The organism is Arthrobacter sp. zg.Y820 (assembly GCF_030125555.1).
Taxonomy (GTDB): domain Bacteria; phylum Actinomycetota; class Actinomycetes; order Actinomycetales; family Micrococcaceae; genus Arthrobacter_B.
Window position 1 is genome coordinate 1 of sequence record NZ_JASKLX010000016.1, and the last position, 57,671, is coordinate 57,671.

The following is a 57,671-nucleotide window of genomic DNA, read 5'->3' on the forward strand; positions in this document are numbered from 1 at the left end:
CGCCTCTTGCGTTCCGTGTGCTGCCGGCTGCCTGCTATCTTCTGCCTGCGGCGTCCAGTTCGTGTTCTGCCCGCGCGCCTTGGCCGCGGTTCAGTGGCGGAACAATGCGACGTTGGCGGCCTCAGTTTCGGCGTACTGCACCGAGGCATAGCCCAGTGCTTGATTGATGTTAGTCAGGGATTCCTCCACCTTGGCCTGCGTGCTGCGCCATTCCGCGACCAGCGACTGGAAGTTCGCCGAGGCCTGCCCCTGCCATGACTCGCTGAGTGACTGCAGCCCGGACTGCATCCGGTTGATATCCGACTGCAACCGATCGATCGTGCCTCGGACCTCGGCGCTTTTTGCATCCAGGGCCTCGCTGTCCACTGAGACTATTGCCATTGTTCTAGCTCCCTTCGAAAGGTCATTGAGCCTTCGACGCTAGGCCAGGGGGCGGCACTTTCGGCCTCGGAGCCGCAGGCCGTGGACAACGTCGGCGAAAACGGCTCCTGAGCAGCCCTGTGGAGGACGAAAGCTGTGGAGGACAGGAGCTGTGGAGGAGCACATGAGAGAGATGGAGGAGCACCGCAGAGCTGTGGAGGAGGACGGGACCGTGCGGCAAGACCGCCGGGAAGACTTCCCCGGCTAGGTGCTCCGGTCGGCGTCGAAATCTTCCGGGGCCCGGTAGGGCAGCCGGATGGACATCGTGGCGCCGCCGCCTTCGGTGTCCGAGAGGCGGACAGTGCCGTCGTGCTGAGCCACCAGCGCCGCGACGATGGCGAGGCCAAGGCCGGTGCCCCCGGTTTCTCGGTAGCGGGAGGAGTCAGCGCGGTAGAAGCGTTCAAAGACGCGCGCGGCGTCTTCCTCCGAGATGCCGGGGCCATGGTCCCGCACCTCCAGAACCGCGTCTGAGCGGTTGTGGATGACGGGGGCCACTCCCACGGCAATCTCGATGGGGGACCCGTCGGGCGTGTAGCGCAGGGCATTGGTGATCAGGTTCGCCACGACCTGCCGCAGCCGGGCCTCATCACCGACGGTGGGTGCCGGCCGGGGCTGCTGGCCGTCCAGCCCGACGACCCGGATCTCCCGTCCGGGAGAGCTGGCGCGGGCGTCCATTGCGGCATCATTGCCCAGCAGCATCAGGTCAACCGGCTCGTATTCCAGCGGCCGCTGTTCATCCACCCGCGCCAGGGTGAGCAGGTCTTCGACGAGCTGGCCCATCCGTTTGGCTTCGCTCTCGATGCGGCCCATGGCGGCGGAAATCTCTTCGGGTTTTTGCAGTGCTCCGTGGCGGTACAGCTCCGAGAATCCGCGGATGGTCACCAGCGGTGTGCGCAGCTCGTGGGAGGCGTCCTGAACGAAGCGGCGCATTTTCTGCTCCGATTTGGTCCGGGCGGCAAAAGCGGTTTCGATGTGGGCCAGCATGGCATTCAGCGACCGGGACAGCCGGCCGATTTCAGTAGCGGGATTGCCAAGGTCGACGCGCCGGGAGAGGTCACCGGCGGCAATGGCTGCCGCGGTTTTCTCCACCTGGCTCAGCGGCCGGAACTGGCGTGTGACGGCCCAATAGGCAATGCCCGTGGCGCCCAGGGTACCGAGCAGCCCCACTGAGAAGACCAGTGAGGCGGCCTCGTCCACTGTCGCAGCAACGGAGTCCAGCGGCAGGGCCACTGCCACCGCGCCTGAATTTTCCAGGGCGAACACCTTTACCCGCCAGCCCTTGCTGCCCGGCATTGTGCCGGCGACGGTTTTGCCCTGCTGGTCCAGTTTCCGCACCTCTTCTGCGGTGTAGTGCGGGACTACCGGGGTGTCCACGCCGGGATCGGAATGCGTTTCCGGCCCGTAGCTGCCGTCATCGGCCAGGTACAGGCCGTAGAACTGGAACAGCGAGGTATCGGTCGGCGGTCCGTTCGACACGAGGTAGCGCGAGACGGCCGGCGCATTTTCGGCAATCTCGACGTCCAGACGGGTCACCAGGATCTGCCGCAGCACGTAAATCGTGGCCAGCCCGGTAATGGTTACGGTGACAACCATGAGGACGGCCATGATGGCCACGAGCTGGGATCGCAGCGAGGCCGATTTCCAGCGGCGGAGCAAGGCTTAGCGCTTCTCCGACGTGCGCAGCAGGTAGCCAACGCCGCGCTTGGTCTGAATCAAAGCCGGAGCATCCGGACTGCGGTCGATCTTGCGGCGCAGGTACGAAATGTAGGACTCCACGATGGAGGCATCGCCGTTGAAGTCGTATTCCCAGACGTGGTCCAGGATCTGGGCCTTGGACAGCACCCGGTTGGGATTGAGCATCAGATAGCGCAGCAGCTTGAACTCGGTGGGGGAGAGGTCAACGGTGACGCCGCCGCGGCGCACCTCGTGGGCGTCGTCGTCGAGCTCGAGGTCATCCACGCGGAGGACGGCGTCGTCGTCGTCCATCGGCTGGGTGCGCCGCAGCACGGCGCGGATTCGGGCCACCACTTCGTCGAGGCTGAACGGCTTGGTGACGTAGTCGTCGCCGCCCACGGTCAGGCCGGTGACCTTGTCCTCTGTGTCGTCGCGCGCGGTCAGGAAGACCACCGGGAAGTGCTGGCCGGCCGCGCGCAGCCGCCGGGTCAGGGTGAATCCGTCCATGTCCGGCAGCATCACGTCCAGGACAGCGAGGTCCGGGGTGTGGGCGTCGACGGCGGCCAGGGCCTCGCGGCCGTTGGCTGCGGCGACGACGTCGAAGCCGGCGAAGCGTAGCGAGGTGGACAGCAGTTCGCGAATATTGGGCTCATCATCCACTACGAGGAGACGAGCTTCAGGTCCGGATGATTTATTCACTTCCCCAGTTTCTTACATTTAGCTGTGCGTTGTCTGTAGGGACGCACGATGGATACTGAAAGTGTCCAGTGAACCGGTCCGGTTTGCCGGTTTGCGGAACCGTCGGGCGCAGGAGCGGCGCGTTTCGTGTCCTGCCTTCCGGCACGACTGCGAAACACCCAGGTATAGGGATTGCTGCCGGCGAGCAGCACATCGTCCTCGCGGGCCCCGGCGTCCACCCACTGGCAGTACCAGGACGGCAAGAGAACCCGCGGCAGATGGATCACCGAGGCTACAACCAGCATCAGCACCAGCGCTCCCGCCAGGAGGAGGGTGTCGCTGACGAATTGAGGTGCCCCCAGCACGGTGAATATGGTTCCCGTCATGCCGATCGCAATCAGCAGCCCGCCATAAAACATGGTGAAGCCGAAGTAGGAGTGGTTACCCAGTTCGTAGGGCTGCTGCTGCGGGGCCCACCGGCGCCAGATGCCCCGGTAGGCAGCGATACCAGGGACCAGCATGGCTGCCGCCAACGCATAAATTCCCAGCCAGACCAAAATCTCACTTGCCATTGAGAATCTCAGAACTCCTTTACAGCGTCGCTGGGCATCCTGCGCTGCGGATCTCCGCGCAGGAGCCCCACGATACTGCCGACTCCAGTGCCGGGATGGTGCCGCGCCGGAGGAATTGAAGCTGCGTCCGGAGCGCTAGACGGGCTTTTCGATATCCGAGGCGTCCAGGATGGAATAGGCGTAGCCCTGTTCCGCGAGGAACCGCTGGCGCTTCGCCGCGAAGTCCTGGTCCAGGGTGTCCCGGGCCACGACGGTGTAGAAGTGGGCTGACTTGCCGTCGGCCTTGGGCCGCAGCAGCCGCCCGAGCCGCTGGGCCTCTTCCTGCCGGGAGCCGAAGGAGCCGGAGACCTGCACCGCCACCGAGGCCTCGGGCAGGTCGATGGAGAAGTTCGCGACCTTGGACACCACCAGCGTGTTCAGGCGCCCCTCACGGAATTCGTTGAACAGCCGCTGGCGTTCCTTGACCGGGGTGTCGCCCTTGATCACCGGGGCGTCCAGCCGTTCGGCCAGCTCGTCCAGCTGGTCCAGGTACTGGCCGATCACCAGCGTCTGCTCCCCGGCGTGCCGGCGCACCAACTGTTCGACGACGGCGGACTTGGTCTCGGAGGTGGAGCACAGCCGGTACTTGTCGCCGTCCTCGGCCATGGCGTAGGCCACCCGCTCGTCCCGGGGCAGGTCCACCCGGACCTCGACGCACTCGGCCGGCGCGATGTAACCCTGTGCCTCGATGTCCTTCCACGGTGCGTCGTAGCGCTTGGGACCGATCAGCGAAAAGACCTCGCCCTCGCGGCCGTCCTCCCGCACCAGGGTGGCGGTCAGGCCGAGCCGGCGGCGCGCCTGCAGATCTGCGGTCATCCGGAAGATCGGCGCGGGCAGCAGGTGCACCTCGTCGTAGATGATCAGGCCCCAGTCGTTCGCATCCAGCAGTTCCATGTGCGGATACAGCCCGCCGCGCTTGAGCGTCAGCACCTGGTAGGTGGCGATGGTGACCGGACGGACTTCCTTGACCGCGCCGGAGTACTCGCCGATTTCGTCCTCGGTCAGGGAGGTGCGCTTGAGCAGCTCATCCTTCCACTGCCGGGCGGAAACGGTGTTGGTGACCAGGATCAGGGTGGTCGTGCAGCTGGTGGCCATGGCGGCGGCACCGACCAGGGTCTTGCCCGCACCGCAGGGCAGGACGACGACGCCGGAACCGCCGGCCCAGAAGTTCTCAGTGGCCAGCTTCTGATAAGGGCGCAGCGCCCACCCGTCCTCGTTAAGCAGGATGGGATGCGGAGCGCCGTCCACGTAGCCCGCCAGATCCTCAGCCGGCCAGCCCAGCTTGAGCAGCAGCTGCTTGAGCTGGCCCCGCATCGAGGACTGCACCACCACGGTTTCGCCGTCGATCCGCGGGCCCAGCAGCGGCTGGATCTTCTTGGCGTGCAGGACTTCCTCCAGCACCGGATAGTCGGTGGTGCGCAGCACCAGGCCGTGCAGCGGATCCTTTTCCAGGCGCAGCCGCCCGTACCGGGACATCGTTTCCTCGATGTCCACCAGCAGCGAGTGCGGCACCGGGAAACGGGAGTAGCTCAGCAGCGTGTTCAGAACCTGCTCGGCGTCGAGCCCTGCGGCCCGGGCGTTCCACAATCCCAGCGGGGTCAGCCGGTAGCTGTGGATATGTTCCGGGGCGCGCTCCAGCTCGGCAAAGGCCGCGATGGCATGCCGGGCCTCGGTCGCCTGGGGATGGTCCACTTCCAGCAGAATGGTTTTGTCACTCTGGACAATCAACGGTCCGTCAGCCATGCGCCGGGGTATCCTCCACTATTTCCACATCCATGATTCGGTGCACCGACACCACTCTCTCTACGTCCCGGCGGGGGTCAAAGACCCGCACCCGGCCGTCGGTGACTGATAAAGGAACAAAGATTTCCTGCCGCTGATTCCCCTGGCCGTCCACCACGCCCATCCGGACCGAGCTTCGGGTCCGGATGGCCTCGCGCAGGATCTCCAGGCCGACGAGCGGCTCGCTTTCACTGCGGCCGGCCACCGGCGGCCCCTCGCCGCGGAGGGCTGCCAGCTGGTTCGCGACGTCGTCGTCGGTCAGTTCCCAGGGGTTGAGCCGGGTTTTCGACGTCGGTGCCACAGTCACCGGGGGATGCGCGTGGGACCCGGCCACCGGCCGGGCACGCCCCTCCAGCGCCGGTGCATAGCCGAGCTCGCGCAGGGTGTAGGAGAGTTCCTGGGCGCTGGCGACCGACCCGACGACGGTGGCCGACAGCCGCACCAGGCCCAGGGAAGCAGTGCGCGGGTCTGCAAGCAGCCCGGTGAGGCCGTCTTCATCGTCGCTGCGCAGGTAGGACGCCGCGGCGCCCACCCGCAGGCGTCCGTAGCGGGAAGCAGTGTCCTCCACCAGATACTTCAGCGGCTGGGGAACCTCCGTGGCGGAATGCCGGCGCAGGAAATCCAAGATTCCGGCGGCGTCCTGCCCGGCGTCCAGAGCCCTGCGGATGGAATCAGCTGAGAACCGGTAGATCGCGGCCGGCCCCTGGCCCTCGGCGTCGGAGATGGACGCCAACCGGCGCGCGACGCCGGGTTCCAGATAGCCGGGGGCCACCGCAGTCAGGTCCGCCTGCAGCAGGAACGCGTTCAGCGGTTCCGGAAGAGCATCGCGCAGACGCTCCAGCGCGCCGTCCCAGTCACTGCGGGCCACCGCGGCCCCCAGATCGGTCAGGGCCCCGGAACCCAGCAGACCCAGCTGGGCTGCTTCCTTTAGGATTCCCGGCACCAAACGCGCGAACCGCCGCTGAAGCCGCGGCTGGTGCCAGGTCAGGGCGCTGACCAGTGCCTCGGCGTCGAGGGCACCGGTAGTGCCTTCCTCACGGACGTCGTCGTCGGCCAGCTGGGCGAGCATTTCCAGGGCCCGCTGCCGCACCAGGGGAGCGTCCGGCCGGGACGCCTCAGCGGCCAGGGCATTGATCGCTCCGCCGCCGGGGAGCGGGCTGCCGACCAGCGAGGGGGCACGATCTGCATCCAGCCAGGCTGAGACCAGTTGCTTCCACTGGTCCTGCCGGTCCGAGGTCAGCCAGCTGCCTTCCGTGGCGCACCACCGCGACGTCGTGACATCCAGGGACAGCAGCCCGGCCAGGGCGGCAAGTTCGAGCAGCCATGCGGTGGCGGGGGCGTCGATGCGAAGGGCCTCCGAAACGCGGCGCACTTCCCGCACCCCGACGCCGCCTGAACGGAGGGTGCCGACGGGGGTGGACTTCGCGACCGCCACGAGCTCAGTGACCAGGCGGAGGGTTTCCGCCACTGCGCCGAAGGCGGCGTTGTCACGGACGTTGTCCGCGACCCGGCGGGTCACCGGAGCCGGTGGTTGGAGCTTGAAATCGGAGACGATGACATGGCCGCGGGACGCCTGCCCCACCGGACGGGGAAGTTCGACGTGCAGTGCATCCAAGGGAACCAGCAGGCCGCGGGCCATTAGCCACTCCACCGGGGTGGGAGAGGGGTTGTCCAGCACGGCACGGCCCATGGCGGCCTTTTTCGGGATGGCGCCGACGGGGGAGTACTTGAAGCGCCGCAGCAGGTCCAGGGTCTGAGCCGGGGCGTCGGCCATCAGCGTTGCCCAGCCGGCCGGGTCCGACACCAGATGGTGCAGGGAGTGTGCAGCGGTGATGGGGGTGTCGGCCCGCTCCATCGCGATGCCGCTCCGGCGCAGTCCCTCCACGATTCCGACCAGACGCTGGCCGAATTCCGGATGCTGCACTGCCAGGGTGGAATACGGGCGGCCCAGGCCCGCCGGATACGCGCCCAGCGCTTCGCCGAGGACCGCGACGGGCAGATAGAACCGGCGGCCGGCGTCGGCCTTGGGTGCGCCGGGATGGGGTGTGGCACGGCGCAGCAGTGCCAGGGCATGCAGGTGATTCAGGATGGAATCCAGCGACTTGATGGTCGAACCGGCGATGGCGCTTTTCAGCCATGAAGCGGTGGTGCTGAGGTGGGAGTCCTCGTTGGTGGTCAGGTCGACGGCCTCGAGAACCTGCAGCTCCGGAGACGTCAGTTTTTCCAGCGCCCGCTGGACACTGATCCGGGTGGAGGCACGGGCGGCGAGGGCCTGAAAATCGGGAACCGGGGGCAGGATCAGATCCGGTCTGGCCGCAAGCAATTCACGCAGCTGGTCATCGCTGCGTGCAGCTAGATCTTCGGCTAAAGCTCGGATCGCGGACATCGTCTCCACGTTACCCGACGCGGCAGCAAAATGGACGGATCAGCCGCGTCGCCTGCGGCGGATTCCATCAATTACCAGGCCTGCCATTAGGAGGAATGCGACGGGGAGGCCGTAAAAGGCGCCAGCGGCGAAGCCCGGCCAGACGCTCTCTCCGCGCAGTCCCGAGAGCAGGACGGCACAGAGGCAGAGCAATCCCGCCACCGCGATCAGGGCCGCCGCTCCGGTCAGGATCCGGCGCCACCGCGGCCCTTCCGGTGCAGTTCGGTGCGGTGCCCGTCCGGGGGAAGGTGTGCTGGTGTCCATGGCGCTTAACGCTAACAGCGGAAATGAGCCGGTCCAAAGGCCCGGCACCGGGAACGAATACCCGGGCGGGATATTCTAAAGGAAACAGACTTCCCCGTAGTATCTCTCCCGTAGTATCTGGAAGAACAGCATCTGGACGAACCCAGTACCTCTGGGAGTACCGGGCCGTGGACTCCGGCACACGGCTGGCACTGCGGGTTGCGGAACACTGCGGCAGTTTCTGCTGCCGCACTCATTAGCTAAGAACGAGGTAACCGAAGTGCCCATCGGCAAGGTCAAGTGGTTCGACACTGGTAAAGGTTTTGGGTTCCTGGCCACGGACGAGGGACAGGAAGTTTTCCTTCATGCCTCGGCCCTTCCGCCCGGTGTGACCGAGGTGAAGCCGGGTACCCGAATGGAGTTCGGCGTAGCCGACGGCCGCCGGGGACCGCAGGCGCTTTCGGCCCGCATCCTGGAGGCCCCGCCGTCGGTGGCTCGGGCCACGCGCAAGAGCGCCGACGACATGGCTGTTATTACTGAAGACCTTATTAAACTGTTGGATGCAGTCTCGAACGGCCTGCGCAAGGGCCGTTACCCCGACAAGAAGCATGCCACCAAGGTTGCGGCCGTTCTGCGCGCCGTTGCCGATGATCTGGACGTATAAGGCGGAGCCGCTGCATGACCATGAGCGCAACATCATCCTCTGAAGCTGTTACTGAGCAAACCTCCCGGAATGAACCAGCCTCCTCGGCTGAGCAGGCTGAATCAGCTCCGGCGAAGGCACCCAGGCGCGCTGTGCGCCGTCCGTCCAAACCTGATGCCCTGCTGGCCGCTGCAGTCGAGACGGCCCGGGCCGGGCTCCTGGAAGTGGTTCCGGCTGAGCAGATCGGCACCTACGCGGGGGCCTTCCCCGACGCCGAACGCCTGGTCACGCACCGTTTCGAGGCGCTGCGTCCGGGGTACAACGGCTGGCAGTGGTACGCCACGGTAGCGCGCGTGCCGCGCGGCAAGGTGGCCACGGTCTGCGAAGTCGGGCTGTTGCCGTCGGAAAACGCGGTCCTGGCCCCGGAATGGGTGCCGTGGTCGGACCGGCTGCGCCCGGAAGACGTCGCGGCGGAGGAAGCTGCCCAGGCGCAGGAGCGCGCCGCTGCGCTCGCTGAAGCCGGGGACAATCATTCCGGGAACGACGGCGCACCGGACAATCATTCCGGGAATGACGACACGAATGACGACGGCGGTGCGGAACCCCCTGCCGGCCGCGACAAGGCAGGAACCCGGGAGGACTACTAGTCCAGTGGGTCCGGGGGCAGGCGTCATCCACAATTCCTTAGGCCGGTGGTGAACGGTGTTCCGTTCGCTTCGGCTCTTTAACTACCGCATCTGGTTTCTGGGCGCCTTGGTGTCGAACATCGGCACCTGGATGCAGCGGACCGCCCAGGACTGGCTGGTTTACGACATCCTCACGGAGCAGGATGCGGCCGCCATGGGCATCGTCATGGCGCTGCAGCTCGGCCCGCAGCTGTTGCTGGCACCGTGGGCCGGGCTGATCGCCGACACCTACAACCGGCGAAAGGTACTGCTCTTCACCCAGGTGGCCATGGCCGCACTGGGCCTGGGGCTGGGGGTGCTGGTGCTCTCCGGGGCCGCCCAGCTGTGGCATGTCTACGCCTTTGCCCTGGCACTGGGCGTGGTCTCGGCAGTGGATGCACCGGCACGGCAGAGTTTCGTCTCGGAAGTCGTCGAAGAAACTGACCTGCCCAACGCCGTCGCACTGAACAGCGCCTCCTTTAACGGTGCACGCATGGTTGGTCCGGCTGTGGCCGGCCTGCTCACGGTCGCCGTGGGGCCGGGCTGGGTCTTCCTCATCAATACCCTGACCTTTGCGGCGATGGTCCTGGCGCTGCTCAAGATGCGCAGCAGCGAACTGCGGGTCCTGCCCAAGTCGCCTCCGGGGAAGGGCCGCATCAGGGCTGGGCTGCGGTATGTCCGCTACCGCCCCGACCTGATGATGGTGCTGCTGGCCATTTTCATTGTCGGCACCTTCGGACTGAACTTCGCGGTCTACATCGCGGCCATGGCCCGCACCGAGTTTGGGCAGGACGCCGGAGTCTTCGGGCTGCTGAACTCAGTGATGGCCATCGGATCCGTGTCCGGGGCGCTGCTCTCGGCACGGAGGGACAAACCCCGGCTGCGGTTTATCTTCGGAGCGGCCGGAGCGTTCGGGCTGGCCTGCCTGCTTGCCGCCGCAGCTCCCACGCTGCTGTGGTTTGCGCTCTCCCTGATTCCGGTGGGTCTTTTTGCCCTGACGCTGATGACCAGTGCCAACGCCTATGTCCAGACAACCACCGAACCGGTGATGCGCGGACGAGTCATGGCGCTGTACTTCGCCATCTTCATGGGCGGCACGCCCCTCGGTGCCCCGCTGGTGGGCTGGGTGTCCAACAGCTTTGGCCCGCGCTGGAGCTTGGGGGTCGCTGCGGCTTCGGGCCTGATCGCGGCGCTGCTGGGCTTTATTTGGGCCTGGCGGTCACATCACTTGCGCATTTCCTATGACCGCACGCGGCCCCGCCGGCTGCATCTGACCACTCGTGAAACGGATCCTGACCCGGACACGGTGTAGTTGACACGGTGCAGTGTCCTGCCCTGCTGAACCGCGGTGCCGGTTCGGGCAAGCAAAAGGCCGGCCGCGGAAGCGGCCGGCCTTTCATCTGGGCCGGAAGTTCTTGGGCCTGGAGTTCTTAGGCCGGGATGTCTTTGAGCTACGAATTCTCGATCACGAAGTCAATGCACTTCAGCAGTGCGCTGACGTCATCCGGTTCGATGGCCACGAAGGTGGCGATGCGCAGCTGATTGCGGCCGAGCTTGCGGTACGGTTCCACGTCCACGATGCCGTTGGCGCGCAGCGTCTTGGCGATGGCTGCGGCATCTATGCTGTCGTCAAAATCGATGGTGGCGATGACGTTCGACCGGTCCTCGGGGCGGGCCACGAACGGTGTGGCCACAGGTGAGGCCTGCGCCCAGGAGTAGATCCTGCCCGCCGAATCGGCGGTGCGGTCGGTGGCGAACTTCAGGCCGCCGTTCGCGTTCAGCCATTCAATCTGTGCGTTGAGGGTCACCAGCGTGGACAACGACGGCGTGTTGTACGTCTGGTTCAGCCGTGAGTTGTCGATGGCTGTCTGCAGGTTCAGGAAGTCCGGGATCCAGCGGTCCGTGGAATTGATCCGTGCGGCCCGTTCCAGCGCCGCGGGGGAGAACATGCCCAGCCACAGACCGCCGTCGGAGGCAAAGTTCTTTTGCGGCGCAAAGTAGTAGACGTCGGATTCGGCCAGGTCCACGTGCAGGCCGCCCGCGGCAGAGGTGGCATCGATCAGGACCAGGGAGCCGTCGTCGGCCCCCTGCACGCGATGCACCGGGGCGGCGACACCGGTGGAGGTCTCGTTCTGGGGCCAGGCGTACACATCCACGCCCGCTTCGGCCACCGGCTCGGGCCGCGTACCGGGCTCTGCCTTAATGATGGAGGAGCCGGCCAGGAAGGGCGCCTTGTTGGTGGCGGCTGCGAATTTGGACCCGAACTCGCCAAAGGACAGGTGCTGGGCCTTGTTTTCCACCAGGCCGAAGGATGCAACGTCCCAGAATGCCGTGGACCCGCCGACACCGAGAACTACTTCATACCCGTTCGGGGCGCCAAACAGGCCGGAGAGTCCTTCACGGATGCTGCTGACGAGGTTCCGCACGGGAGCCTGCCGGTGCGAGGTGCCCAGCAGGTTGGCACCGGCGCGGGACAGGGCCTCAATTTGCTCCGGACGCACCTTCGAGGGGCCGGCACCGAACCGCCCGTCCAGGGGAAGGAGTTCAGCGGGAATCTTGAGTGCGGCGGTTTCGCCCATGGGTATCGCTCCAAGCGGTAGGCAGGGTGCTCTGATGTGCTTTTCCATTCTGCCCCACCGCCCCGGCTCCCAGCCATTCGTTACCGCCGGCAGCGGGAGTGCGGCGACTCGCGGAATTATCTGCACTCTGTACAAATAAGCTAACGTAAGGGGCAATAATGACCACGGGCGGGGGCGTCCGCCGTTGTTCTCCTGAACCTTTCGCACGAGTAATCTTCCGCACGAGTAATAGGAGCGGCCTGCCATGACGGACCTCATCGACACTACCGAGATGTATCTGCGCACCATCCTGGAGCTCGAGGAAGAGAACATTGTCGCTCTCCGGGCGCGGATCGCCGAACGGCTGCGGCATTCCGGCCCGACGGTGTCCCAGACCATCGGCCGCATGGAACGGGACGGGCTCGTGGTGGTCTCGGGAAACCGGCACCTGGAGCTCACCGAGCTGGGCCGCCGGCGTGCCACCGAGGTGATGCGCAAGCACCGGCTGGCCGAACGGCTGCTGTCGGACGTGATTGGCCTGGACTGGGCCTACGTCCATGACGAAGCCTGCCGCTGGGAGCATGTCATGAGCGAGCGGGTTGAGCGCCGCCTCTATGAGCTCCTGGGCCGCCCCAGCGAGTCGCCGTACGGCAACCCGATTCCCGGGCTCGAACAGATCGGCGGCGTGCCTGCTGAACTCTTTCACCACGGAGTCACCAACCTCGTGGCGGCCGTGGCTGCCGCCGATCCCGGAACCAAGCTGAAGCTGGTCCGCTTGGCGGAGCCGGTGCAGGTGGAGCCGGAACTGCTGACCCAGCTGGACGAGGCCGGATTGCGCCCCGGCGCCGAGCTGACGGCGGAGGTCGTGGCGGGTTACATCTCCGTGCGCGTTCCCGGCATCGAAGGTGCCCTGGAACTGCCTCCAGAGGTGGCCGCGCACGTCTTTGTGTCCACAGCAGGATAACGGAATGGTCTCTTTTGTCGGGCTTCCCCTATAGTGACTAACTGACGTTGAAATAACACCGTTATCCGGGCCTTACGCCGAACCCTGCCACTGGCCCGGAATTGCATACCGTTCAGGCAGGGGCGGAGGACCCATCAACTGGCAGCCACAGCTGCCTTGGGGTGAAGCCTCCAGCATCAGCACACCGCCGCGTACGCCGCGGCCTGTGGTGAGTGGGGGCCGAGTATTCTCTACTCGAATCCGACAGCTAACTTCGCAGGCATATGAGAGAGGTATACCTTGTCGAAGCATGCTGCCCCGGGCAGGCGCCGCGCGTCCGCTCCGGTTACGGCCCCGCGCCCACGGAACGGCCAACCATCGGGCCGCCGCCGGGCCGAAACAAAACCCAGCTCCTTCGGTGGTGCAGCCCAGAAAGTTGCCATCACCGCCGCGACGTCGGGCCTGATCCTTACCGTCGCCCTCCCCACTACCGCAGCGGTCCCTGAGCCGGTCGAAGAGATGCAGACCGCAGCCGTTGAGGAAGCAGTGGTGGTTTCCGCTGACCCCAATGCAACAGTTGAGTTCGAACGCGCCGCGCTGACCAGCAAGTCCGATCCGGATGCGAAGCTGCGCCAGGTCGTCGTGGCTGCGGGCAGTGAAGTTGCCGCGGGCGCCGCCAAGGGGACCCTGGCCACACCGCTGGCCTCGGATCTGGTTCAGACCTCAGGGTTCGGCTACCGGGTCAGCCCCATCACCGGCAGCGCCGGCGAACTGCACCGCGGCCAGGACTTCGCCGCGGCCTGCGGCACCGATGTTACGGCCGCTGCCTCCGGAACGGTGACCTTTGCCGGCTGGCACGGCGGCGGCGGCGGAAACCGCGTCGTCGTGGACCACGGCAACGGCGTGGAGACCACCTACAACCACATGTCCAACCTTGCGGTTGGCGTTGGCGCCACGGTGGAGCGCGGAGACCTGGTGGGTGCCAGCGGCACCACGGGCGCGTCCACCGGCTGCCACCTGCACTTTGAGGTCATGGTTAACGGCGACGTAGTGGACCCGTTGGGCTGGCTGTAACCGCAGGTAAACCATTCCGTGACCGGAACGTGACATTGGTCAAATGTTGTTGTACGCTCTTCCTCGTGCCCGATCGGCCAAAGATCGGGCACTCTCGAACAGATCGCCGAGCTCTGCCACTGTTTGAGATCCGTTCGCAACATCGCATGGCAGAGGCGGGGGAACCACATTCGGGTTTCGCAAGAAACCCTAGGGGTTAAGTTGCACGGGCCTGGCGGTCCAGCAACCGGGTGACTCCCATCCGAATCCGACAGCTCACCTCGTAGGCATTGGGAGAGGCAAACTTGTGTCATCAGTAGCTCATGGCCGTCGTCGCGCGGCCACCACCCAGACGAGCCCAATTTCAGCACTATCCCGGGCCGTTACCTCCAACGCTGGAACCATTGGCCGCCAGGCCGCAGTCGTCGTCGCCGCTTCCGGCCTCGTACTGGCCGCGGGCCTTCCCGCCCAGGCAGCCGCCAACACCGATCGCCAGGCACTGGAAGCCACGCCGCTGAGCGTCGTGACCTCCACCGGAGCCGTTTCGGTTTCCGCGCAGGCGCCGTTTGAACTGGCAACGCTGGAATCCGTTTCCTCGGTTTCCGGAGCCGACTACCGCGCGCAGGTTGCAGCAGACGAAGCCGCCGCCGCCGCCGCAGTTGTTGCACAGGAGCAGGCAGCAGCGCAGGCAAAGCAGGCTGCCGCCCTTCAGGCCCAGCAGGCCGCCGTGAGCACCAAGGCCTACGCAGCCCCGGCAGTCGCAGCCTCTGCAGCCGCAGCCCCGGCAGCCGCAGCCCCCGCTGCGGCACCTTCCGCCGGCCCGGCCGCCCCCGCAGCAGCGACGCCGGCTCCGGCCCCCGTCGCCTCCAGCGGAGCAGGCGCGGCCCTCGTGGCCTCCGCCTACAGCCAGATCGGCGTTGCGCAGGACTGCACCGCCATGGTTGAGAAGGCGCTTCGTTCCATCGGTAAGTCCGTGGGAGACCTTGCACCGGCACAGTTCTACGCCTACGGCTCGGTTGTCGGCTCTCCCCAGCCCGGTGACCTCGTCATCACTTCCGGCCACGTAGCGATCTACGTCGGCAACGGCCAGGTCATCAGCGGCGGCTTCGACGGCATGAACACCGTGCTGCACCCGCTGTCCTACCTCGGCGGCGCAAGCTTCGTCCGCGTCAGCTAAGCCCAGTTGTCACCTAACGGAGATCGCAGCCGCATGACATCGACAACTGAGCGCGCCCGCCACCGGGCGCCGGTGGCACGTACCGCACCGCTGACCGCACTGGCCCAGGCAATGACCGCCAACGCGGGAACTGTCGGACGCCAGGCAGCTGTCGTCGTCGCCGCCTCGGGACTTGTCCTGAGCACCGGCGTCGCCGCCAACGCTTCCGGATCAGACCTGGTCCGCAACGTCCAGACCAGCACCCTGGACCTGTCCTCGGCTGCTCCGCTGACAGTTCCGGAAACCGCAACGGTGAACTTTGACCGACCGGCAGTGGCCGGCGTCATCGTGGCCCCCGAGCCTGCGCCGCAGGCCCAGGTTGCCGTTCAGGCCCGGCCGGCGGCAACGCTGGACGCAGCCGCGCCAGGTGAAGCACTCGCAGCCCAGCCGGGTGAAGCACTCGCAGCCCAGCCGGGTGAAGCACTCGCAGCCGTGCCGGCCGCGGGTGCGGCTGCTCCGGCTGTGGCTGCTCCCGCCCGGCAGGAAGCCCCTGCTGCGTCGTCGGGCACCGCAGCGATTATCGCAGCGGCCGCCTACGCACAGCTGGGCGTCTCGCAGGACTGCACCATGCTGGTAACCAATTCGCTGGCTGCAGCAGGCATCAGCTTCCACGACTGGCCCGCCGGCTACCTGTCACTGGGCAGCACCGTCAGCGCTTCGCAGGCCGTTGCCGGCGACCTGATCTACTACGCCGACGGCGGCATGGGCATGGCTCACATTGCTGTCTACATTGGCAACGGCCAGGCCATCCACGGCGGATACAACGGTGGTTCCACCGTTGTTGCGCCGGCCGAGCTGGGCTCCGGCGGAGTTTACATCCGGGTCGGCTAGGACCGCACCACTGCATTTCCGCCGGTTCTGACCGGTGATCAAGGGCTCTTCCCGCGGGAAGGGCCCTTGACTCTTTTAACCGAGTGCCTTTATTAACTGAGTGCCTTTAACTGAGTGCCGCCGCTTTGACTCCTCGCCGCCGCAGAAAAATGGCCAAGATCCGGATCGGGGCATACTCTTTTCCATAGATCATCCGAAGTACCGTCCTCCGCCGACGGGCTGGCACCGCCGACGGGCATGCGAAGAGGAATGTGCATGCGCACTCTCGTCCTGAATGCCGGCTACGAGCCGCTGGCCGTGGTGACCTTCCGCCGGGCACTGGTACTGGTGCTGTCCGGGAAGGCCAGTGTTGTCGCGGAAAGCGGCGATCCCGTGGTGGGCCCCACCGAGATCCTTCCCCGCCCGTCGGTCATCCTGCTGCATCGATACGTGAAGATTCCGTATCGGGAAGGCACGTCAGCCACCCGGCGGGGCGTACTGCGCCGCGACGGACATCAGTGCGCCTACTGCGGCAAGGCCGCTTCGACAGTCGATCACGTCCTGCCCAAGTCCCGCGGAGGGGGCGACAGCTGGGAGAACATGGTCGCGTGCTGCCTGCGCTGCAACAACGCCAAGGGGGACCGGACCCTGAACCAGCTGGGCTGGCAGCTGCGCTTCCTTCCCCAGCCGCCGCGCGGAGCGCGCTGGCAAATCCGTGAACTCGAACGCCCGGCACCGCAGTGGGACGAGTTCCTTGACGCCGGCACCGCCGCGTGATGCCCCTGCCGCGCGGCGGCTCTTCCCGCTGCAACAATTCTCCCCGCTCGAAAGAGCTTTCCAGCTCGGAGGACCTTTCCCGCACCGGTGACCGTCCGCGCTTCAACGCCGTTATCTTGGCCGGCGGGCGGTCCTCGCGGCTGGACGGAACACCAAAGGCACTGCTGCAGGCCTCCGGCCGGACGCTGCTGGCGGCCGCACTGGACGCTGCGGCGGGGGCGTGCGCCTGCGCCGTTGCCGGTCCGCCGTCCTTGTCCGCAGTCGTGGAGGAGTCCGGACATGGTGCCGCGCTGCTGGTCCGGGAAGATCCGCCGTTCTCCGGGCCGGCGGCAGCCCTGGCGGCTGCCTGGACAGCGCTGGCGGAACGGGACAGTCACGCAGGGCACCTGCAACCGGGCTGGACGCTGGTCCTGGCCTGCGACATGCCGTTCATCTCCCGGGCCGTCGCGGCGCTCCTGGCCGCCGCCCGGAGCACCGAAGCGGAGGTTGCGCCGGGACGCGTGGACCGGTATGAATCGCTGCTGGCGCTTGATGAAACCGGCAGGGCGCAGCCGCTGGCGGCCCTGTACCGGACCGCTCACCTGGGAGCTGCGGTGCACCAGCCCGACAGGCCTGGCGGCTTGGAAAACCTCTCGATGAGGAGGCTCCTTGCTAAGGTGCAATGGAGGGGCGTTGCGGTGCCCGCCCACAGCACGGCGGATATTGATACGTGGGAGGATGCCCGGCGCTGGTCGGTGGGAACCGGGCGCGCCGGTAACGTGGAAGCGTCCGCAGCGTCCGAGCGAACGCCAGCAGAGGAGCAGTAAATGGCAAGCCAGGAAGAACAACTCGAAGCGTGGTGCGGCAGGCTGCTGACCGCCTTGGAGCTGGAGGGAACCGCCGTGGATATCGGCGCAGTGTTGCAGCTGGCCTCAGACGCGGCTCACTCGGTGGTCCGGCCCGCCGCACCCCTGACCACGTTTGTGGCCGGATTTGCTGCAGGGCTGGCGGCAGGCAGCGGACAGGCGGACGACGACGTCGCCATGGGCGCAGCGATGCGCGCGGCTGCCCGTGAATGCAAAAACTACGGTGAAACCGGAGACTCCAATGACAACTGACAATTCCACCCCCGTAATACTCCCGCTTCAGCCCAACGCGCCCTGGGAGCAGGCGCGCAGCTTGGCATTCTCAGCGGGCCGCCCGCTGCCCTATGAAACTGTGCCCCTGGCCGAGGCCCTGGGCCAGGTCCTCGCCGAGGACGTAACCGCCTTGCAGCCCATTCCGCATTATGCGTCGTCGGCGATGGACGGCTGGGCCGTCTCCGGTCCGCCGCCGTGGCAGCTGGTGTCGCATCAGGAGCCGAAAACGGAGCGGTGGCAGATCCACAAGGAGTCCGGACGCCGCCCGCTGCAGCCGGGCCAGGCCGTTGCCATCCTGACGGGCGGCATGATCCCGCTGGGCGCCCACAGCGTGCTGCGCTCCGAAAGCGGCGTGCTCACCGGCGGCGTCAACCCGGTGCTCGCCCTCAGCGACGATGCCCGCGGGGAAGAACCCCGGTCCGGCGAACACATCCGGCCCGCGGGAGAGGAAGCAGCCGCAGGCGAAGTCACGATCCGGCGCGGCACCCGGCTGAACCCGGCACACATCGCGCTTGCCGCAGTGTGCGGGCACGATACCCTGCCGGTGCTCCGCGCACCCCGGGTGTCGCTTCTGCTGACCGGCGACGAAGTCATCGAATACGGGCTGCCGGAGTCCGGCCAGGTGCGGGACACCTTCGGCCCGCAGCTTCCGCAGCTGGTGACCATGCTCGGCGGCCGCATGGACGTGGTCCGCCGCCTGTCCGACCGCTATGAGGACGTGGTGGCGGCCCTGAGCACTGATGCTTCCGACGAGACCTCCATCGCCATGTCCTCGGGGGATGTCCTCATCACCACCGGCGGCACCGGCCGCTCCGAGGCCGACCACCTGCGCCAGGCGCTGGAGGACATGGACGCGGAAATGCTGATCAACGGCGTCGCGATGCGTCCCGGGCACCCAACCATGCTGGCCCGTCTTCCCGACGGCCGGCTACTTGTGGCTCTGCCCGGCAATCCGCTGGCGGCCATGATGGCTGTCTTCACCGTCCTCTCACCGCTTTTGGACGGGCTCCGGGGAGCGCCGCTGTCGCCGGAGCGCCACGTCCTGGTGGGCGTGGATATTGAACCGCTGCCCGGACGCACCCGTCTGGTGCCCTGCCGGATCGAGAACGGGCGGGCGCTGCCCTCGCAGTATTTCCGGTCGGGAATGCTGCGCGGAATTGCCGACGCCGATGCCATCATGGTCATCCCGGAATCCGGATGCACCAAGGATGAAGCGATTACCGCACTGCCGCTGCCCTGGACGGTGCACGAGCCCCCGGCTCACTGAGTGCCCGTCCGGGCCGGTGTCGGCTAGGCTCGGATGAGGCGCTGCTCCAGCCCAGCCGCACTGGGTGAAGGGGCACCGTGTCTCACGGAGACGGAGTTTTTAAGGAGACGGAATGGGACGGGTTACCCGGCGCGGATCGATCACGAAATTCCGGACGGACGGAACAGTTACCAAGCGCGAAGACATACTGGCCGGCGAGGAGCCGCTGGAGATCCGGGTCGAGGGTCGTTCCTTTACCGTCACGATGAGGACGCCCGGCGATGACTTTGACCTTGTCGCCGGGTTCCTGGTCTCGGAAGGCATCATCTGGGAGCCCGGACAGCTGATCAGCCTGCGCTACTGTGCCGGCGTCGACGAGTCCGGACAGCAGACCTTCAACGTGGTGGATGTGCAGCTGCGACCGGGCACCGCACTCCCGGACACGGCTATGGAGCGCCATGTCTACACGTCCAGTTCCTGCGGCATCTGCGGGACGGCGTCCATCGATGCGGTGCGCAAGTCCTCCCACTTCTCGCTGGGCGACGACGACGTGCGGGTTCCGCTCCCGGTACTGGCGGCACTGCCGGACCAGCTGCGGCAGCAGCAGAAGGTCTTCGACCGCACCGGCGGGGTTCATGCCGCCGGGCTGTTCAGCGCCGAGGGCGAGTTGCTGTGCCTGCGCGAAGACGTGGGACGCCACAATGCGGTGGACAAAGTGGTGGGCTGGGCCCTGCGCGCGGGCAGGCTGCCGCTGCGGGGAACCGTCCTCCAGGTCTCCGGCCGGGCGTCCTTTGAATTGGTGCAGAAGGCCCAGCTTGCCGGCATCCCGATGCTGGCGGCCGTCAGCGCGCCGTCGTCGTTGTCGGTGGAGCTGGCACAGGATGCCGGGATGACGCTGGTGGGCTTCAGCCGCGGGACGTCGCTGAACTGCTACGCGTTCCCGGAGCGGATTTCGGTCTGACCGCAGCTGGGGCAGCGAAACGATCAGCGCCGCGCCGGAACCTGCACGGTGACCGTGGTGCCCCGGCCCACCGCCGAATCGATGGCCAGCTCCCCGCCGTGCTGGTGGACGATGTCCTGCACAATGGCCAGGCCGAGACCGGTGCCGGGAATTGCGGCAGCCGTGGCATTGGAAGCACGGAAGAACCGCCGGAACAGCTTGGGAATGTCGCCCTCGGGGATTCCGATGCCGCTGTCCACCACCTTGACCCGGATCTGGGGGCCGGAATCCGTGCTGATGACATCGCTCAGGACATCCACCGTTCCGCCCGGGCGCGTGAACTTCACGGCGTTGGAGAGCAGGTTCGTGAAGACCTGTTCCAGCTGCGCCTCTTCTCCGTCGACCAGGAGCGGTGCCGCCACCGGCCCCAGCTGCAGGGTAATGTCATTCGCTGCGGCAGCCGGTGCCAGCGCCGCCGCCACCGATTCCAGGAGACCGGCCAGATCGATTTCCTCCACTGCAAGACTGGCATGGGCATCGCTGCGGGAAATGGTGAGCAGGTCGGAAATGAGCTGGTTCAGGCGCGCGGCGTTGCGCCCCACAATTTCCAGCATCTGCACCATGTGCGGAGGAACCTCCCCGGCGGAACCGTCCAAGATCAGCTCAAGATAGCCGGTGATCGAGGTCAGCGGGGTCCGCAGCTCATGGTTCACGGTGGCCACAAAATCGGTCTTGGCCTGGTCCAGTTCCCGCAACCGGGACAGCACCTCGCGCTGGGCGGTGATGAGATGCCCCTGCACCAGGCCGTGGGCAAGGTTTCCGCAGACGTGCTGAATGAGTGACAGCTCTGTCCGGCTCCAGTGCCGCGGGGCGGTACCGGCGATCCAGATATAGCCCAGCACCTTGTCGCCGTGGGCCAGCGGGGCCAAAACCGACGTCCGCAGCTCTGCCGGGATGGTTGCCGAGAGAACCTTGCCGTCAGGTTCATTGAGGATGAGGTGGTCTTCAACCCGAAGCACCGTCTCTTGGTCCCAAAGAGAGGCACAAAGATCCGCCGCCTCCGGCATTGGAATCCGGGGAAGGCCCTTCCCCGAGGGCTTCCGGCTCCAGGACGCCGACAGCTCAGGGACGCGCTCATCGGGAAACGTGTCCATTCGGACCTGGCAGGCAGCAAAGGTCTCCCCGAGCCCCCGCACCACCAGCGCGGCCATCTGTTCCGGATCATTGGTGCTGCGCAAAGCCGCCGAGATTGCCCGGGTATCGTCCCGCAGCCGCGCAGCAGCGATTTTGCGGCGGCGGGTGGCCTGGCTCCCGGCGAGGACCAGGGCCACCCGGGCGGCCAAATCGGTTTCCTGCACCCGGCCCACCACAAATTCCGTGATGCCGAGTTGCACCATGCCTTCGATATCCAGGTTGCCGTCACCGGACAACAGAATGACCGGCAGTTCGGCCACGGCCGGTTCCTGCCGGAGCCGGCGGAGCTGGTCGGGCCGGGCAGCGGCGAGCATCACCGAGTCGACGACGGCCAGCATGACGTCTTGCTCTGAGATCGCCTGAACGGCGTCCGACTCGTTATTGACATGCAGCGGCGTCAGGCCTGCCGCGCGCAGGACGGAGTCAGTGGAGGCCCGGCAATCGTGGACCCGGACGGCTACTACGGCAAACTGCTCGCCGGGGTCACCGGACGGCGCTTGCACCGGTTGTAGCGCCGTGGGCATGGAGGCCTTTCGTCAACTGCTGAATCCGGGGAGGGTGCAGCGAATGGAAGTGTACCAGCGCGCTCAGCTTTGGAAGTGTCCGGGAACACATCGCTGCGCGATTCCTTAACCTGCGGCCAGAACATGCGGCCAGCCGGTGCTGCCGGCCATCTCCCTCGGCCGCGGTGCAGGTGCGGAGCCGAGGCGGAATGCTGCCGGACCGGAGTGTCAGTGCCGAGGCATAAACTGGAGAGTGCAAACAACGGAGGCGGCAAAATGAGCATGGAAGGCGCGGCGTGGAGCTCTCTTCATAAGATCTCCACCGCCAGGGGCAGCGACAATAAGATTTCCAAGGAGACGCTTCGGCGGATTATTGCTTTCGCCTCTCCCTACAAAAAGCAGCTGATCGGCTTCGTCCTGCTGTCCACGCTCGGAGCTTTTCTGGCGGTGGCCACTCCGGTCCTGGCCGGTGAGGTGGTCAATTCCATCGTCGCGGGTTCGGCAGCGGGCCGGGTGATCCAGCTGGCACTGCTGATCGCCGGGGTTGCGGTGGCGGATGCCGGGGTGTCAATGGCCACCCGGTGGTTCTCTTCCCGGATTGGTGAGCAAGTCATCCTGGACCTGCGGACAGCGGTTTTTGACCATGTCCAAAAAATGCCCATCGCCTTCTTTACGCGCACGCGCACAGGCGCCCTGGTCAGCCGGCTCAACAATGACGTCATTGGTGCGCAGCAGGCCTTCAGCGGCACCCTCTCCGGCGTGGTGAGCAACCTCGTCGCCCTGATCCTGACGCTGATCGTCATGCTCAACACCTCCTGGCAGGTGACCGTCCTGGCCATGCTGCTGCTGCCGGTGTTCCTTATTCCGGCCCGCCGCATGGGCGGCAAGCTGGCTTCGCTTCGGCGTGAAGCAGCGAATCACAATGCCTCCATGGGAACGCAGATGACCGAACGGTTCTCGGCGCCCGGAGCCACCCTGGTCAAGCTGTTCGGCCGGCCCGAGCAGGAGTCCGGCGAGTTTGCCGTCCGCGCCGCCCGAGTCCGCGACATCGGGGTGAAGATGGCCATGATGCAGGCGGTGTTCGTCACCGCACTGACCCTGGTTTCGGCCCTCGCACTGGCCCTGGTCTACGGCCTGGGCGGTTATCTGGCCCTGTCCGGGAGCCTGAACACCGGCGACGTCGTCACCCTTGCCCTGCTCCTCACCCGGCTTTATGCGCCGCTGACTTCGCTTGCCAACGCCCGGGTGGAGATCATGAGCGCCGTCGTGAGCTTTGAGCGGGTCTTCGAAATCCTGGATCTGAAACCGCTGATCCGCGAGAAGGACCAGCCCCTCCCGGTCCCCGACGGCCCGCTGGGCGTGGAGTTCGACGACGTCCGGTTCGCCTATCCGACGGCGGACAAGGTCTCGCTGGCATCGCTGGAGGACGTGGCGGTGCTTGATTCCCGCGGCGGCGAGGAGGTGCTGCATGGGATTTCGTTCCGGGTGGAACCCGGCCAGACCGTCGCTCTGGTCGGCACCTCCGGCGCCGGCAAATCCACCATTGCCCAGCTGCTGGCGCGCTTGTACGACGTCGACTCCGGAGCGGTGCGCTTCTCCGGCACCGATGTGCGGGACGTCAGTTTCGCCGGGATGCGCCAGGCGCTGGGCATGGTGACCCAGGACGGGCACCTGTTCCACGAGAGCATCCGCTCCAACCTGTTGCTGGCCAACCCCGAAGCCTCCGAAGATCAGGTTTGGGACGCGTTGCGCCGCGCCCGGCTGGAGAACCTGGTCCGTTCGCTGCCGGACGGGCTGGACACCATGGTGGGGGAGCGCGGCTACCGTCTGTCGGGAGGCGAACGCCAGCGGATGACGATTGCCCGGCTGCTGCTTGCCCAGCCGCGGATCGTGATCCTGGATGAGGCCACTGCTGCCTTGGACTCCACCTCTGAAGCTGCCGTTCAGGCGGCATTGGGCGAGGCGCTGGAGGGCCGCACCGCCGTCGTCATCGCCCACCGGCTCTCGACGATTCGCAATGCCGACAAAATCCTGGTGATTGAGGGCGGACGCATCGCTGAGCAGGGAACCCACGCCGACCTCATCGCCATGGGCGGCCGATATGCCGAACTGCACGATACCCAGTTTGCCGTGGGGAAAACCGCGGAGCCTGCCCCGCTGACGGAGAGTGCGGCAGAGGCAGAGGCAGGGGCAGGCGCCGGGCATCGGGCGCCGCTGCGCTAGGCCGCTGCTTTGCAAAGTTGGTGCCCCCGGCCGGAATCGAACCGACGACCTGCCCTTTAGGAGAGGGCCGCTCTATCCTACTGAGCTACGAGGGCGTGCCGCCGGTCTGGCCGGCAGGCGGTTATCAGCTTACCTGTTTCTGCGCTTGGCGGGCTGACGCGTTACCGCGCGTGTTGCCTGCCGGCGCCGCCGCAGCCGCTGAGGACGCATCAGAGGCTGCCGGCTCCGTGGTCTGCAGCGCCAGCTGATGTGCTGCGTAGGCCCCCCGCATGTCTTCCATGAACCGGTGGACGGTTCGAAGCTCTTCGGCGGAGTAGCCGCTCATGACGTCGTCGGTGAGCTTGCCGAGAGGGCCGAAGTAGGCCCCGGCCAGCTGCATTGCCAGCGGCTCGAAATGCAGGGTCACCTTGCGCCGGTCTGCATGGTCCCGGTTGCGGTGGATGTGTCCGATCCGCTCGAGCCGGTCGATCACCGCCGTCGTCGCACCGGTGGAGGTGCCGAGCAGGGTGCTGAGCCGGCCGGCCGTGAGGGCCTCGTGCCGGGTTTCGGCTTCCATGATCAGGGTGAGCGCGCGCATGTCAGTGGCGTTGAGCCCGTGACGGTGCGCAAAAGTATCCGCCACCCGCTGTCCGTCCACGGCCATGCCGCGGATCGCGTTGACGATATCCCGCTTGAGATTCTTCTCCACGGTCCTATAGTAGCTCGATATTGAAATGTCTCTAAAAGTGAGATACTTTACTTCGGAGATACTTTAGTGCACCAGGAGCGAGCATGTACGCAGGGATAGTGAAATCCGCCAAAGCGGCCTGGATTACGCTGCTGCTGAGCCTTGCGGTCATCATTGGCCTCTTTGCTTTGCCGGCGCAGGAAAACGAGGCGTCCACTGTCGGCGGCCTCAGCGACAAGTACCAAACCACGCAGGTCAACGAACTCCTGGAAGAATTTCCGGATGCCCAGGAATCCACGGCGCTGATCGTCGTCTCGCGGGCCGACGGCGCGGCAATGACCGACGCCGACCAGGCCGCGATCGCCGGCATCAACGCGGCTGCCACTGAGCTCGGCGCTGTGGGTCCGCCGCCCCAGGTGCCGCCGATCGTTTCCGAAAACAAGCTGGTGGCCCTCGTTCCGGTGACCCTCCAGGCTGCCGCCGACGACGGTGACGCCGTGTCGGCTGAAGTGGAGAGCCTGCGCCAGGGCATTTCCGATGCCGCTCCGGAGGGTCTCACCGCCGAGCTGACCGGCGGGGCCGCCTTCACGGCGGATCTGGCCGGCGTGTTCTCCGGCGCCAACTTCATCCTGCTGACCGTCACGGCCGGCGTGGTGGCCCTGCTGCTGCTCATTACCTACCGTTCGCCGTGGCTCTGGCTGGTGCCGCTGGCGGTAGTGGGGACCATTGAGCAGGCAGCCCTGAAGGTGGTTGACCTGCTGGCACCGGTGGTTGGCATCGATGTGGACCCCTCGGCGGTGGGCATCACCAGCGTGCTGGTGTTTGGTGCCGCCACCAACTATGCGCTCCTGCTGATCGCGCGCTACCGCGAAGAGCTGCGCATCCATGAATCCAAGTATTCGGCCATGGGTCGGGCGCTCTCCCGGACCCGGGAAGCCATCATCGCCTCGGGCGGCACCGTGATCCTCGCCCTGCTCGTGCTGCTCTTTACTGACACCATGAGCTACCGCGGCCTGGGCTTTTCGGCCGCGACCGGCATTGTCCTGGCCATCCTCAGCGCCCTCTTCATCCTGCCCGCCGCGCTGGTCCTGCTCGGCCGGAAACTGTTCTGGCCGTTCGTGCCCAAGGTCGGCGACGCCGCCCGTGAAGGCAAGTTCTGGGGCAAGCTTGGCGAGGCCACGGCACGTGCACCCAAGCGCATTGCCGGCGCGGCCGTCGTCGTCCTGCTGGCCGCAGGCGGATTGTTGCTCAACGTCCAGATCGGCCTGAGCGAAAACGAACAGTTCACGGAGAAGCCGCAGGCTGTCACCGCTGCTGAAACACTCGCCGAAGGCTTCCCAGCCGGGTCCTCCTCGCCGGTGATCGTGCTGGTCAACTCGGACAGCGCCGATGCCGCAGTGGCCGAACTCGCGGAGCTGGAGAGCGTGTCCGGAGCGGACGTAGCGTCCGAGCACAACGGGATGACCCGCATCGACGTCATCGACAGCTACGAACCCGGCACCGCCGAGGCGAATGCCTTCATCGAGGACCTGCGCGCGGATCTGGCCGCCAATCCGGACTACGGAGCACTGGTCGGCGGTGAAGCCGCCGAGCGCGTGGACCAGGTTGCAGCGAACACCCACGACTTCACCCTGGTGGTCACCTCGGTGATCATCCTGGTCTTCCTGGTCCTGCTGGTGCTGTTGCGCAGCCTCGTGGCGCCGGTGCTGCTGGTCGCCTCCGTGCTGCTGACCTTCGTCGCAAGCACCGGCATCAGCTGGTTCCTGTTCGTGAACGTGCTTGGCTTCCCGGCCCTGGATACGCTCACGCTGCTGTACAGCTTCATCTTCCTGGTGGCCCTGGGTGTGGACTACAACATCTTCCTGACCACGCGGGCCCGGGAGAACGCCATGACCATGGGCACCAAGCAGGGCATGCTCAGCGCCCTGCGCTCCACCGGCGGGGTCATCACCAGTGCCGGCATCCTGCTGGCCGCGGTGTTCGCCGTCCTCGGCGTGCTGCCGCTGGTTACCCTGACCCAGGTCGGCATTACCGTGGCGATCGGTGTCCTGCTGGACACCCTGGTGGTGCGGACGGTCATCGTTCCGGCGCTGGCCTTCATCCTGGGCGAGAAGTTCTGGTGGCCGTCCAAGCCTGCCGCGCCTGGCGGCACCGGCGGCCGGCACGAGGCCCGGACCTCGGGCGACGGTTCGGGTCCGGTGCTGGACGCGGCACCCGCCGGCGCGCACCGGGCGCCCACGCGCTAAGACGCCCGGATCCTCAGCAGTGAGGGCCCGATCCCGGCTTTACGCCGGGCTCGGGCCCTCACTGGGTCTGGCTGCATCGGGGGAGGAACCCTACGGCGTATCTTTCGGGGTGCTCTGGCTGGGCCCGGTGCGTTTGCTGAACACGGCAACCACGGCCGCCAGCAGGCTCAGGCCGAAAAGCACCCAGCGGGCTATGGTCAGGGCGCTGGCCAGGGCCGCGTCTCCGTTCGAGAGGGTTTCCGAGCCCAGAGCGGCATCAATGGCGACGTTCTCCCACAGGTCCACGATGACAAAGAGGATGGGCGCGGCCCACAACACCCAGCGCTTGACCCGGCCGCGGGCGTTCAGCCCGATGATCAGCAGCCAGGTGAACCCGAACATCAGCGGGAAGATGGTGCCGGCGGTCTTGTGCACGTAGCTGAGCTGGCCGAGGGCATCGGCGTCCATCACCGAGCGCAGGTCCGCCAGATACTCCGAGCTGTAGCCGCCCACCAGCGAATCTGGCATGGCCATGCCGTTGCTCAGCTGGGTCATCTGGTCCAGCACCATGATGTGCAGGTAGAAGAACATGAAGAGCGTGGTCGCCACCGCCGCCACCAGGAGCAGGTTGGCGTTGCTCTTGGCCTGCTGCGGAGCGCGGGCAGTGGTCAGTTTCGCTAGGTGCGGGGGCTGGACGGCTTTCTCGCCGTGTTTCGCTGCCCGCTGTGCCGGAGTTTTTCCCATGCTTAACAGTATGGCCGCTGCATGGTTTAAGGCCGCGATGCAGTATCGCCGCTGCATGGTTCAGGGCCGCGATCCGGCGGTCTCCGGGGCTCGCCGCCGCTGCGCTTGCCGGGAGGCCGCTGACGCCCGCTAGGGTGGCTGCATGAGTGTTCACGCCGCAAAAGACGACTTTTCCCTGGCCGCGAACCTGGTGCGCGACGCCGGTGCGCTGGCCCTGCGCATGCGCTCGCAGGGCCTGACGGCCACTGCCAAGACCACTGTGTCCGATGTCGTGACGGCCGCCGACCACGCCGCGGAAAAGCTGGTGGTGGACAGGCTTCGCCAGCTGCGTCCGAACGACGGGATCGTGGGGGAGGAAGGCGCCAGCGTCACGGGCACGTCCGGCCGGTCCTGGGTGATTGATCCGGTGGACGGCACTTACAACTTTTTTGCCGGCTCCACGTACTGGTGCTCCGCTCTTGCCCTGAAAGCAGACGATCCGGAAGCTGTGGACGGAGATCCTGAGGTGCTGCTGGGCGCCATTTACCAACCGCAGGAAGACCGGCTGTGGCTGGGCGGTGAAGGCCATCCGGCAACCCTCAACGGGGCGCTGCTTCCCCGGCTCGAGGATGCGCCGCTGGATCGCCTCAGCGCCGGGACCTACCTGCATCCGACCTGGTTGATGCGTCCGGAGGTGGCCGGTCCGTGGACTGCTGCCGCGTCCCGGACCGCGACCATTCGCATGCTGGGGTCGGGTTCCTGTGACCTTGGCGGTGTCGCCTCCGGGCGGCTCGGGGCCTGGTTCCAGCACAGCTGCCCGGAATGGGACTGGCTGCCGGGCAAGGCAATCGTGCGGGCCGCCGGCGGCAGCACCGCCGTCGCGGTCATCAACGGCTTCCGCTGGCATATCGCGGGAACCGCCTCGGCAGTGCGCGAGATCGGCGGCGCGCTGGCTTCGGTTTAGCCGGCGGTGTGGATCCGCCGGAATGGTCAGCGGCAGCACCTAGACTTAAGAACACCATGGACTATCTTTTTGATCCGTACTTTTCAGCCGCCAAAACGGGCACTGCCAAAACGGGCACTGCCAAAACGGGCACTGCCCAAACGGACACCGCCCAAGCCGAACCCGGCCAGACGGAGTCCGCCACGACTGGCTCTGCCCGGACCGGTTCCTCGGCCGACCCCGCCCGCGACGGGGCGGAGCACCCGAGGGCTTCCCGCGTCAATGAACACCGGGCAGCGGAACTGCTGGAGGGCCTGAACCCGCAGCAGGAGGAAGCGGTCAAACACGGCGGTTCACCGCTGCTGATCGTTGCCGGGGCCGGGTCCGGCAAGACCCGCGTCCTCAGCCACCGGATCGCCTATCTGATGGCTACCGGACGCTCCAACCCCGGCCAGATCCTGGCCATCACGTTCACCAACAAGGCCGCCGCGGAAATGCGTGAGCGGATTGAGGCGCTGGTGGGCGGGGTCGCGAAGACCATGTGGATCTCCACCTTCCACTCCTCCTGCGTGCGCATCCTGCGCCGCGAGGCCAAATCGGTGGGGATGAATTCCAACTTCTCCATTTACGACTCCGCGGACTCGCTGCGCCTGATCACCCTGGTGGCCAAGGGCCTGGACCTGGATCCCAAGCGGTTCACGCCCAAAATGATCATGCACAAGATTTCGGCGCTGAAGAACGAGCTGATCGACGACGAGACCTACGCTGCCACCGCCAACCTGGCCGATCCGTTCGAGCAGGCCGTCGCTGACGTGTACAGGGGCTACACCGAGCGCATGCGTTCGGCCAACGCCATGGACTTTGACGACCTGATCGCGCAGACCGTGTACATGTTCCGCGCCTTCCCGGGAGTGGCCGAGTACTACCGCCGCCGGTTCCGCCACATCCTGGTGGACGAGTACCAGGACACCAACCACGCCCAGTACGCCCTGGTCCGCGAGCTGGTGGGGGTGCCGGGGGAAAGCAGCACGCTCGACATCCCTCCGGCCGAACTCACGGTGGTCGGTGACTCGGACCAGTCCATCTACGCCTTCCGCGGCGCCGACGTGCGCAACATCGTGGACTTCGAGAAGGACTATCCGTCGGCCCGGACCATCCTGCTGGAGCAGAACTACCGCTCCACGCAGAACATCCTGAACGCGGCCAACGCGGTGATCTCCCGCAACCCCAACCGGCCCGAGAAGCGGCTGTGGACGGCGGAGGGCAGCGGCGAGAAGATCATCGGCTACGTCGGTGAAAACGAGCACGAGGAAGCCCGGTTCATCGCCGAGGAAATCGACCGGCTGCAGGACGAGGAAAACCTGCGTCCCGGCGATGTGGCGGTGTTCTACCGCACCAACGCCCAGTCCCGTTCCCTCGAAGACGTCCTGGTCCGGGTGGGGCTTCCCTACAAGGTGGTGGGCGGCACCCGGTTCTACGAGCGCAAGGAAATCAAGGACGCGCTGGCGTACCTGCGGGTGCTGGTGAACTCCGACGACGTCGTGAACCTGCGCCGGATCCTGAACGAACCCAAGCGCGGGATCGGCGACCGGGCGGAATACTCGGTCGCTGCCCTGGCCGAACGGGAGCGCATCTCGTTCATGGCTGCCCTGCGCAGGGCGGCCGAGGCCCCCGGGCTGGCCACCCGCTCGCTGAATGCCGTCAACGGGTTCGTCAAGCTCATTGACGATCTCGCCGAAGTCGCCAACGGTTCCGGTGCGGCCGCCGCACTGGAAGCGGTGCTCGAACAGACCGGGTACCTGGCCCAGCTGCGCTCCTCGGCGGACCCGCAGGACGAATCCCGGGTGGAGAACCTCGCAGAACTTGTGGCGGTGGTCCGCGAATACGAAAAGGACAATCCGGAGGGGTCCCTGGGGGAGTTCCTCGAACAGGTCTCCCTCGTGGCCGACGCCGACTCCATACCGGACGCCCCGGAGGGCTCGGCCGAGGAAGTTGCCGCCGCCGTCGAGGAATCCCGCCGCCAGGGCGTGGTCACCCTGATGACCCTGCACACCGCCAAGGGCCTGGAATTCCCCGTGGTCTTCCTGACCGGCATGGAACAGGGGCTGTTCCCGCACCAGCGATCCGCCACCGATCCGGCGGAACTGGCCGAGGAGCGCCGGCTCGCCTACGTGGGGCTCACCCGGGCGCGCAAGCGCCTGTACATCACGCGCTCGGAAGTGCGCAGCATGTGGGGGCAGAGCCAGTACAACCCGGCCAGCCAGTTTGTCGGGGAGATCCCGGGGGACCTGATTGAGTGGAAGCGCGAGGGCATGGACCGGCCCACGTGGGGCGGTAACACCGGCTCCACGTCCAGCCGCTACGACGGCTCCTCCTGGGGCGCGGGGTCGTCGTCGGGCAACGGCACCGGAGGCAGCATCGCCGCCGCCCCCGTGTCCAAGGCCATTGGCCGGGTGCAGCCGCAGAAGGAGGTCATCTCCGTGGGAGTGGGCGACAAGGTCAACCACACGACCTTCGGCTCCGGGACGGTGCTCGCGGTGGAGGGCAGCGGCGACAAGACCGTCGCCAAGGTGAAGTTCGACGTCGGTGAGAAGCGCCTGCTGCTGCGTTACGCGCCCCTGACCAAGGAGTCCTGACCCCCGAACCGGCTGCCGTCCGCAATAACCCACCCGCCTCGATTTCTACAAACCATAGAACTGTGCGCTTAATCACTAAAGAGGTAGTCTGGGGACGGCGTTCGATGCCGAGCGACTAAAGTTCCAGTGGGGCAGACCGGCATGACGCATCTGCTTCGGCGATCATCTGATCGAACGTAAACCTACTTCGACGTAGAAGGACACTAGCCCGTGGACCTGTTTGAATATCAGGCGCGCGATATGTTTGAGGCGCACGGTGTACCCGTGCTTGCCGGAATCGTGGCGCACACTCCCGAAGAAGCAAAAGCTGCAGCCGAGAAGATTGGCGGCGTAGTCGTCGTCAAAGCACAGGTCAAGGTCGGTGGCCGAGGCAAGGCCGGCGGCGTCAAGGTTGCGAAGACCCCTGACGAGGCGTTCTCGTACGCCTCCGACATCCTCGGCATGGACATCAAGGGCCATACCGTTCACACCGTGATGATTGCCCAGGGCGCAGACATCGCCGAGGAGTTCTACTTCTCGGTCCTTCTGGACCGTGCCAACCGCAACTACCTGGCCATGTGCTCGGTGGAAGGCGGCATGGAGATCGAGGTCCTCGCCGTTGAGCGCCCCGATGCCCTGGCCCGCGTTGCCGTTGATCCCGCCGTCGGCATCGATTCCGCCAAGGCCGAAGAGATTGTTGACGCCGCAGGCTTCGCCCCTGAACTGCGTGAAGGCGTCGTCAACGCGATCCTCAAGCTCTGGGACGTCTTCGTCAAGGAAGACGCCACCCTGGTGGAGGTCAACCCGCTGGTTCGGACCGGCGCCGGCGACATCGTCGCCCTCGACGGCAAGGTTTCCCTGGACGAAAACGCAGACTTCCGCCAGCCCGGCCACGCCGAGCTGGAAGACAAGGACGCTGCTGACCCGCTGGAGGCCAAGGCCAAGGCCAACGACCTCAACTACGTCAAGCTTGATGGCCAGGTAGGCATCATCGGCAACGGAGCCGGCCTGGTCATGTCCACGCTCGACGTCGTCGCCTACGCCGGCGAGAAGCACGGCAACGTGAAGCCGGCCAACTTCCTGGACATCGGCGGCGGAGCTTCGGCATCCGTCATGGCCGCCGGCCTGGACGTCATCCTCAACGATGAGCAGGTCAAGTCGGTGTTCGTGAACGTCTTCGGCGGCATCACCGCGTGTGACGCCGTCGCGAACGGCATCGTCAAGGCCCTGGAAATCCTCGGCGACGAAGCCAACAAGCCGCTGGTCGTCCGCCTGGACGGCAACAACGTCGAAGAAGGCCGCCGCATCCTTGCCGAGGCCAACCATCCGCTGGTCACGCTGGCCACCACCATGGACGAAGGCGCCGACAAGGCTGCCGAGCTCGCTTACGCCGCTCGCTGACCCCAGCCTGTCGAACCTTTTAGAAAGAGAATCCCCTTATGTCTATCTTTTTGAACAAGGACTCCAAGGTCATCGTTCAGGGCATCACCGGCGGCGAAGGAACCAAGCACACCGCCCTGATGCTCAAGGCCGGAACCCAGGTTGTCGGCGGCGTTAATGCCCGCAAGGCCGGAACCACGGTCGTGCACGGCGACGTCGAACTGCCCGTCTTCGGCACCGTCACCGAGGCCATGGACAAGACGAACGCCGATGTCTCCATCGTCTTCGTGCCGCCGGCCTTCACCAAGGACGCCGTCATGGAAGCGATCGACGCCGGCATCGGCCTCGTCGTCGTCATCACCGAGGGCGTTCCCGTGCAGGATTCCGCCGAGTTCTGGGCCCACGCCCAGTCCAAGGTGGACGAGAACGGCAACCAGGTCACCCGCATCATCGGCCCGAACTGCCCCGGCATCATCACCCCGGGCGAAGCCCTCGTCGGCATCACCCCGAACAACATCACTTCCAAGGGCCCGATCGGCTTGGTCTCCAAGTCCGGCACCCTGACCTACCAGATGATGTACGAACTGCGGGATCTGGGCTTCTCCACCGCAATCGGCATCGGCGGGGACCCTGTCATCGGCACCACGCACATCGACGCCCTGGCTGCGTTCGAAGCTGATCCCGAGACCAAGGCCATCGTCATGATCGGCGAAATCGGCGGCGACGCCGAAGAGCGTGCGGCCGAGTTCATCAAGGCCAACGTCACCAAGCCCGTTGTGGGCTACGTGGCCGGCTTCACCGCTCCCGAAGGCAAGACCATGGGCCACGCCGGCGCCATCGTCTCCGGTTCCGCAGGAACCGCGCAGGCCAAGAAGGAAGCCCTTGAAGCTGCGGGCGTCAAGGTCGGCAAGACGCCGTCCGAGACCGCCACCCTGCTGCGCGAAGTCTACGCAGCCCTCTAGTACACGCACGCAACGCCCCCGTCGGCCGGAATTCCTCCGGACGACGGGGGTTTTTGTGCGCTTGGATATAAGCAGAAAGAAACTGATGTCTCCAACTCTTTCCCCCGGGACGGTCGCGAAACCGGTCGGGAACCGCCACCGCGGCGCGCTGGGCCGCGCCTCCTGGATTGCCACGCTGGGCGGGTTCCTGTTCGGCTATGACACCGGGGTCATCAACGGGGCGCTGCCCTTCATGCAGGCGGACCTCGGGCTGACACCGTTCACCGAAGGCCTGATCACCTCCAGCCTGCTCTTCGGGGCGGCCTTCGGCGCGCTGGTTGCCGGCCACCTCGCCGACCGCTTCGGCCGCCGCCGGCTGCTGATGGCGCTGGCCGTGGTTTTCCTGGCCGGAGCCCTCGGGACCGCCGTTGCTCCCTCCATCGGGCTGATGGTCGTCGCTCGCGTGGTGCTGGGCCTGGCCGTGGGCGGCGCGTCCGCCGTCGTGCCCATGTTCCTGTCCGAAATTGCGCCCGCCGCCCGGCGCGGACAAATGGTGACCCGGGACCAGCTGATGATCGTCACCGGCCAGCTGGCGGCCTTCACCACCAATGCCGTGATCGGCAATGTGTGGGGCGACGAGAACCATATCTGGCGCTGGATGCTGGCGGTCGCCACGCTCCCGGCCATCGCGCTGTGGATCGGCATGAAGTTTGTGCCGGAGAGCCCGCGCTGGCTCGCCGCGCAGGGCAGGTACCCGCAGATGATGGCGGTGCTGCAGAAAATCCGCAGCTCGGAGGACGCGCAAACGGAGTACGACGACGTCCGTGCCCTGGCCAGCCATGAAACCACCCGCCACGGGTCGCTGAAGGACTTCGCCGAACCATGGCTGTTCCGGGTGCTGCTGATCGGCATGGGCATGTCGGTGGTTCAGCAAATCACCGGCGTCAACGCGATCGTGTACTACGGCACGCAGATCCTGGCCGACGCCGGTTTCGGCACCGAGGCCGCGCTGACCGCGAACATCGCCAACGGCGTGGTGTCGGTAGCCGCGGCGATCCTGGGGATTTGGCTGCTGGGCAAGGTGGGCCGCCGGCCCATGCTCATCACCGGACTGATCGGTACGTCAACGACGCTGCTGCTGATCGGCGTCGCCTCCCTGACCATGGCCGAAGGCACAGCCAGAGGGTTTGTGGTGCTGTCCTTGACCGTCCTGTTCCTGGCCTTCCAACAGGGCTCCATCTCCCCGGTCACCTGGCTGATGATCGCCGAGGTCTTCCCGCTGCGGGTCCGCGGGCTCGGCATGGGGCTCTCGGTCTTCGTGCAGTGGATGGCCAACTTCGCCGTCGGCTTCTCATTCCCGATGCTGATGGCCGGGCTGGGAATTTCCAGCACGTTCTTCATTTTCGTGGCGCTGGGGATTTGCGCCATTCTCTTCGTGAAGCGGTTCATGCCGGAGACACAGGGCAAGAGCCTGGAGCAGGTGGAAGCGGAGCTGAAGGCCGCCGGAACCAAGTAGGCACTATCCGGATAGGCGCCCCAATTGAAAGGGAACCTGCCCGCCGCGGTCAACGGCGTTGCAGGTTCCCTTTCGTCGTTTCTGCCAGTAGGTTCTTAGCCCGTTGTCTGGCCGGTGCCTAGGGAACAGCCGGGTATGCCGCCACGGTCGGCAGGCTGACCGCAGCGGTGAAGCTGGTCAGCGCCGTCGCCTTGGGCGGGGCGTACACGGATGACGCCGGCGTTACCTGCAGCACCAGCCTGCTGGCGGCGGTCACGGTGTAGGAGACCTCTTCCAGCGGGATGGTCAGCGTGTGCTCTTTGCCATCCAGTACCAGCGGCACCGGCGTAACCTGATTGCCCAGCACCAGTGAGGCCCGGGCCCTGTCGATGATCTGCGCATAGACGTGGGTGCTGCCTTGCCGGGCGTATCCCCGGTAGGTCAGCGTCAGCTGCGGGGCACCGAAGACCGAGGTGGATACCGCAGGCGCGGTGATCGGCACGTTGAGTGCCGCCGGCGCTACGGCTGCTGCCACGACGGCGCCGCTGACGGCAACGGGGGAGAGCAGCAGGGAACCCTTGCCGGTGCCGGCCAGGGCGCCGGTGGCTTCGGGGTAACCCGGAGCGCCGCGCGTCACGCCCGCCTGGTCAATGAACTCGAACGCTGGGCCGGTGCTCACCGGCTGATCCTTCAGGTATTTGGCGAACCAGTTCAGCACGGCCGGGGTGATCCGGTCCGGGCCTGCCGTCGAGTTGCACAGACCGTGCCCGCCGCAGAACTGGAGCATCTTCGCGGGGGTGCCGGTGCCGCTGATCAGGGCATAGTTGCGCGTGGCCTCATTCAGGGTGAACAGGGTGTCCGCCGTCCCCTGAATGATCAGGGTGGGGGCGGTGATGGAGGTGAACATCTCCTCCGACGTCAGCGAGCTGAAGTACGCCACCGATTCAGCGCTGAGCCGGTTCGGATAGGTCAGGCCCTCCGTGCAGGCCTTGCGCACGGGGGCGGCCAGCGCACCCTGGTTGCCGACCAGTGAGCCGAGCTGGCCCAGCGCGGTTCCCTCCGCGCAGAGCAGGGCGCCCCAGCCGGTCTTGAAGGAGCCCGCCTTGTACAGGCTGGTGGTCAGGTCGTTCCAGGCGATGGTGGGGGCGATGGCGTCCACCCGCTGGTCCTGGGCGGCAAGCACAAACTGGATGCCTCCGCCATAGGACGCGCCCGCCATGCCGAGCACCGGATCGCCCGGCGCGTCCAGCCGGGCTTCGGGTTGGGCGGCGATGAAATCGATGAGCGCCTCGCCGTCCCGGCCCTCGTATGCCGGGTTGTTGACGTAGGCCTCGCCGCCGCTGAGGCCGAAGCCGCGCGGATCCCAGGTCACCACGTTGTAGCCTGCGTCGCGCAGCGGAGCGATGCCGATGGAGCCGATCAGGGTGCTGGTGGTGCTTGACGGAATCCGTGCACCCGGGAGCCCGAAGCCGGGTCCCACCATGACGGTGGGCGCCTGCTGCCCGGCGGCCAGGCCGGTGGCCGGGAAGAAGTTGGTGTGGATCGGTGTGCCGTCAAAACTGGTAACGACGACGTCGGTGCGGGACACCGGTGCGGGCGCCGGTGCGGCTAATGCGGCGGGGGCTGCGGCCAGAGACGAGCTCAGGAGCCCCGCGGCAACCGCCAGGATGCGAACGTGCTTTCTCATAGTGACCCCATTGTCGAGTGCGAGGAAAAGCCAGTTACCGGGCGGTAACTTTCGGCAGGCTACTGGGCGGCAGGAAGTCGCACAAGGGCGGAAAGAGAAGGGGTTCCACCGGGCAGCAAAAAAGGGATCCCCGGGCAAGCCCGGGGATCCCTTTGATGAAACCGGTGTTAGCGGCGCGGGCGGAGGCTGCCGCCGTCGGCGCCCCTCCGGGGTTCCCGGAAGTCGGCTGCGGCCTGCGAGGCGGCGCCCGGAACGGAAGCCGGTGCCGGAGCATCCTGCGACGTGGTGTCGTGTTCCTGAGTGGCCAGATCGAAGGTCGACCCGCCGTGCTCGTCAACGCCGGAGGCGATGGCGCGCTCCACCACGTTCTTGGTCAGCTGGCGCCGCAGGGCGATCGGATCGCGGGCCAGATCCTTCGCCAGGGCCACGGTCATCAGGAGCATCACCAGCGCAAACGGCAGGGCCGCCACGATGGTGATGCGCTGCAGCGCACCCAGTGCCAGCGACGGATCGTCGCCGCCGGCCATGAGCATCACTGCGGCAACGGCTCCGGTGAGGACACCCCAGAAGATGATGATGCCGCGCGCGGGATGCTCGGCTCCGTTCGAGCTGAGGGAGCCCATCACGATGGAGGCGGAGTCGGCTCCGGTGATGAAGAAGATGCCCACGAGCACCATGGCCAGGATCCCGACGGCCGCTGCTATCAGGTTGGGCAGGGGCAGCATGGCGAACAGCTCAAAGAGCGCTGCGTCGGTGCCTGCCGACGCAATCAGCGCGTCGGCCTCACCCGGCCCCGCGTTCTGCGCAGCGCCGATGCCGGCTCCGCCGAAGATCGAGAACCACAGGACGGTGACAACGAACGGAACCAGCAGGACGCCGGTCACGAACTGCCGGATGGTGCGTCCGCGGCTGATGCGGGCGATGAACATGCCCACGAACGGCGTCCAGGACAGCCACCAGGCCCAGTAGAAGATGGTCCAGCCGGAGAGCCAGTCGCGCATTGTCTCGTCCCCGACAGCTTCGGTCCGTGAGGCCATCTCCGCCATGTTCCCCGCGTAGTCAGCGATGGCGGAGGGAATGACATTGAGGATAAAGAGGGTAGGTCCGGCGATGAAGACGATGACCGCCAGAAGCAGTGCCAGGCCCATGTTGATGTTCGAGAGCCACTGGATGCCCTTGGAAATCCCGGACATGGCCGAGGCCACGAAGCAGGCGGTCAGGATTGCCACAATGGCCACCAGGATGGGTGTGCCGACAGTGCCGATCCAGCCGGTGGATTCCAGGCCGCTGCCGATCTGGAGTGCGCCGAGGCCCAGGGAGGCCGCGGTGCCGAACAGCGTGGCGAAGATCGCGAAGACGTTCAGGACCTTGCCCAGCGGACCGTCCACGCGTGCCCTGCCGAACAGGGAAGTGAAGGTGGAGGAAATGAGCTGCTTTCGGCCCAGCCGGTAGGTGCCGTACGCCATGGCGATGCCCACGATGGCGTACATGGCCCAGGGGTGCAGGCCCCAGTGGAAGATCGAGGTGGCCATTGCCGTGCGGATGGCTTCCGGGGTTTCCCCGTCAACGGTCCCCGGCGGCGGCGAGATGAAGTGGAACACCGGCTCGGCCACACCGTAGAACATCAGGCCAATGCCCATGCCCGCGGCAAACATCATGGAAATCCAGGAGAGTGTCTTGAACTCCGGTTCCTCATCGTCCTTGCCCAGCGGAATGTTGCCGAACCGGCCCAGCGCCAGCCACAGGACGTAGACAACAAAGAAGGAGGCCAGCAGGACGAACATCCAGCCGGTGTTCTTCATGACCCAGTCCAGCGCCGTCTGCGAGGAGGTCGCCAGCGACTCGCGCCCGAAGAAGCCCCACAGAACGAAGGCGACAGCCAGGGCGCCGGTCACGCCGAAGAGGACCTTGTCCAGCTTGGCGGGCGTCTCGGTGGTGCGGGCGGTTTCGTGTGCGCGTTCGGTTTCGCGAAGCTGCTGGAGCAGTTCCTGATCCGGGTCGGAATCCGCTTGCAGGGTCTCTGCCTGCAGATGGCGACCGTTCGATGATGCCGTTCCGGCGTCCGCGCCATGGAGGATTGCTCCGCTGCGTGCGTCCGGATCCTGCCCCGGAACGGGGGCGGGCTCAGTGATGTTAGCCATAGGCCTTCCTTGGTGTTGCTTCCTTGGTGTTAACGGAAGAAACGCCCGGCTCCCAAAGGGGAGTCGTCGGGCAAGCATGGGAGGCGGCGGCCGGGACCCGGATTCGCAGGATTATTCGTCTGCGGGCATGGCTCTACCGGGTGATGAAAGCGACGCTGCCCCTCTTCTGCGTTTCTCCCGCACCTGGTATTGGTGATGCGTAGTCCTTATTAGAGTTTCCCGCATGGCAGGGCAAGTCAAATCGCCGGGGCGGTCCTGAACGGTACCGTGCACGCTACAACGCCGTGGCCCTAGGGCATTGCGGAAACACGAGTGTCGGAGTACACACCCGCCCCGCTCGTCGTCGAGTCGATTGTCCACCCGGCCAGCAGGGTCAGGATGCGGATGCACTCGTCTTCGGCGCTGGCCAGATCGGCGGCGAGCCGGTCGGCTTCGGCCTGCAGGAGGTGCCCCGGAAGAGTTCCGGGGCTGTTTTCACTCAACAAGGCCAGGACCGGACCGGCAGCGAGCCGCTCTTCGGCCTGCAGATCCTCCACCGCGCCCTGCAGTGCGAGCCGTTTCCGGCGGATTCCGTCGACGGCAGCGGCGAAGGTCTCCAACGCCGCAGCTGCACGGACCGCAGACTCCAGAACGGACTCCCCGGCAACCCGTGGCCCGTCCAGCGCGGCGTGGACCAGATGCTGCTCGGGGGCGGCATAGGCCGCCGCCAGGAGAGACCAGTGGGAGTGGGCCCGTCGAATGGACTCACCGGCGCGGGAACTGCACTTTAGGAGCATGGCTGCCCCTTCCCGAAGCTCCGGTATGGCCGGCAGTTCAGCCGTGCCGCTCAGATCAATGAAGGTACTCATGTCAGGCCCCACTTTCCGCTGGAATTTTCGCCGGAAACAGCTTCCGGTCCGCCAAGGGCCACGGGCAGGGGCAGCCGCTTGGCCTCCAACGGCCAGGCATGAACGTGACCGGGCGGCGGCGTGATCCGCGGATTCGGGAACAACGCGGGCAGGGGCCGGGCCGGCCACCGGGGATACCAGCCGCCGGGCGGATAAGCGGGGCCGCGCCACCACGGCCCGAGGCAGCCAGGATGGGGTGGCCAGCTGCCCGGACAGGGGTAGTACAGCCGCAGCATCAAGTCCCGTGCCACGACGATGGGCGGGCGTCCCGGGAGCGCCGGCCGGAAGAGCCAAGCCGGACGCCAGGGCGGCGGACCCGGCAGCGGTGTCACGGTTCCGGAATCGGGGTCCGGCTCCGGCTCCGGCTTCTGCGGCAGCGGCTTCGGCCGTGGAGCAGGCAGTGCGCGTGCAGAACCTGAGTCCTGCCCTCCGGATTTCGGCAACGGCAACGGCGCCGGCGGTGCCGACGGAACAATGGGAAGAGCTGCAGGCGGGAGCGCTGACTCCGCGCGATGTCCTGAGGCGTCCGGGACGGCGGCTGCGGCGGCTTCAGCCCGCGCCCGCATCTCCTCGTCTGCGCGCAGATACTCGGCGACTGCCTGGTTGGCGCCCTGCACCGCATCCTCGGCACGGCTCAGGACCGACTGCAGGTTCGGAAGGATTTCCCCCGCGCCCAGGGTGGTGAAGGCACGGGCCACCCGGCTGGAACCCAGGGCGGTCGCAACGGTGTCCACACTGCGCTGGAACTCGGCGGGAACGGAGGCCAGAACCGCAAGCTCTGCCTCCGTTTTCCGGACCGCGTCCATCGCCGCAGCGGTGTCGATGTCGTAGGCAACCATGATGGATCCCTTCCTTGCCACGCAGGCCTACGCCACACAGATGATCGGTTCAAAGACGGCCCTCCCGGCAGCTGATCAGGCGAGCCGGAGAGGATCCGCGGTGCGGATCCCGGCCGGTCCGCTCAATCTAACCGAGTCGGAGAAGCGGTGATACCGAGGCGTTGTGCCTGTGGACAAGTTGGGGGTGTCGGCGGCTAGTGGCCGAAAACATCCGAATCAGAGATGGGGCCGCCGGTTTCCAGCCCGTCGAGGGACGACATGTCTTCCGCCTCGAGGGTGAAGCCGACGATGTCCAGGTTCTCCGCCATCCGTTGCGGATTGGCTGACTTGGGAATGGTGACGATGCCGGACTGAAGGTCCCAGCGCAGGACAATCTGGGCCGGGGTCTTGCCGTATTTGCCGGCCAAGGCCGTGATCAGCGGATCGTTCAGCAGCTCTCCGCCCTTGCCCAGCGGACTCCACGCCTCGGTCACGATGCCGAGGCCGGCATGGGCCTCCCTGACGTCACGGCGCGGATGGTACGGATCGAGCTGGACCTGGTTCACCTCCGGAACCAGGCCGGCGTCGGCCAGCTGCTGAAGGTGCGCGGGCTTGAAATTGGACACCCCGATGGCGCGCACCAGGCCGTCGTCCTGCACGGCCCGCATACCGCGGAAGGCCTCGACATAGCGGTTCTGCCCCGGATTGGGCCAGTGGATCAGCAGCAGGTCCACGTAGTCGGTGCCGAGCCGCTGCAGGGCGGCGTCAGCGGCCCGGCGCACACCGTCGAAGCTGTGCCATTCCTTGTTGAACTTGGTGGTGATGAAGGCTTCGCCGCGGTCCAGACCGCTGCGGCGCAGCCCCTCGCCGACACCTCTTTCATTGCGGTAGTTCTCAGCGGTGTCGAAGTGGCGGTAGCCCAGGCCGATGGCGGTCTCGACGGCGCTGGCGGCTTCGCCGTCGTCCAGCGGCCAGGTGCCCAGTCCGATCTGCGGAATCTGGGCACCGCTGGGCAGTGGCAGGACAGGAGAAAGGATGCTCATGGAAAGTCCTCACAGAAGGTGTCGTGAACTCCGCATCGTTCTCCAAGGAGCCCGCCGACGCAACCCCGCCAACGCAACCCCGCCGACGCAACCGAAGGGCTACGCCACGCCGGTGCCGAACAGCAGGCCCAGCAGATACGTGGCTCCGGCCGCGCCGAGCCCGATCGCCAGCTGCCGCAGGCCGCGCTTCAGCGGCGAGGCGCCGGAGAGCAGGCCTACGACGGCGCCGGTCATGAGCAGCGCCAGCCCCACCAGCACGCAGGAAATGATGACGGCAGCCAGCCCGGTGAAGCCGAAAATGTACGGCAGGACCGGGATGATGGCGCCGGAGGCGAAGAAGCAGAAGCTGGACACCGCAGCACCGAGTCCGGTGCCCACGCTTTCGTGTTCATCGGCGCCGTCCACTGTGGCTTCCGGATTCAGGGACAGGCTGGGGTCGCAGTCGCAGCTGTACAGTCCCATGCGTTCGGCGGCCCGGTGTTCGGCCGCCTCGCGGGACATGCCGCGTGCCCGGTAGACCAGCACCAGTTCATTGGCGTCGATGTCCAGGGATTTTGCCGCCGCCAGTGTGATCTGGGTGGGCCGGGACGCTTCCAGCAGCTCCCGCTGGGACCGCACTGATACGTATTCCCCGGCACCCATGGACAGGGCGCCGGCCAGCAAACCGGCCAGGCCGCTGAACAGGATGAACCCGCTGGACACTCCGGTGGCGCCGATGCCCATGACCAGCGCGAGGTTGGACACCAGGCCGTCGTTCGCGCCGAAAACCGCTGCCCGGAAGTTGCCGGAGAGCCGGGTCCGGCCGCGGGTTGCGAGTCCGCGCACCACTTCTTCATGGATCTGCTCATCGGCGGCCATGGCACTGGTGGCGTTCGGATCCTGCGCGTAGGGGGAGCGTCCTTCGGCGCGCTGCGCCAGGGCGAGGACGAACACCGAGCCGAAACGGCGGGCCAGGACTCCGAGCATCCGGTTGCGCAGGGATGCCTTGGCCGGGCGGTTGGCATCCTCGCCCAGCAGGTCGCGCCAGTGGGCTTCATGGCGTCCTTCTGCTTCTGCCAGGGCGAGGAGGATGTCGCGCTCTTCACCGTCGCGGCGTTCGGCAAGGTACCGGTAGGTGTCGGCCTCCGCGCGTTCGTCGGCAAGATACTGCCGCCAGCGCTTTAGGTCGGACGACGACGGCGGTTCCGGTTGTTCGGACCGTGCGTCTGCAGGTTGGGTGTTCACGATGCTCCTGGTGGGGACCGGAGCGGTTTTGGGGCTCCGGTCAGCTGTTGGCGAAACTGACCGAAGGTCTCGCTCGCCCCCTGCACTGCGCACAGCGGGTGGAATGCCGGGCCGCACGGCGGCCAGTATGTCGACAGACCTCGGCCGCATCCGCAGAACAAGTGCGCGCCGTCAGCGTTCACTAATATGGATCTGCGGGAGGGCCGGAGCTACTCCCCTTCGAGCCAACAGTCTAGCGGAGATCAATGTGAAACCTGAGAAAGGCAGCATGCAGCCAGCAGGAGGTATGTTCGGTGCCGGACCCGGCGGGACGCGGCAGGAAGCACTCCGTCCAGCGGCTAAAGTCGAGGACGTGAGTACACATGCCTCCTCAGTCCCGGCCGAGCAGATGCGTCCCTGGACGCGTCACTACGGTGACGGTGTTCCCGCCGATCTGCGCCTTCCCGACGGTTCCCTGGTGGACATGGTGGAGCAATCCATCCGCAAATTCGGGTCCAAACCGGCGCTTCAGTTCTTCGGTGCCGTCACCAGTTATCAAGCCCTTGGCGAACAGATCCGCTGCGCCGCCGCCGGCCTGAAGAAACTCGGCGTGGACAGAGGCGACCGCGTGGCCCTGGTGCTGCCGAACTGCCCGCAGCACATCGTGGCGTTCTATGCCGTCCTGCGGCTGGGCGCCGTCGTCGTCGAGCACAACCCGCTGTACACCGACCGGGAGCTGCGCCACCAGTTCGAGGACCACGGCGCCACAGTGGCCGTGGTGTGGGACAAGGTAGCGGACCGCCTGCAGTCGCTGCCGGGCGACATCCCGCTGCGCAGCATCATCTCCGTGAACCTCGTCGACAGCATGCCGCTGGCCAACCGCCTCGCCCTGAAGCTGCCCGTGCCCGCCGTCCGCAAGCTCCGTGCCACCCTGACCGTCGCCAAGGCTCCGCGCAGCGGCACCCGAACCGTCGTTCCCTGGAAGAAGCTGCTCGATCACCGGCCGCTGCGCCGCCGGCATCCCCGGCCGGAGGCCTCGGACCTGGCGGTCATCCAGTACACCAGCGGCACCACGGGTTCCCCCAAGGGGGTCATGCTCAGCCACGGCAACCTGATGGCCAATGCTGCCCAGGGACGCGCGTGGGTGCCGGGACTGCGCCCGGGCAAGGAGACGTTCTACGCGGTGCTGCCCATGTTCCATGCGTACGGGCTGACGCTGTGCCTGACCTTCGCGATGAGCCTTGGCGCGCGTTTGGTGCTGTTTCCCAAATTCGATGTGGACCTGGTGCTCAAAGCCGTGAAGAAGACGCCGCCCACGTTCCTGCCCGCGGTGCCGCCGATCTATGAGCGCCTGGCAGCCGAGGCAAAGGAGCGCGGTATCTCCCTGAAGGGTGTGCGCTTTGCGATCTCCGGTGCCATGAACCTGCCGGTGGAGACCGTGGAGGCCTGGGAGGAAGCCACCGGCGGTTATCTGATCGAGGGCTACGGGCTTACCGAAACCTCTCCGGTGGCGCTCGGCAATCCCATGGGCCCCACCCGCAAGCCCGGAACCGTCGGCGTGCCGTTTCCGCTGACTGACATCCGGGTGGTGGATCCGGAGAATCCGTACCTTGACCGCCCGCAGGGTGAACAGGGCGAACTCCTGATCCGCGGCCCCCAGGTGTTCCAGGGGTACTGGAACAAGCCGGCCGAAACCGAGGCCGTACTGCTCGACGGCGGCTGGTTCCGCACCGGCGACATCGTGTCCGTGGACGATGATCACTTCGTCACGATCCGGGACCGCATCAAGGAGCTGATCATCACCGGCGGCTTCAACGTGTCGCCCACCGAGGTCGAGGAGGCGCTCAAGCGGCACGAAAGCGTGACGGACGCCGCCGTCGTCGGCATTGGCAAGGAGGGCGGGGGCGAGGACGTGGTGGCCGCCGTGGTCCTGAAGAAGGACTCCCACTTCAACCCGGAGGACCTCCGCCACTACGTCCGCAGCGAGCTGGCGGCCTACAAGGTGCCGCGCCGGATCGTGCAGATCCAGGACCTGCCGCGCTCGCTGATCGGCAAGGTGATGCGCCGGCACGTCCGCGACCACATCACCGGGCCCGGAACCGTCACGGGCAGCACCGAGGTCCCTCCCGAGAGCAAGTCATAACCCGCTCCGCCATACTCATCAACCGCTCCGCCAACAGGAAGACCAGGCACATGCCCAGAACACCGTTACCCGAACAGCGTCAGGCCGCCGATTCCCCGCAGCGGTACTGGAGCGGCGCCCTGGGCCATGCCGGGCAGCGTTCGGCTCAGATCCTGCTGGTGCTGATCCTGGCGGGCGTGACGATCTACGGGTTGATGCAGGTCACCCTGGTGGTCATTCCGGTGCTGCTGGCCCTGATTCTGGCAGCGGCCATCTCACCGTTCGTGAATTGGCTGCGCCGCAAGGGCTGGCCCAGCGCACTGGCCACCGGCGTCTCCTTCCTGCTGCTGCTGGCAGCGTTCGGCGGCCTGGTCACCGGCATCGTTTTTGCCATCCGCAGCGAGTGGAGCTCGCTGGTGGACCAAGCGGTCAACGGCTTCAATGAGCTGTACACGCTCATCCAGGACGGGCCGATTCCGGTGGACAACTCCACCATCGAGAACGCCCGCGATGCAGCGATTGGCTTCGCGACCAGCTCCACGGCCGGCAGCGGCGCACTGGCCGGCATCGGAGCGGCGACGAACTTCGTGACCGGTTTCCTCCTGATGGCAGTGGTGCTCTTCTACTTCCTCAAGGACGGCGACAAGATCTGGGCGTTCTTCCTGCGCTGGTTCCACGGCGAAAAGCAGGAGAAGGCCCGCCTGTCCGGCGCCCGCGCCATGGAGGTGCTGGGCGGTTACGTGCGCGGAACCGCCATTGTGGCAGCGGTGGATTCGATCTGCATCGGTGCCGCCCTGTTCATTTTGCAGGTGCCGTTGGCGCTGCCGCTGTCAGTGATCGTGTTTGTCGGTTCGTTCATTCCGCTGGTCGGCGCGACGGCGGCCGGAGTGCTGGCTGCCCTGATCGCCCTGGTCGCCAACGGCCCCCTGGTGGCCCTGATCGTGGTGATCGTGATCATCGCCGTCAACCAGCTCGAAGGCAACTTCCTGCAGCCGGTGGTGATGGGCCGGACGCTGAGCATCCATGCGCTGGTGATCCTGCTGGCACTGACCGCCGGAACCATCCTGGCCGGCATCATCGGTGCCATCCTCTCCGTTCCGATTGCCGCGGTGTCCTGGGCGATTATCAAGGTGTGGACCGGAGAGGACGACGGCGACCCCGACGACGTCGCCGAACTTCCGGAACCCGAGGATTCCGAGTCCGCTGACGTCGCCAAAAACGACTGACGGCACAGAGAAGGACTGGCGTCGCCGAAGGACTGACGTTGCAGAAAAAACTAGGGCCCTAGCCGAAAACGGACTAGGGCCCTAGCTGTCTTAACGCTCCTGGCCGGCCGGGATTGATGCGGCCGGACCTGCCGGCGTGGGTTCAGCCGGACCGGATTCAGCCGGGATCCCGCGGCCGGCGACCCGGTCCTCCCAGGCCCGCATGACGCCGGCGTCGGTACGCGCGGTGAGCAGCGAGCCGGCAATGTACGCCGCGGCGGAGGCCAGCAGCCCGAAGTAGATGGGCTCATTGGCGTAGATTCCGTCGTACTGCTGCTCGGCGGTGATCTCCAGGAAGGCCATGGTCCCCAGGGTCACCGCGGTGCCGGCGGCCATGGAGAGCGCGGCGCCGAATCCGGTTCCCCGCTTCCAGACCAGTCCGCCGAGGATGCTGACGAGCAGCCCGCCCACCAGGATGTCGTAGGAGATCGTCAGGGCCGCCACCACGTCCTGGACCGCTATCGCCAAGCCGATGGCCACCAGGCCCAGCCCCAGGACCCAGGCGCGGTTCTGCGCCACGGAGTGCTCGGGGTTCTCCGCGGTCTCCGGGCCGGCAGCGGCCTGCTGCGTGCCGGAACCGGCAGTGTTGCGCCCCTTGAACCAGCCGGCCACGAAGGGCACGACGTCGGCCCGGGCCACTGTGGCGGCGGCGATCAGCGCGCCGGACGCCGTGGACATCATGGCGGCCACTGCCGCGGCGAGGACCAGGCCGCCGAGTCCCACGGGAAGAATGCTGATGGCCACGTCGGCGTACACGTCATCCTTGGAAGCGACGGCGGGCAGGACCACGCTTGCGGCCATGCCGATCACTGCGCCGGCCACGCCGTACAGGATGCAGTAGATGCCGGCCGCGGTGCCGCCCCAGCGGGCAATCAGCGGGGTTCGTGCCGTGAAGACGCGCTGCCAGATGTCCTGCCCGATCAGCAGTCCGAGGGTGTAGACCACGAAGTACGTGATGATGCTCTGCGCCCCGATGCCGGTGAGGCTGAAGAACTCGGCGTCGACCCGGTCCCGAATGCCGTCCCAGCCGCCGGCGGCGTTGATGGTGAACGGCAGCATGAGGGCAAAAACGCCCACCGTCTTGATCACGAACTGGACCATGTCCGCCAGGGTGATGGACCACATTCCGCCGATGGTCGAGTAGACCAGGACCACGGCGCCGCCGACTGCGATCGAGACCCAGCGCTCCCAGCCGAAGAGGACCACGAAGATGGTCGCGTAGGCGCCGGTCGACGTCGCGCACAGCATCAGCGTGTAGGCGAGCATCACGATCGAGGACGCCTGGGTGGAGCGGGTTCCGTAGCGCAGCGTGAGCATCTGCGAAACGGTGTAGATCTTCAGTTTCTGCAGTGTGGATGCGAAGAGCACGCTCAGGAGCAGGACGCCCGCTCCGATGGCCACCACCAGCCACATGCCTGAAATGCCGTAGGTGTATCCAAGTCCCACACCGCCGACGGTGGACGCGCCGCCCAGCACCACAGCGGCCATGGTGCCGGTGTAGAAAAGGGGACCCAGCCTGCGGCCGGCCACCAGATAGTCGCTGACATTCTTGGTTCGGGATTTGCCCCACCAGCCGAAGGCCAGCATGCCAACGAGGTAAGCCACCACGATGGCGGTATTGAGGTGTTCCATGAGATTCCTGCCGTACGCCGGGCTTGAGAGTATGCTCCCAAGTAAACATTTGTTGTCCCGTAGGCTAATTCAGTGAAGGTCCGCCGTCAATGATGACTGCCGCCGCTGCCGGCGGTTTGGCCGCTCTCGATATGCTCTGAAAAGATACCCCGCGACTTCGCGGCGGGAAAGCCGCATATGAGAGGACGATTTTTGTCATGAAGGCCTTGCCCGTAGAGCCCTCGAATGCGCCGGTGGCCATCGGCCCGAGGATCCGCCTCGCGCGGCAGGCGCGCCGGATGACCATCGAGCAGGTAGCCGTGGCAACCGGCCTCACCAAGGGCTTCCTGAGCCGGGTGGAGCGGGATCTAACCTCGCCGTCGGTGGCTTCCCTGCTGACGCTGTGCCAGGTGCTGTCCATCTCCATCGGAGACCTCTTCACTGCCCCGGCCACCGAACTGACGCGGTGGAATGATGCCCCGTCGGTGAATCTGGGCGGAACGGGAATTACCGAGCGGCTGGTGACTCCGCGGACAGAACGCCGGGTGCAGGTGATCCGCGCCGTCATTGCGCCGCGCGGCTCCGGCGAGACGGACCTCTACTCGGTGGACTGCGACGTCGAAGTGCTCCATGTGGCCCGGGGCCGCTTCGTCCTGGTGTTCGCCGGTGAGTCGATGGAACTCTCCGAAGGCGACACGGTGACGTTTCCCGGCCAGGAGCCCCACTCGTGGAGCAATCCCACCGATGACGAGGCCGTGGTCCTGTGGACGCTGGTCAGCCCGGCGGCCAGCTGAGCCGCCGGGACCAGATGAGCAGAAGCGGCTAGGCCGGCTGGTGGACGGACGTCGGAGTGGTGATCCGGTTGAGGTAGTCCACGGCTCCGGTGATGTCGATCCCCTTGGAGCGGAAGCCAATGTGGCCGTCCGGGCGGACCACCAGCAGCTCGGGACGCCGGACGCTCAGTCCCAGGCGCGCGAAGGCCAGTCCGCTGATGTCCTGGATTTCGTTGGGGCTGTCGGCTGCCAGCCGGCTGCCGACGTTCAGGCGCTGGACGCTCAGCCACGGTGACAGGCGGCCCAGGGCGTTGTGCAGCCGAAGCTGCGTGTCGGCCGGCCAGCCCCGGCCGCACAGGAGGATGTGGAAGCCCGGGGTCGCGAGGATTTCGTGCAGGCGCATTTCCCGGCCGTTGTCCCGGACCACGGCGTCGGGCAGCCGGTCTCCGGCCTTCGGCCCGGCGGTGATGAAGGCCGGCAGGCGGGCATCGCCGGTATCCACCATGTCGCTGCCGCGGTACTGGGTGTCCAGCTGGGAAACCGTGCGGAACAGCCGGGCGCGCAGGGCCTTGGACCCGGAAGCCTTCGGTGCGAGGGCCGGCAGCAGCTTGGTGCGGGGAAGCTTCAGCAGGTTGCTGCGGCTGGAGGCAAGCCGGAAGAGCCGGTCGGTGAACTGGAGGACTCCCTGCCCCACCGGCCGCCGTTCGGCGTCGTAGCTGTCAACCAGTTCATCGGAGGCCAAGCCGCGGGCACCCAGCGCCAGTTTCCAGCCCAGGTTCAGCGCGTCCTGAATGCCGGTGTTCATGCCCTGAGCCGCCACGGGGGAGTGGACGTGCGCGGCGTCGCCGGCCAGGAACACCGAGCCGGACTGGTAGTACTCCGCGATCCGGGAGGAGAGCTTGAAGGTGCTGATCCACTCGGGATCCTTGAGCGTGACCGTGCCTCCGGTGAACTTGTCGGCGATGGCCTGCAGCGATTCGAGGGTGGCGTCGGAAGTGTCGCCGTGCTCCTTCATGCCAACCAGCCGCCAGGTGGCAGGGCTGCCCAGCGGGAACAGCAGCATGAAGCCGTCCTCGTTGATGTAGGAGTGCATCAGGCCCGGCTCGACGCCGTCGGCTTCGAGGTCGGCAAGCACGAAGTCTCCGGGGTAGCCGCTGCCGCGCCAGTCCATGCCCGCCTTGGAGCGCACGGTGCTGTTTGCGCCGTCCGCGCCGACGACGTACCGGGCGCGGACACGTTCGATGCCCCGGTCCAGGCGCTGGATCTTGGCCTCCATGCCGGCGAAGGGATCTTCAGGATCCAGCCGTGCCAGATCCTGGAATTCGACGCCGTGTTCCACCCGGACACCCCGCGCCTGCAGGTGGGAAAGCAGGGCGTGTTCGGTGTCCGCCTGGGAAAGGAAGAGCAGGTGCTGGAACTCGGAGTCTTCGCTGCCGACGTCGGCCAGATCCACCGGGATGGTCTGCTCCGGCAGGTGCAGATGCAGGCCGCGTGCCGGATGGCCGGCTGCGGCCAGGGCGGCGCTGAGGCCGAACGGCCGAAGGGCTTCCAGGGTGCGCGGCTGCAGGGCCAGCGCCCGCGAGTGGTTTGACCGGGCCAACTGGCGGTCGATGATGCGGAAACTGGTGCCGAAACTCTGCAATTGGGCCGCAAGGGCCAGTCCCGTGGGCCCCGCGCCCACGATCAGGACGTCGACGTCGAAGTTACTGTCCGCACTGTGCTGATAAGCCGCCATAGTGACAGCCTAGTCTTGACGTGAGCCCCGGTTCCACTTTAGCCTCAGGGGAAACACTTGATGCCTATTAGGCAACGCCTGCGAGGGGGTCGGTCCGCCGGCCTTTCCGGACGCGTTTGCAGGGTCCCGCCGCACAGCGGCGGAACCGGAACTGGAGAAACCACCATGCAGAACCCCCCGCGGATCACCGCCAACGGCAACCTCGGACCCATTGACGCGGCGCAGGTGCCCCGTTATGCCGGACCCGCCACCTACGCGCGGCTGCCGCGCCTGGACGAGGTGCAGCGCGCGGATGTCGCAGTGGTGGGGGTTCCCTTTGACACCGGAGTCTCGTTCCGCCCCGGCGCCCGTTTTGGCGCGAACCACGTCCGGGAAGCGTCCCGGCTGCTGCGCCCGTACAACCCGGCACTGGACACCTCGCCGTTCGAAAACCTGCAGGTGGCCGACGCCGGCGACATGGCGGTCAACCCCTTCAACATCAACGAGGCCATCGAAACCATCCAGGCCAACGCGCTGGACCTCACCGAAAAGGGCACCAAGCTGCTTACCCTGGGCGGGGACCACACCATCGCCCTGCCGCTGCTGCGTGCCGCCACCGAGCGCGCCGGATCACCCGTGGCCATGCTGCACTTTGACGCCCACCTGGATACCTGGGACAGCTACTTCGGCGCCGAGTACACCCACGGCACCCCGTTCCGGCGCGCTGTGGAGGAAGGCATCCTCGACACCGAGGCCATCTCCCACGTGGGGACCCGCGGCCCGCTCTACGGAAAGCGGGATCTGGAGGATGACCGCCGCTTCGGCTTCGGCATCGTTACGTCCTCCGACGTCTTCCGGCAGGGCGTGGACGAGGTGGTGGCGAAACTCCGCGACCGAATCGGAAACCGCCCGCTGTACATTTCCGTCGACATCGACGTCCTGGATCCGGCGCACGCGCCGGGAACCGGCACTCCGGAAGCCGGCGGCATGACCAGCCGCGAACTGCTGGAAATCCTTCGCGGCCTGCGCGGATTGAACCTGGTGGGCGCCGACGTCGTCGAGGTGGCGCCGGCCTACGACCATGCCGACATCACCGCAGTTGCGGCCTCCCATGTCGCCTACGACCTGATCACCCTGATGGGACTCTCGGAGTGAGCGCCGGAGCGGAACAGGACGCCGTGCCCGGCGCCGGAACCCCGACGGGCAGGATCCGGGACGAAGAAATCCCGAACGCTGTGCCTCCGGTTGTCGGAACGGCGGTGCGCAACGGCGGCGACTTGGTGGTCGAAACCCTCTCCGCGCTCGGCGCCACCACCGTCTTCGGCATCCCCGGCCAGCATGCGCTGGGACTCTTTGATGCCCTGTCCCGCTCCGACCTGCGATTTGTCTCCTCCCGGGTGGAGAACAACTCGGCGTTCGCCGCTGACGGCTTCTCCCGGGCCACCGGGCAGGTGGGCGTGCTGTTCCTGTCCACCGGCCCCGGCGCCCTGACCGCGCTGGCCGGTTTGCAGGAGGCCTACGCCACCGGCGTGCCGATGGTGGTGGTGGCCAGCCAGATCCCGATCGAGGGCCTCGGAGCCCGGCGCCGCGGCATGCTGCACCAGTTGGACGACCAGAAGGCCTCGGCAGCGAATGTCACTAAGAGCCAGCGGCTGATCCAGCACGCCTCCGGCATTCCCTCGGCCATTCAGGACGCCTGGACCGAGGCCATCTCCTCGCCGATGGGGCCGGTGTGGCTGGAAGTTCCCCAGAATGTCCTGCTGAACCCGGTGATGGTGCCGGCGGTCGAGGACGCCCTGGCCGAGCCTTACGACAATCCGCCCCGCACGGAACTGGTCAAGGAGGCTGTGCGCTGGCTCGCCGCCGCACAGCGGCCGGCGATCATTGCCGGCGGCGGCACCCGGCGGGGCGGGGCGGAGGCGGACCTGCTGGCGCTGGCCGAAACGCTGCGGTCACCGGTCATCTGCACTCCCGGCGGCAACGGAGCCTTCCCTTGGAACCATGAGCTGTCCCTGCAGTCCTGGATCGAAGACCGGCACACCACCGAGGTTCTCGAAGATGCCGACGTCCTCGTCGTCGTCGGCTCCTCGCTGGGTGAGGTGACCTCCAACTACTTCACGCTCCAGCCGCGGGGCCGGATTATCCAGATCGATGCCGAGCCGCGGGTGCTGGAGTCCAACCAGCCGGCGCTGGGCATCCGTGCCGACGCCGGCCAAGCACTCGCGGCCCTCAATGAAGCACTGGGTGAAGCCCTCACGGCTTCGCCCCGGTCGACTCCGGACTGGCACGAACCGGACTGGCACGGGCAGGGACCCGAGCAGCTGGTGGCGGAAACCCTGGCCAAGGTCGCCGCACGGTTGGACGCCCAGGATCTGGCCATGGAACGCCGGTTCATGGCCGACATCCGGGCCGCGGTTCCGGCCGGCATGCAGACCTTCTGGGACATGACCATCTCCGCGTATTGGGCCTGGAGCTGCTGGGACGCGAAGTCCGGCCAGTTCCATTCCGCCCAGGGCGCCGGCGGGCTGGGCTACGGCTATCCGGGGGCAATTGGCGGTGCGGTGGGTCTGGGGGAGCGGGTGCTGGCCGTCTCCGGCGACGGTTCGGCCATGTACTCCATTGCCGAACTGGCCACCGCCCGGCAGCACAACCTTCCGGTCACCTGGCTGATCGTGGACGACGGCGGTTACGGGATCCTGCGCGAGTACATGGTCGAGGCCTTCGGCAAGGCCACCGCCACGGAACTTGCCGGCCCAGACTTCGTGAAGCTGGCCGAGTCGTTCGGCGTTCCGGCACGCCGGACGGCGCCCGACGGCGTCCGGCAGGCCTTGGAGGAATCGCTCGCCGCCGAGGGGCCCAACGTCGTGGTGGTGGAAGCCACGATCGGCCTGTTTGCGCCGACACATCTGGCGGGCTGAGGCCCTGGCGGAAAAATCGTCCGTTTCGGGCAGCTTCGACCGTTTCTCGGCGCCGCCGTTCCCCCGCACTCCTTGTTTCCGGCCGGCGTTCGCTGGTTCCGAGGTTCCTCCGTGCCCTGTGCTCCGGCCGGGGTTCACTGGTCCCGGGATGGTGCGCCTTTGTTCCGGCCGGCGTTGGCGTTCGCTGGTGCCGGGATGGCGCGGCCTTGGCTGATCCTTCGTGCGGACGGCCTGAGCGCGTTGGTCGTGGTTCTGCCGCCATTCCAGGCATTTACTGCCATTTCGGGCATTTACTGCCGGTCCGCAGCGGCAGGAAATGCCCGGAACGGACGAATCTGCCCGGAACGGACGATTTTCCGGCAGTTGCGGGGCCCTAAGAACGACTTCGGGTGCTCCGAGGGTGTGTACAGAGGAGCCGAGGGGGTGCGCAGCCTCGGTGGAATTCTCTCGGGCAGATCAGGTCGTCCAACCCCCGAAATCAGCCCTTTTGAGCGCATTATCTGCACGAGAGATTTTTCTCCGGGGTCGTTAGGGGCCTTTATCTGCACGAGAGATTCGTCGAGAGCGCAGGCATGGCGGGGTTGGGGGAGGCGCGGCTCGCCCACCCACAGAGGCACCCCGGTTCCGGCCGCCTGCAGTCGCTCAGGTTCCGCCCCCCACAGAGGCGCCCAGGTTCCGGACGCCCACACAGAGGCACCCCAGGTCCCACCGCGGCACACTGAATGTGACCCCGGGACGCCTGCAGGCCTCTGGTTCCCCCGGACGATTTGCCCTGGACGATTTCCCCTGGGCGGTCGAGCAGTCGAGTAATTGGTTGACTGAGGCAAGCAACAGGTTTATTGTTGCCTAAGGCAAACAACCAATTTCCCCGACAGGTGTTTCGTGGCAGTAGACCAGCAGACCGCTGAAGAATTGATCACCCAGATATTCCGGCTGCAGCGTCAGCTGCGCTGTGTGGCGCAACGCAGCACCGATCCCCGCGGGCCGGGAACGGCGCTGCAGGCAGTGATGCGCCTTATCGGCGAACAGCCGGAGATCCGGGCCACGGAACTGGCCGAAAAGCTGGGCATCGGCGCCGCCGGCCTGAGCCGGCACATCTCCGAACTCGTGGAGATGGGATACGTGTGCCGGCGGCCGCATCCTGATGACCGACGGGCCTACCTCATCAGCCTGACCCCGGTCGGAACCCAAGTCGTTTCGGAAGAAATGCGCCGCCGCTCGGCACTGCTGCAGCAAATGCTTGAGGACTGGACGGATGAGGAAGCCGTCTCCGCCAGCGGTTCCCTCACCAAGCTCACGGAAACACTGCATACATCGATCCGCGCAATGAAGCCGGGTACCCACCAGATGCCTATCCCGGCAGGAGAACAGAACTAAGTGACAGAGTCGCAGAGAACACCCACCGCCACGACCCCCGGCCAGCCCAGCCCCCCCGGCCAGAACAGCAAGCCCCGAAGGAACGGCAAGCCGGCCCGCAAACAGCAGGTGCCCGGCAAGATGAGCCACCGGCAGATCCTGCAGGCGCTGACCGGACTGCTGGCCGCGCTTTTCACCGCCATGCTGAGCGCCACCATCGTGGCCAACGCGCTGCCGACCATCATGGCGGACCTGCACGGCACGCAGACAGACTTCGCCTGGGTGGTGACCGCCGCACTGCTGGCCAATGCCGTCTCCACTCCCATCTGGGGCAAGCTCGCTGACCTGTTCAGCAAGAAGCTCCTGGTCCAGCTGAGCATCATCATCTTCGTGATCGGCTCCGTCGTGGCCGGCTTTGCCGACAACATGCCCGTCCTGCTCACTGCGCGGGTGATCCAGGGCATCGGCATGGGTGGCCTGACCGCCCTGGTGCAGGCCGTCATCGGCTCGATCATTCCGCCGCGGGAACGGGGCAGATACTCCGGCTACATGGGTGCGGTCATGGCCGTGGCCACCGCGGGCGGTCCGCTGCTGGGCGGCTTCATCGTGGACAGCCCGCTGGGCTGGCGCTGGACGTTCTTCCTCTGCGTGCCCCTGGCCGTGATCGCACTGTTCCTGCTGCAGGTCACTCTTCGCCTGCCGCACACCCGGCGCAAGGTCGGCATCGACTGGCTCGGCTCGATCCTGCTCACCGCCGGCGTCTCGCTGCTGCTGATCTGGGTATCGTTCGCCGGCAAGGCCGGCTACTACGAGTGGATGTCCTGGCAGACCGCCGCCATGGTCGGCACCAGCATCATCTTGCTGGCACTGCTGGTGTTCGTGGAATCCAAGGTCCGCGAACCCATCATTCCGCTGAAGATCATCCGCGAACGCACCACCGCCCTGGCCATCGTGGCCTCGGTCTCCGTCGGCATCGCGATGTTCGGCTCCACCACCTTCCTGGGCCAGTATTTCCAGATTGCCCGCGGATTCAGCCCCACGGAGGCCGGCCTGCTGATGCTGCCCATGATTGCGGGCAACCTGATGGGGTCGGTGGGCTCCGGACAGCTCATCAGCCGCTTTGGCAAGTGGAAGCGGTTCCTGATTGCCGGCACCATCATGGTCATGGCCGGCACCGGACTGGCCGGAACCCTGGACCATGAAACGGACATGCTCCTGGTCAGCCTCTACATTTTCGTCCTCGGCCTGGGCATGGGCCTGCTCATGCAGAACCTCGTGCTGGCCGTTCAGAACACGGTCAAGGTCTCGGAAGTGGGCTCGGCGAGTGCCTCCATTGCCTTCTTCCGCACCGTCGGCGGCGCCGTGGGCGTCTCCGTCCTGGGCGCCGTGATGTCCAGTTCGGTCACCAGCCGGGCCGCTGACGGCATGCGCGCCGCCAACATCCCGGTGACCGAGGGCGGAACCGGCGACTCACTCGACATCGCCGGCCTGCCCGACGCCGTCCAAGGCATCTTCCGTGCCGCCTACGGCGACGCCACGGCCACGATCTTCCAGATCGCCGCCGTCATTTCCGTGGTGGCGCTGATCGCCGTGCTCTGCATCAAGGAACAGGTGCTGCGCCGCACGCTGGACATCCAGCCGACCGGAAAGATGCCGGTGGAGCCGGGCCTGGCCGGAGGATCCGAGATGATGCACTCCGGCGCCATGTCGACCGTTCCGGCTGCGGGGACTTCCTCCTCCGGACCCGACGACGACGGCGGGCGGACTTCCGGAATGGCCTCGTCCGGGCGAGGCAAATAAACAGGCGAGGCAAATAACAGCACAATGTTCGAGCCCGGTCCCCGTCCAGGGGCCGGGCTCGAGCCGTTTACTGCATGGTGAACCGGCGGGCCACCAGGTTGCCGGCGGCGGGCAGCCGGAAGATCCGGGACAGCCCGGCATTGCGGACCGCCAGCAGCGGCGGAGCCAACGGGCGGCCCAGCACCATGTTCAACTCGGCCTGCAGCGAGGCGACGACCGCAGCCCGGCGGCGGTTCCGCCCGAAGGCCGCCAGCGCCGCACCGACGTCGTCTCCGCGCAGCGAGGCGGCGATGATCGGAGCGAGGGCGGCGGCATCGAGCCAGCCAAGGTTCATGCCCTGTCCGCCGATCGGGCTGACCTCATGGGCTGCGTCGCCAATGAGCACCGTGCGCCCGCGCACCAGTTCCCGGGCCAGCCCGGTCCGCACCGAAAAGGCGCTGAGCATGGTGTTCGACAGCGGATCGGGACGCACCCCGGTCCGCGCGGCGATCAGGTCCGAGAGGTCCCCGGCCGTGGCTCCGGCCAGCAGCGTGTCAGTATGGGCGACCCAGCGCCGGACGGCACCGGGCAGCGGGAACGACTCCACGATGCCCCCGGATTCCAGATACAGCACACCCACTCCGCCGTCGCCGGTGGTATCGGCGAAGTCGCCCATCAGGTAGGTGTCCGGCAGTTCCCGGGTCCGGCACGGCGTGCCCAGCAGCCGGCGCACGCCGGACCGGGCGCCGTCGGCGGCGACAACGATCCGGGCCGAGACTTGCCACGCTTCCGGACCGGCGCCCGGCCCCGGACCGGCGCCCGGCCCCGGGCCGCCGCCCGGCCCCGGACCGCCCATCCCCGCACCGCCGGCGGAGCCGTGCAGGACAACCCGGCGCCCGTCGTCGTGCAGGTTCTCCACTTTCGCCCCGCGCACCAGGGCCTGCGGATCCAACTCCCGCAGCCTTGCCTCCAGAATTGCCTCGGTGCGCAGCTGCGGCAGGGTCAGGACATAGGGGAACCGGGCGGAGGCCGCGGAAAAGTCCAGGGCGGCCACGGAACGTCCGCCGCTTCGGGCCTCGCCCCGGCGGATCTGCACCCCCTCGCCGGTCATCGTTCCGGCCACCCCGGCGGCCGCCAGCGCCTCAAGCGCCGGTGGATGGATGCCAATGGCCCGCGAATGCGCCGACCGGTCGCTGCGCTGCTCCAGCACCTGGACGCTCACTCCGGCTTGGGCCAGCAGCACCGCCAGGAAAACTCCCACCGGTCCGCCGCCCACCACCGCCACCTCGGTAACCGGACGGGGCACGACGACGGCGGACGGCAGCGGCAGCACCGTCACGGCTTGTTCCCGGACGGCATATGCAGCAGCAGGTTCTGCCAGGGCCGGTGCCGCAGGCAGCGCCAGCCGGGAGGCGCCGCGGCCGCCAGTTCGGCCGCCGTGTAGCTGCGCCGGATCGAGGTGAGCCCGTCCTGCCGGATGAAGCTGCCCGGAAAAAAGGGCAGGGTGCCCGCCGAAAACAGGGCATAACCCCACCGGCTGCGTTCGATGTCGCTGTGCAGGCTCAGCCCGGTGCCAAGTGCCTCCGAATCAGCGAGCAGGGCCGGGAACTGCTCGTCGGTGAGGTGATGCAGGACGTGGTTGG

47 protein-coding genes, 1 tRNA gene and 2 riboswitches (1 of these 50 running past the window's edge) are annotated in these 57,671 nt (G+C 66.7%); of the genes, 26 read left to right on the plus strand and 22 right to left on the minus strand.

Annotation, left to right across the window (positions count from 1 at the left end):
• Positions 1-90: 90 nt before the first annotated feature.
• From QNN99_RS16340 to QNN99_RS16370, 7 genes are all read right to left on the minus strand, one after another.
• Positions 91-381 carry a WXG100 family type VII secretion target gene (locus QNN99_RS16340; protein ID WP_229968070.1) on the minus strand — a complete coding sequence of 97 codons (291 nt, stop codon included), beginning with the start codon at positions 379-381 and terminating at the stop codon, positions 91-93.
• A gap of 243 nt (positions 382-624) precedes the next feature.
• Positions 625-2,076 carry a sensor histidine kinase gene (locus tag QNN99_RS16345; protein ID WP_229968072.1) on the minus strand — a complete coding sequence of 484 codons (1,452 nt, stop codon included), beginning with the start codon at positions 2,074-2,076 and terminating at the stop codon, positions 625-627.
• Between the two features lie 3 nt (positions 2,077-2,079).
• Complete coding sequence (locus QNN99_RS16350) at positions 2,080-2,793, minus strand: response regulator transcription factor (RefSeq protein ID WP_229968073.1); 714 nt, start codon at positions 2,791-2,793, stop codon at positions 2,080-2,082.
• The gene (locus QNN99_RS16355) at positions 2,790-3,344 is read right to left on the minus strand and encodes a hypothetical protein (RefSeq protein WP_229968075.1); all 555 of its coding nucleotides are present in this window, start codon (positions 3,342-3,344) and stop codon (positions 2,790-2,792) included. Before QNN99_RS16355 ends, QNN99_RS16350 begins: the two co-directional genes overlap by 4 nt.
• Before the next feature lie 135 nt (positions 3,345-3,479).
• Complete coding sequence (locus tag QNN99_RS16360; protein ID WP_229968077.1) at positions 3,480-5,126, minus strand: DNA repair helicase XPB; 1,647 nt, start codon at positions 5,124-5,126, stop codon at positions 3,480-3,482.
• A complete protein-coding gene (locus tag QNN99_RS16365; RefSeq protein WP_229968079.1) occupies positions 5,119-7,551 on the minus strand; it encodes a helicase-associated domain-containing protein in 2,433 nt (810 codons plus the stop codon). Before QNN99_RS16365 ends, QNN99_RS16360 begins: the two co-directional genes overlap by 8 nt.
• A gap of 39 nt (positions 7,552-7,590) precedes the next feature.
• Positions 7,591-7,854 (minus strand): hypothetical protein, encoded by a 264-nt coding sequence (locus QNN99_RS16370; protein ID WP_229968081.1) that lies wholly within the window; start codon positions 7,852-7,854, stop codon positions 7,591-7,593.
• 259 nt (positions 7,855-8,113) lie between these two features.
• On the opposite strand from QNN99_RS16370, the gene QNN99_RS16375 reads away from it, so the two are divergent.
• From QNN99_RS16375 to QNN99_RS16385, 3 genes are all read left to right on the plus strand, one after another.
• Positions 8,114-8,497 (plus strand): cold-shock protein, encoded by a 384-nt coding sequence (locus QNN99_RS16375; protein ID WP_229968084.1) that lies wholly within the window; start codon positions 8,114-8,116, stop codon positions 8,495-8,497.
• Between the two features lie 131 nt (positions 8,498-8,628).
• Positions 8,629-9,123, plus strand: a complete 495-nt coding sequence (locus tag QNN99_RS16380) for a DUF3027 domain-containing protein (protein WP_229968086.1) — start codon at positions 8,629-8,631, stop codon at positions 9,121-9,123.
• Positions 9,124-9,178: 55 nt separating this feature from the next.
• Complete coding sequence (locus tag QNN99_RS16385; RefSeq protein ID WP_229968088.1) at positions 9,179-10,453, plus strand: MFS transporter; 1,275 nt, start codon at positions 9,179-9,181, stop codon at positions 10,451-10,453.
• Between the two features lie 139 nt (positions 10,454-10,592).
• On the opposite strand, the gene serC is transcribed toward QNN99_RS16385, so the two are convergent.
• A complete protein-coding gene (serC, locus tag QNN99_RS16390) occupies positions 10,593-11,720 on the minus strand; it encodes a phosphoserine transaminase (RefSeq protein ID WP_229968090.1) in 1,128 nt (375 codons plus the stop codon).
• 244 nt (positions 11,721-11,964) lie between these two features.
• On the opposite strand from serC, the gene QNN99_RS16395 reads away from it, so the two are divergent.
• From QNN99_RS16395 to fdhD, 9 genes are all read left to right on the plus strand, one after another.
• Positions 11,965-12,663, plus strand: a complete 699-nt coding sequence (locus QNN99_RS16395; protein WP_229968092.1) for an iron-dependent transcriptional repressor DtxR — start codon at positions 11,965-11,967, stop codon at positions 12,661-12,663.
• 65 nt (positions 12,664-12,728) lie between these two features.
• Positions 12,729-12,940, plus strand: a riboswitch (cyclic di-AMP (ydaO/yuaA leader).
• Between the two features lie 2 nt (positions 12,941-12,942).
• Positions 12,943-13,716 (plus strand): M23 family metallopeptidase, encoded by a 774-nt coding sequence (locus tag QNN99_RS16400; RefSeq protein ID WP_229968094.1) that lies wholly within the window; start codon positions 12,943-12,945, stop codon positions 13,714-13,716.
• Positions 13,717-13,836: 120 nt separating this feature from the next.
• Positions 13,837-13,999, plus strand: a riboswitch (cyclic di-AMP (ydaO/yuaA leader).
• Positions 14,000-14,002: 3 nt separating this feature from the next.
• Entirely contained in the window at positions 14,003-14,872 is an 870-nt protein-coding gene (locus QNN99_RS16405) for an NlpC/P60 family protein (protein WP_229968096.1), read from the plus strand.
• Positions 14,873-14,905: 33 nt separating this feature from the next.
• Positions 14,906-15,742 (plus strand): NlpC/P60 family protein, encoded by an 837-nt coding sequence (locus tag QNN99_RS16410; protein WP_229968098.1) that lies wholly within the window; start codon positions 14,906-14,908, stop codon positions 15,740-15,742.
• A gap of 255 nt (positions 15,743-15,997) precedes the next feature.
• Positions 15,998-16,498: an HNH endonuclease gene (locus tag QNN99_RS16415; protein ID WP_229968100.1), complete on the plus strand. Its 501-nt coding sequence runs from the start codon at positions 15,998-16,000 to the stop codon at positions 16,496-16,498.
• The gene (gene mobA / locus QNN99_RS16420; RefSeq protein ID WP_229968102.1) at positions 16,498-17,304 is read left to right on the plus strand and encodes a molybdenum cofactor guanylyltransferase; all 807 of its coding nucleotides are present in this window, start codon (positions 16,498-16,500) and stop codon (positions 17,302-17,304) included. The genes QNN99_RS16415 and mobA overlap by 1 nt, the downstream gene beginning before the upstream one ends.
• Positions 17,305-17,595, plus strand: coding sequence for a DUF6457 domain-containing protein (locus QNN99_RS16425; protein WP_229968104.1), 291 nt, complete (start codon positions 17,305-17,307; stop codon positions 17,593-17,595). It abuts the gene before it with no gap.
• Complete coding sequence (locus QNN99_RS16430) at positions 17,585-18,883, plus strand: molybdopterin molybdotransferase MoeA (protein ID WP_229968106.1); 1,299 nt, start codon at positions 17,585-17,587, stop codon at positions 18,881-18,883. Before QNN99_RS16425 ends, QNN99_RS16430 begins: the two co-directional genes overlap by 11 nt.
• 112 nt (positions 18,884-18,995) lie before the next feature.
• On the plus strand, positions 18,996-19,823 hold the full coding sequence (gene fdhD / locus QNN99_RS16435; protein ID WP_229968108.1) for a formate dehydrogenase accessory sulfurtransferase FdhD: 828 nt from the start codon (positions 18,996-18,998) through the stop codon (positions 19,821-19,823).
• 23 nt (positions 19,824-19,846) lie between these two features.
• Here fdhD and QNN99_RS16440 read toward each other — a convergent pair whose 3' ends face one another.
• Positions 19,847-21,520 (minus strand): sensor histidine kinase, encoded by a 1,674-nt coding sequence (locus tag QNN99_RS16440; RefSeq protein ID WP_229968110.1) that lies wholly within the window; start codon positions 21,518-21,520, stop codon positions 19,847-19,849.
• Positions 21,521-21,775: 255 nt separating this feature from the next.
• Between QNN99_RS16440 and QNN99_RS16445 the strand changes: the two genes are divergently transcribed.
• Positions 21,776-23,722: an ABC transporter ATP-binding protein gene (locus QNN99_RS16445; RefSeq protein WP_229968112.1), complete on the plus strand. Its 1,947-nt coding sequence runs from the start codon at positions 21,776-21,778 to the stop codon at positions 23,720-23,722.
• Positions 23,723-23,740: 18 nt separating this feature from the next.
• On the opposite strand, the gene QNN99_RS16450 is transcribed toward QNN99_RS16445, so the two are convergent.
• Together QNN99_RS16450 and QNN99_RS16455 are read right to left on the minus strand one after the other, a co-directional pair.
• A tRNA-Arg gene (locus tag QNN99_RS16450) sits at positions 23,741-23,817 on the minus strand.
• A 29-nt stretch (positions 23,818-23,846) separates the two neighbouring features.
• Complete coding sequence (locus QNN99_RS16455; RefSeq protein WP_229968114.1) at positions 23,847-24,410, minus strand: MarR family winged helix-turn-helix transcriptional regulator; 564 nt, start codon at positions 24,408-24,410, stop codon at positions 23,847-23,849.
• 83 nt (positions 24,411-24,493) lie between these two features.
• On the opposite strand from QNN99_RS16455, the gene QNN99_RS16460 reads away from it, so the two are divergent.
• The gene (locus QNN99_RS16460; RefSeq protein WP_229968116.1) at positions 24,494-26,635 is read left to right on the plus strand and encodes an MMPL family transporter; all 2,142 of its coding nucleotides are present in this window, start codon (positions 24,494-24,496) and stop codon (positions 26,633-26,635) included.
• A 90-nt stretch (positions 26,636-26,725) separates the two neighbouring features.
• Here the strand turns inward: QNN99_RS16460 and QNN99_RS16465 are convergent, their stop codons facing one another.
• Complete coding sequence (locus QNN99_RS16465) at positions 26,726-27,358, minus strand: hypothetical protein (RefSeq protein WP_229968118.1); 633 nt, start codon at positions 27,356-27,358, stop codon at positions 26,726-26,728.
• A gap of 142 nt (positions 27,359-27,500) precedes the next feature.
• Between QNN99_RS16465 and QNN99_RS16470 the strand changes: the two genes are divergently transcribed.
• The 5 genes from QNN99_RS16470 (at position 27,501) to QNN99_RS16490 (ending at position 34,732) form a co-directional block, all read left to right on the plus strand.
• The gene (locus QNN99_RS16470) at positions 27,501-28,301 is read left to right on the plus strand and encodes an inositol monophosphatase family protein (RefSeq protein ID WP_229968120.1); all 801 of its coding nucleotides are present in this window, start codon (positions 27,501-27,503) and stop codon (positions 28,299-28,301) included.
• A gap of 56 nt (positions 28,302-28,357) precedes the next feature.
• On the plus strand, positions 28,358-30,916 hold the full coding sequence (gene pcrA, locus QNN99_RS16475; protein WP_229968122.1) for a DNA helicase PcrA: 2,559 nt from the start codon (positions 28,358-28,360) through the stop codon (positions 30,914-30,916).
• 210 nt (positions 30,917-31,126) lie between these two features.
• Positions 31,127-32,296 carry an ADP-forming succinate--CoA ligase subunit beta gene (sucC, locus tag QNN99_RS16480; RefSeq protein ID WP_229968124.1) on the plus strand — a complete coding sequence of 390 codons (1,170 nt, stop codon included), beginning with the start codon at positions 31,127-31,129 and terminating at the stop codon, positions 32,294-32,296.
• 38 nt (positions 32,297-32,334) lie between these two features.
• Complete coding sequence (gene sucD, locus QNN99_RS16485; protein WP_229968126.1) at positions 32,335-33,237, plus strand: succinate--CoA ligase subunit alpha; 903 nt, start codon at positions 32,335-32,337, stop codon at positions 33,235-33,237.
• 85 nt (positions 33,238-33,322) lie between these two features.
• On the plus strand, positions 33,323-34,732 hold the full coding sequence (locus tag QNN99_RS16490; RefSeq protein WP_229968128.1) for a sugar porter family MFS transporter: 1,410 nt from the start codon (positions 33,323-33,325) through the stop codon (positions 34,730-34,732).
• Positions 34,733-34,850: 118 nt separating this feature from the next.
• Here the strand turns inward: QNN99_RS16490 and QNN99_RS16495 are convergent, their stop codons facing one another.
• From QNN99_RS16495 to QNN99_RS16520, 6 genes are all read right to left on the minus strand, one after another.
• Positions 34,851-36,398, minus strand: coding sequence for an alpha/beta hydrolase (locus QNN99_RS16495; RefSeq protein WP_229968130.1), 1,548 nt, complete (start codon positions 36,396-36,398; stop codon positions 34,851-34,853).
• Positions 36,399-36,565: 167 nt separating this feature from the next.
• Entirely contained in the window at positions 36,566-38,539 is a 1,974-nt protein-coding gene (locus QNN99_RS16500; protein ID WP_229968132.1) for a BCCT family transporter, read from the minus strand.
• A 290-nt stretch (positions 38,540-38,829) separates the two neighbouring features.
• Complete coding sequence (locus QNN99_RS16505; RefSeq protein WP_229968133.1) at positions 38,830-39,387, minus strand: hypothetical protein; 558 nt, start codon at positions 39,385-39,387, stop codon at positions 38,830-38,832.
• Complete coding sequence (locus QNN99_RS16510) at positions 39,384-40,265, minus strand: DUF6507 family protein (protein ID WP_229968135.1); 882 nt, start codon at positions 40,263-40,265, stop codon at positions 39,384-39,386. Before QNN99_RS16510 ends, QNN99_RS16505 begins: the two co-directional genes overlap by 4 nt.
• A gap of 194 nt (positions 40,266-40,459) precedes the next feature.
• Positions 40,460-41,287, minus strand: coding sequence for an aldo/keto reductase (locus tag QNN99_RS16515; RefSeq protein ID WP_229968137.1), 828 nt, complete (start codon positions 41,285-41,287; stop codon positions 40,460-40,462).
• Positions 41,288-41,386: 99 nt separating this feature from the next.
• Positions 41,387-42,511, minus strand: coding sequence for a VIT1/CCC1 transporter family protein (locus QNN99_RS16520; RefSeq protein WP_229968139.1), 1,125 nt, complete (start codon positions 42,509-42,511; stop codon positions 41,387-41,389).
• A 286-nt stretch (positions 42,512-42,797) separates the two neighbouring features.
• Here QNN99_RS16520 and QNN99_RS16525 point away from each other — a divergent pair, with 286 nt between their 5' ends.
• Positions 42,798-44,633, plus strand: coding sequence for a long-chain-fatty-acid--CoA ligase (locus QNN99_RS16525; protein WP_442860547.1), 1,836 nt, complete (start codon positions 42,798-42,800; stop codon positions 44,631-44,633).
• A 50-nt stretch (positions 44,634-44,683) separates the two neighbouring features.
• Positions 44,684-45,838 carry an AI-2E family transporter gene (locus tag QNN99_RS16530; protein ID WP_229968141.1) on the plus strand — a complete coding sequence of 385 codons (1,155 nt, stop codon included), beginning with the start codon at positions 44,684-44,686 and terminating at the stop codon, positions 45,836-45,838.
• A 90-nt stretch (positions 45,839-45,928) separates the two neighbouring features.
• Here the strand turns inward: QNN99_RS16530 and QNN99_RS16535 are convergent, their stop codons facing one another.
• Positions 45,929-47,509, minus strand: a complete 1,581-nt coding sequence (locus tag QNN99_RS16535) for a sodium:solute symporter family protein (protein WP_229968143.1) — start codon at positions 47,507-47,509, stop codon at positions 45,929-45,931.
• 197 nt (positions 47,510-47,706) lie between these two features.
• Between QNN99_RS16535 and QNN99_RS16540 the strand changes: the two genes are divergently transcribed.
• Positions 47,707-48,282 (plus strand): helix-turn-helix domain-containing protein, encoded by a 576-nt coding sequence (locus tag QNN99_RS16540; RefSeq protein ID WP_229968145.1) that lies wholly within the window; start codon positions 47,707-47,709, stop codon positions 48,280-48,282.
• A 28-nt stretch (positions 48,283-48,310) separates the two neighbouring features.
• Here the strand turns inward: QNN99_RS16540 and QNN99_RS16545 are convergent, their stop codons facing one another.
• Entirely contained in the window at positions 48,311-49,996 is a 1,686-nt protein-coding gene (locus QNN99_RS16545) for an FAD-dependent monooxygenase (protein WP_229968147.1), read from the minus strand.
• A gap of 165 nt (positions 49,997-50,161) precedes the next feature.
• Here QNN99_RS16545 and speB point away from each other — a divergent pair, with 165 nt between their 5' ends.
• From speB to QNN99_RS16565, 4 genes are all read left to right on the plus strand, one after another.
• Complete coding sequence (gene speB, locus QNN99_RS16550) at positions 50,162-51,130, plus strand: agmatinase (protein WP_229968149.1); 969 nt, start codon at positions 50,162-50,164, stop codon at positions 51,128-51,130.
• Positions 51,131-51,183: 53 nt separating this feature from the next.
• Positions 51,184-52,893 (plus strand): thiamine pyrophosphate-binding protein, encoded by a 1,710-nt coding sequence (locus QNN99_RS16555; protein WP_442860548.1) that lies wholly within the window; start codon positions 51,184-51,186, stop codon positions 52,891-52,893.
• An 882-nt stretch (positions 52,894-53,775) separates the two neighbouring features.
• Positions 53,776-54,270 carry a MarR family winged helix-turn-helix transcriptional regulator gene (locus tag QNN99_RS16560; protein ID WP_229968151.1) on the plus strand — a complete coding sequence of 165 codons (495 nt, stop codon included), beginning with the start codon at positions 53,776-53,778 and terminating at the stop codon, positions 54,268-54,270.
• Positions 54,271-56,049 carry an MDR family MFS transporter gene (locus tag QNN99_RS16565; RefSeq protein WP_331461797.1) on the plus strand — a complete coding sequence of 593 codons (1,779 nt, stop codon included), beginning with the start codon at positions 54,271-54,273 and terminating at the stop codon, positions 56,047-56,049.
• Between the two features lie 67 nt (positions 56,050-56,116).
• Here the strand turns inward: QNN99_RS16565 and QNN99_RS16570 are convergent, their stop codons facing one another.
• Both QNN99_RS16570 and QNN99_RS16575 read right to left on the minus strand, forming a co-directional pair.
• Positions 56,117-57,367, minus strand: coding sequence for an FAD-dependent oxidoreductase (locus QNN99_RS16570; protein ID WP_229968153.1), 1,251 nt, complete (start codon positions 57,365-57,367; stop codon positions 56,117-56,119).
• Positions 57,364-57,671, minus strand: the 3' portion of a protein-coding gene (locus tag QNN99_RS16575; protein ID WP_442860545.1) for a class I SAM-dependent methyltransferase. Its footprint extends 454 nt past the window's final position; only the last 308 of its 762 coding nucleotides appear in the window; the start codon falls outside the window, past its right edge; the stop codon is at positions 57,364-57,366. Before QNN99_RS16575 ends, QNN99_RS16570 begins: the two co-directional genes overlap by 4 nt.

Excerpts from the sequence above, each read along its gene's own strand:
- QNN99_RS16370 (WP_229968081.1), bottom strand. The coding sequence starts at position 7,854 with ATGGACACCAGCACACCTTCCCCCGGACGGGCACCGCACCGAACTGCA.
- QNN99_RS16430 (WP_229968106.1), top strand. The coding sequence starts at position 17,585 with ATGACAACTGACAATTCCACCCCCGTAATACTCCCGCTTCAGCCCAAC.
- sucD (WP_229968126.1), top strand. The coding sequence starts at position 32,335 with ATGTCTATCTTTTTGAACAAGGACTCCAAGGTCATCGTTCAGGGCATC.
- QNN99_RS16540 (WP_229968145.1), top strand. The coding sequence starts at position 47,707 with ATGAAGGCCTTGCCCGTAGAGCCCTCGAATGCGCCGGTGGCCATCGGC.
- QNN99_RS16365 (WP_229968079.1), bottom strand. The coding sequence starts at position 7,551 with ATGTCCGCGATCCGAGCTTTAGCCGAAGATCTAGCTGCACGCAGCGAT.
- QNN99_RS16440 (WP_229968110.1), bottom strand. The coding sequence starts at position 21,520 with ATGCCCACGGCGCTACAACCGGTGCAAGCGCCGTCCGGTGACCCCGGC.
- QNN99_RS16515 (WP_229968137.1), bottom strand. The coding sequence starts at position 41,287 with ATGAGCATCCTTTCTCCTGTCCTGCCACTGCCCAGCGGTGCCCAGATT.
- QNN99_RS16470 (WP_229968120.1), top strand. The coding sequence starts at position 27,501 with ATGAGTGTTCACGCCGCAAAAGACGACTTTTCCCTGGCCGCGAACCTG.
- QNN99_RS16490 (WP_229968128.1), top strand. The coding sequence starts at position 33,323 with ATGTCTCCAACTCTTTCCCCCGGGACGGTCGCGAAACCGGTCGGGAAC.
- QNN99_RS16495 (WP_229968130.1), bottom strand. The coding sequence starts at position 36,398 with ATGAGAAAGCACGTTCGCATCCTGGCGGTTGCCGCGGGGCTCCTGAGC.
- QNN99_RS16360 (WP_229968077.1), bottom strand. The coding sequence starts at position 5,126 with ATGGCTGACGGACCGTTGATTGTCCAGAGTGACAAAACCATTCTGCTG.
- QNN99_RS16465 (WP_229968118.1), bottom strand. The coding sequence starts at position 27,358 with ATGGGAAAAACTCCGGCACAGCGGGCAGCGAAACACGGCGAGAAAGCC.
- QNN99_RS16500 (WP_229968132.1), bottom strand. The coding sequence starts at position 38,539 with ATGGCTAACATCACTGAGCCCGCCCCCGTTCCGGGGCAGGATCCGGAC.
- serC (WP_229968090.1), bottom strand. The coding sequence starts at position 11,720 with ATGGGCGAAACCGCCGCACTCAAGATTCCCGCTGAACTCCTTCCCCTG.
- QNN99_RS16410 (WP_229968098.1), top strand. The coding sequence starts at position 14,906 with ATGACATCGACAACTGAGCGCGCCCGCCACCGGGCGCCGGTGGCACGT.
- QNN99_RS16425 (WP_229968104.1), top strand. The coding sequence starts at position 17,305 with ATGGCAAGCCAGGAAGAACAACTCGAAGCGTGGTGCGGCAGGCTGCTG.
- QNN99_RS16445 (WP_229968112.1), top strand. The coding sequence starts at position 21,776 with ATGAGCATGGAAGGCGCGGCGTGGAGCTCTCTTCATAAGATCTCCACC.
- QNN99_RS16535 (WP_229968143.1), bottom strand. The coding sequence starts at position 47,509 with ATGGAACACCTCAATACCGCCATCGTGGTGGCTTACCTCGTTGGCATG.
- QNN99_RS16505 (WP_229968133.1), bottom strand. The coding sequence starts at position 39,387 with ATGAGTACCTTCATTGATCTGAGCGGCACGGCTGAACTGCCGGCCATA.
- mobA (WP_229968102.1), top strand. The coding sequence starts at position 16,498 with ATGCCCCTGCCGCGCGGCGGCTCTTCCCGCTGCAACAATTCTCCCCGC.
- QNN99_RS16415 (WP_229968100.1), top strand. The coding sequence starts at position 15,998 with ATGCGCACTCTCGTCCTGAATGCCGGCTACGAGCCGCTGGCCGTGGTG.
- QNN99_RS16530 (WP_229968141.1), top strand. The coding sequence starts at position 44,684 with ATGCCCAGAACACCGTTACCCGAACAGCGTCAGGCCGCCGATTCCCCG.
- fdhD (WP_229968108.1), top strand. The coding sequence starts at position 18,996 with ATGGGACGGGTTACCCGGCGCGGATCGATCACGAAATTCCGGACGGAC.
- speB (WP_229968149.1), top strand. The coding sequence starts at position 50,162 with ATGCAGAACCCCCCGCGGATCACCGCCAACGGCAACCTCGGACCCATT.
- QNN99_RS16395 (WP_229968092.1), top strand. The coding sequence starts at position 11,965 with ATGACGGACCTCATCGACACTACCGAGATGTATCTGCGCACCATCCTG.
- QNN99_RS16460 (WP_229968116.1), top strand. The coding sequence starts at position 24,494 with ATGTACGCAGGGATAGTGAAATCCGCCAAAGCGGCCTGGATTACGCTG.
- QNN99_RS16545 (WP_229968147.1), bottom strand. The coding sequence starts at position 49,996 with ATGGCGGCTTATCAGCACAGTGCGGACAGTAACTTCGACGTCGACGTC.
- pcrA (WP_229968122.1), top strand. The coding sequence starts at position 28,358 with ATGGACTATCTTTTTGATCCGTACTTTTCAGCCGCCAAAACGGGCACT.
- QNN99_RS16525 (WP_442860547.1), top strand. The coding sequence starts at position 42,798 with ATGTTCGGTGCCGGACCCGGCGGGACGCGGCAGGAAGCACTCCGTCCA.
- QNN99_RS16340 (WP_229968070.1), bottom strand. The coding sequence starts at position 381 with ATGGCAATAGTCTCAGTGGACAGCGAGGCCCTGGATGCAAAAAGCGCC.
- QNN99_RS16355 (WP_229968075.1), bottom strand. The coding sequence starts at position 3,344 with ATGGCAAGTGAGATTTTGGTCTGGCTGGGAATTTATGCGTTGGCGGCA.
- QNN99_RS16510 (WP_229968135.1), bottom strand. The coding sequence starts at position 40,265 with ATGGTTGCCTACGACATCGACACCGCTGCGGCGATGGACGCGGTCCGG.